The sequence below is a fragment of the Enhygromyxa salina genome (assembly GCF_000737335.2).
Classification (GTDB): Bacteria; Myxococcota_A; Polyangia; order Nannocystales; family Nannocystaceae; genus Plesiocystis; species Plesiocystis salina_C.
Map to the genome: position 1 here is coordinate 57,672 of NZ_JMCC02000029.1, position 57,671 is coordinate 115,342.

46 protein-coding genes and 1 pseudogene (2 of these 47 cut by a window edge) are annotated in these 57,671 nt (G+C 67.4%); 24 read left to right on the forward strand and 23 right to left on the reverse strand.

What is annotated here, in order from left to right; all coding sequences use genetic code 11:
* Positions 1–1,728 carry the 3' portion of an RNA polymerase sigma factor RpoD gene (gene rpoD, locus DB30_RS12335; RefSeq protein WP_146658604.1) on the forward strand. The gene continues 42 nt to the left of window position 1, outside the view, so only the last 1,728 of its 1,770 coding nucleotides appear in the window; the start codon falls outside the window, past its left edge; the stop codon is at positions 1,726–1,728.
* Between the two features lie 92 nt (positions 1,729–1,820).
* On the forward strand, positions 1,821–3,458 hold the full coding sequence (locus DB30_RS12340; protein WP_052548613.1) for a vWA domain-containing protein: 1,638 nt from the start codon (positions 1,821–1,823) through the stop codon (positions 3,456–3,458).
* 198 nt (positions 3,459–3,656) lie between these two features.
* On the opposite strand, the gene DB30_RS12345 is transcribed toward DB30_RS12340, so the two are convergent.
* On the reverse strand, positions 3,657–3,956 hold the full coding sequence (locus DB30_RS12345; protein ID WP_146658607.1) for a rhodanese-like domain-containing protein: 300 nt from the start codon (positions 3,954–3,956) through the stop codon (positions 3,657–3,659).
* A 123-nt stretch (positions 3,957–4,079) separates the two neighbouring features.
* On the opposite strand from DB30_RS12345, the gene DB30_RS12350 reads away from it, so the two are divergent.
* Positions 4,080–5,654 carry a vWA domain-containing protein gene (locus tag DB30_RS12350; RefSeq protein ID WP_153258297.1) on the forward strand — a complete coding sequence of 525 codons (1,575 nt, stop codon included), beginning with the start codon at positions 4,080–4,082 and terminating at the stop codon, positions 5,652–5,654.
* A 203-nt stretch (positions 5,655–5,857) separates the two neighbouring features.
* Complete coding sequence (locus DB30_RS12355) at positions 5,858–6,559, forward strand: hypothetical protein (protein ID WP_146658609.1); 702 nt, start codon at positions 5,858–5,860, stop codon at positions 6,557–6,559.
* A gap of 4 nt (positions 6,560–6,563) precedes the next feature.
* Here DB30_RS12355 and DB30_RS12360 read toward each other — a convergent pair whose 3' ends face one another.
* From DB30_RS12360 to DB30_RS12370, 3 genes are all read right to left on the reverse strand, one after another.
* Positions 6,564–9,395 (reverse strand): serine/threonine-protein kinase, encoded by a 2,832-nt coding sequence (locus DB30_RS12360; protein WP_052548617.1) that lies wholly within the window; start codon positions 9,393–9,395, stop codon positions 6,564–6,566.
* 144 nt (positions 9,396–9,539) lie between these two features.
* Positions 9,540–10,220 (reverse strand): hypothetical protein, encoded by a 681-nt coding sequence (locus DB30_RS12365; RefSeq protein ID WP_052548618.1) that lies wholly within the window; start codon positions 10,218–10,220, stop codon positions 9,540–9,542.
* 45 nt (positions 10,221–10,265) lie between these two features.
* On the reverse strand, positions 10,266–10,919 hold the full coding sequence (locus tag DB30_RS12370; RefSeq protein ID WP_052548619.1) for a hypothetical protein: 654 nt from the start codon (positions 10,917–10,919) through the stop codon (positions 10,266–10,268).
* Between the two features lie 178 nt (positions 10,920–11,097).
* Between DB30_RS12370 and DB30_RS12375 the strand changes: the two genes are divergently transcribed.
* Positions 11,098–11,745, forward strand: a complete 648-nt coding sequence (locus tag DB30_RS12375) for an RNA polymerase sigma factor (protein WP_052548620.1) — start codon at positions 11,098–11,100, stop codon at positions 11,743–11,745.
* Here the strand turns inward: DB30_RS12375 and pseB are convergent.
* On the reverse strand, positions 11,742–12,752 hold the full coding sequence (gene pseB / locus DB30_RS12380) for a UDP-N-acetylglucosamine 4,6-dehydratase (inverting) (protein ID WP_205632967.1): 1,011 nt from the start codon (positions 12,750–12,752) through the stop codon (positions 11,742–11,744). The genes DB30_RS12375 and pseB overlap by 4 nt on opposite strands.
* Before the next feature lie 220 nt (positions 12,753–12,972).
* Between pseB and DB30_RS12385 the strand changes: the two genes are divergently transcribed.
* On the forward strand, positions 12,973–13,860 hold the full coding sequence (locus DB30_RS12385; protein ID WP_052548622.1) for a hypothetical protein: 888 nt from the start codon (positions 12,973–12,975) through the stop codon (positions 13,858–13,860).
* Entirely contained in the window at positions 13,857–15,422 is a 1,566-nt protein-coding gene (locus tag DB30_RS12390; protein WP_052548623.1) for a lipopolysaccharide biosynthesis protein, read from the forward strand. The genes DB30_RS12385 and DB30_RS12390 overlap by 4 nt, the downstream gene beginning before the upstream one ends.
* A 332-nt stretch (positions 15,423–15,754) precedes the next feature.
* On the opposite strand, the gene DB30_RS12395 is transcribed toward DB30_RS12390, so the two are convergent.
* From DB30_RS12395 to DB30_RS12405, 3 genes are read right to left on the reverse strand one after another with little or no spacing between them, the layout of a single operon-like run.
* Entirely contained in the window at positions 15,755–16,429 is a 675-nt protein-coding gene (locus tag DB30_RS12395; protein WP_052548624.1) for a DUF4276 family protein, read from the reverse strand.
* Positions 16,426–17,517, reverse strand: a complete 1,092-nt coding sequence (locus DB30_RS12400) for an AAA family ATPase (protein ID WP_052548625.1) — start codon at positions 17,515–17,517, stop codon at positions 16,426–16,428. The genes DB30_RS12395 and DB30_RS12400 overlap by 4 nt, the downstream gene beginning before the upstream one ends.
* Positions 17,518–17,561: 44 nt before the next feature.
* On the reverse strand, positions 17,562–19,604 hold the full coding sequence (locus DB30_RS12405; protein WP_052548626.1) for an RCC1 domain-containing protein: 2,043 nt from the start codon (positions 19,602–19,604) through the stop codon (positions 17,562–17,564).
* A gap of 109 nt (positions 19,605–19,713) precedes the next feature.
* Here DB30_RS12405 and DB30_RS12410 point away from each other — a divergent pair, with 109 nt between their 5' ends.
* The 3 genes and pseudogenes from DB30_RS12410 (at position 19,714) to DB30_RS42245 (ending at position 21,374) form a co-directional block, all read left to right on the forward strand.
* On the forward strand, positions 19,714–20,856 hold the full coding sequence (locus DB30_RS12410) for an esterase/lipase family protein (RefSeq protein ID WP_052548627.1): 1,143 nt from the start codon (positions 19,714–19,716) through the stop codon (positions 20,854–20,856).
* 149 nt (positions 20,857–21,005) lie between these two features.
* Positions 21,006–21,194, forward strand: a pseudogene (locus tag DB30_RS42240) (helix-turn-helix domain-containing protein); the annotation flags it as partial.
* A gap of 15 nt (positions 21,195–21,209) precedes the next feature.
* A complete protein-coding gene (locus DB30_RS42245; protein ID WP_240480224.1) occupies positions 21,210–21,374 on the forward strand; it encodes a hypothetical protein in 165 nt (54 codons plus the stop codon).
* A gap of 15 nt (positions 21,375–21,389) precedes the next feature.
* Here the strand turns inward: DB30_RS42245 and DB30_RS42760 are convergent, their stop codons facing one another.
* Complete coding sequence (locus DB30_RS42760) at positions 21,390–21,524, reverse strand: hypothetical protein (protein WP_276204353.1); 135 nt, start codon at positions 21,522–21,524, stop codon at positions 21,390–21,392.
* A 165-nt stretch (positions 21,525–21,689) separates the two neighbouring features.
* On the opposite strand from DB30_RS42760, the gene DB30_RS12420 reads away from it, so the two are divergent.
* From DB30_RS12420 to DB30_RS12430, 3 genes are all read left to right on the forward strand, one after another.
* Complete coding sequence (locus tag DB30_RS12420; RefSeq protein WP_052548630.1) at positions 21,690–22,436, forward strand: lysophospholipid acyltransferase family protein; 747 nt, start codon at positions 21,690–21,692, stop codon at positions 22,434–22,436.
* Positions 22,437–22,554: 118 nt separating this feature from the next.
* A complete protein-coding gene (locus DB30_RS12425) occupies positions 22,555–24,396 on the forward strand; it encodes a mechanosensitive ion channel (RefSeq protein WP_165703733.1) in 1,842 nt (613 codons plus the stop codon).
* A gap of 190 nt (positions 24,397–24,586) precedes the next feature.
* Positions 24,587–25,936 (forward strand): serine/threonine-protein kinase, encoded by a 1,350-nt coding sequence (locus DB30_RS12430; RefSeq protein WP_052548632.1) that lies wholly within the window; start codon positions 24,587–24,589, stop codon positions 25,934–25,936.
* On the opposite strand, the gene DB30_RS12435 is transcribed toward DB30_RS12430, so the two are convergent.
* The 4 genes from DB30_RS12435 to DB30_RS12450 form a co-directional block, all read right to left on the reverse strand.
* Positions 25,917–27,359, reverse strand: a complete 1,443-nt coding sequence (locus tag DB30_RS12435) for a DNA ligase (RefSeq protein WP_146658614.1) — start codon at positions 27,357–27,359, stop codon at positions 25,917–25,919. The two genes, DB30_RS12430 and DB30_RS12435, sit on opposite strands and share 20 nt — an antisense overlap.
* Positions 27,360–27,438: 79 nt before the next feature.
* Complete coding sequence (locus DB30_RS12440; RefSeq protein ID WP_052548633.1) at positions 27,439–28,464, reverse strand: hypothetical protein; 1,026 nt, start codon at positions 28,462–28,464, stop codon at positions 27,439–27,441.
* 2 nt (positions 28,465–28,466) lie between these two features.
* Entirely contained in the window at positions 28,467–28,904 is a 438-nt protein-coding gene (locus DB30_RS12445; RefSeq protein ID WP_146658615.1) for a hypothetical protein, read from the reverse strand.
* A gap of 59 nt (positions 28,905–28,963) precedes the next feature.
* The gene (locus DB30_RS12450) at positions 28,964–30,034 is read right to left on the reverse strand and encodes a WD40 repeat domain-containing protein (RefSeq protein WP_052548635.1); all 1,071 of its coding nucleotides are present in this window, start codon (positions 30,032–30,034) and stop codon (positions 28,964–28,966) included.
* A gap of 155 nt (positions 30,035–30,189) precedes the next feature.
* Between DB30_RS12450 and DB30_RS12455 the strand changes: the two genes are divergently transcribed.
* Together DB30_RS12455 and DB30_RS12460 are read left to right on the forward strand one after the other, a co-directional pair.
* Entirely contained in the window at positions 30,190–31,113 is a 924-nt protein-coding gene (locus DB30_RS12455; RefSeq protein ID WP_146658616.1) for a TlpA family protein disulfide reductase, read from the forward strand.
* Between the two features lie 87 nt (positions 31,114–31,200).
* The gene (locus tag DB30_RS12460; RefSeq protein WP_052548637.1) at positions 31,201–32,352 is read left to right on the forward strand and encodes a DUF7168 domain-containing protein; all 1,152 of its coding nucleotides are present in this window, start codon (positions 31,201–31,203) and stop codon (positions 32,350–32,352) included.
* 54 nt (positions 32,353–32,406) lie between these two features.
* Here DB30_RS12460 and DB30_RS12465 read toward each other — a convergent pair whose 3' ends face one another.
* On the reverse strand, positions 32,407–32,742 hold the full coding sequence (locus DB30_RS12465) for a hypothetical protein (RefSeq protein ID WP_146658617.1): 336 nt from the start codon (positions 32,740–32,742) through the stop codon (positions 32,407–32,409).
* A 193-nt stretch (positions 32,743–32,935) separates the two neighbouring features.
* Positions 32,936–34,351, reverse strand: a complete 1,416-nt coding sequence (gene radA / locus DB30_RS12470) for a DNA repair protein RadA (RefSeq protein ID WP_052548639.1) — start codon at positions 34,349–34,351, stop codon at positions 32,936–32,938.
* 148 nt (positions 34,352–34,499) lie between these two features.
* Here radA and DB30_RS12475 point away from each other — a divergent pair, with 148 nt between their 5' ends.
* Positions 34,500–34,832 carry a hypothetical protein gene (locus DB30_RS12475; protein WP_052548640.1) on the forward strand — a complete coding sequence of 111 codons (333 nt, stop codon included), beginning with the start codon at positions 34,500–34,502 and terminating at the stop codon, positions 34,830–34,832.
* Positions 34,833–34,886: 54 nt separating this feature from the next.
* On the opposite strand, the gene DB30_RS12480 is transcribed toward DB30_RS12475, so the two are convergent.
* Together DB30_RS12480 and DB30_RS12485 are read right to left on the reverse strand one after the other, a co-directional pair.
* Positions 34,887–37,367 carry an SPFH domain-containing protein gene (locus DB30_RS12480; protein WP_052548759.1) on the reverse strand — a complete coding sequence of 827 codons (2,481 nt, stop codon included), beginning with the start codon at positions 37,365–37,367 and terminating at the stop codon, positions 34,887–34,889.
* Positions 37,368–37,450: 83 nt separating this feature from the next.
* Entirely contained in the window at positions 37,451–41,125 is a 3,675-nt protein-coding gene (locus DB30_RS12485) for a hypothetical protein (protein ID WP_052548641.1), read from the reverse strand.
* Between the two features lie 176 nt (positions 41,126–41,301).
* Here DB30_RS12485 and DB30_RS12490 point away from each other — a divergent pair, with 176 nt between their 5' ends.
* Together DB30_RS12490 and DB30_RS12495 are read left to right on the forward strand one after the other, a co-directional pair.
* Positions 41,302–41,949 carry a response regulator gene (locus DB30_RS12490; protein ID WP_165703734.1) on the forward strand — a complete coding sequence of 216 codons (648 nt, stop codon included), beginning with the start codon at positions 41,302–41,304 and terminating at the stop codon, positions 41,947–41,949.
* Positions 41,946–43,274: a sensor histidine kinase gene (locus DB30_RS12495; protein WP_052548643.1), complete on the forward strand. Its 1,329-nt coding sequence runs from the start codon at positions 41,946–41,948 to the stop codon at positions 43,272–43,274. The genes DB30_RS12490 and DB30_RS12495 overlap by 4 nt, the downstream gene beginning before the upstream one ends.
* 559 nt (positions 43,275–43,833) lie before the next feature.
* Here DB30_RS12495 and DB30_RS12500 read toward each other — a convergent pair.
* On the reverse strand, positions 43,834–45,987 hold the full coding sequence (locus DB30_RS12500; protein ID WP_052548644.1) for a cytochrome P450: 2,154 nt from the start codon (positions 45,985–45,987) through the stop codon (positions 43,834–43,836).
* A gap of 360 nt (positions 45,988–46,347) precedes the next feature.
* Between DB30_RS12500 and DB30_RS12505 the strand changes: the two genes are divergently transcribed.
* Genes DB30_RS12505 through DB30_RS12520 form a run of 4 tightly spaced genes read left to right on the forward strand, consistent with a single transcriptional unit; the run spans position 46,348 to position 50,260 of the window.
* Positions 46,348–47,049, forward strand: coding sequence for a hypothetical protein (locus DB30_RS12505; RefSeq protein WP_146658619.1), 702 nt, complete (start codon positions 46,348–46,350; stop codon positions 47,047–47,049).
* Positions 47,049–47,972, forward strand: coding sequence for an MBOAT family protein (locus DB30_RS12510; protein ID WP_052548646.1), 924 nt, complete (start codon positions 47,049–47,051; stop codon positions 47,970–47,972). The genes DB30_RS12505 and DB30_RS12510 overlap by 1 nt, the downstream gene beginning before the upstream one ends.
* A 60-nt stretch (positions 47,973–48,032) precedes the next feature.
* Entirely contained in the window at positions 48,033–48,671 is a 639-nt protein-coding gene (locus DB30_RS41380) for a hypothetical protein (RefSeq protein ID WP_205632968.1), read from the forward strand.
* 53 nt (positions 48,672–48,724) lie between these two features.
* The gene (locus DB30_RS12520; RefSeq protein WP_205632969.1) at positions 48,725–50,260 is read left to right on the forward strand and encodes a DUF2961 domain-containing protein; all 1,536 of its coding nucleotides are present in this window, start codon (positions 48,725–48,727) and stop codon (positions 50,258–50,260) included.
* Positions 50,261–50,269: 9 nt separating this feature from the next.
* Here DB30_RS12520 and DB30_RS12525 read toward each other — a convergent pair whose 3' ends face one another.
* Positions 50,270–51,934 carry a zinc metalloprotease gene (locus DB30_RS12525; RefSeq protein WP_052548649.1) on the reverse strand — a complete coding sequence of 555 codons (1,665 nt, stop codon included), beginning with the start codon at positions 51,932–51,934 and terminating at the stop codon, positions 50,270–50,272.
* A gap of 203 nt (positions 51,935–52,137) precedes the next feature.
* Between DB30_RS12525 and DB30_RS12530 the strand changes: the two genes are divergently transcribed.
* Positions 52,138–52,647: a hypothetical protein gene (locus tag DB30_RS12530; RefSeq protein WP_153258299.1), complete on the forward strand. Its 510-nt coding sequence runs from the start codon at positions 52,138–52,140 to the stop codon at positions 52,645–52,647.
* A 45-nt stretch (positions 52,648–52,692) separates the two neighbouring features.
* Positions 52,693–54,141 (forward strand): hypothetical protein, encoded by a 1,449-nt coding sequence (locus DB30_RS12535; protein ID WP_153258301.1) that lies wholly within the window; start codon positions 52,693–52,695, stop codon positions 54,139–54,141.
* A gap of 7 nt (positions 54,142–54,148) precedes the next feature.
* Here DB30_RS12535 and DB30_RS12540 read toward each other — a convergent pair whose 3' ends face one another.
* The 4 genes in view from DB30_RS12540 to proS are tightly spaced (each overlapping or abutting the next) and all read right to left on the reverse strand, a layout consistent with a single transcriptional unit that may run on beyond the window.
* The gene (locus tag DB30_RS12540) at positions 54,149–55,360 is read right to left on the reverse strand and encodes an NAD(P)/FAD-dependent oxidoreductase (RefSeq protein WP_052548652.1); all 1,212 of its coding nucleotides are present in this window, start codon (positions 55,358–55,360) and stop codon (positions 54,149–54,151) included.
* Complete coding sequence (locus DB30_RS12545) at positions 55,353–56,195, reverse strand: MBL fold metallo-hydrolase (RefSeq protein ID WP_052548653.1); 843 nt, start codon at positions 56,193–56,195, stop codon at positions 55,353–55,355. The genes DB30_RS12540 and DB30_RS12545 overlap by 8 nt, the downstream gene beginning before the upstream one ends.
* Positions 56,195–56,497: a hypothetical protein gene (locus DB30_RS12550; RefSeq protein ID WP_052548654.1), complete on the reverse strand. Its 303-nt coding sequence runs from the start codon at positions 56,495–56,497 to the stop codon at positions 56,195–56,197. Before DB30_RS12550 ends, DB30_RS12545 begins: the two co-directional genes overlap by 1 nt.
* A protein-coding gene (gene proS / locus DB30_RS12555; RefSeq protein WP_146658623.1) for a proline--tRNA ligase crosses the window boundary here: on the reverse strand, positions 56,497–57,671 show its 3' portion. The gene runs 397 nt beyond the window's last position; 1,175 of the gene's 1,572 nt are visible here — the last part of the coding sequence; its start codon lies beyond the right edge, outside the window — the gene reads right to left on this strand; its stop codon occupies positions 56,497–56,499. Before proS ends, DB30_RS12550 begins: the two co-directional genes overlap by 1 nt.

Genomic DNA, 57,671 nt, shown 5'->3' on the forward strand with positions numbered 1-57,671 from the left:
AAGGCCGTTGTCGCCTTTGGCAAGAAGAAGGGACACGTCACCGTCGATGAGCTGCGTGAGCTGCTCCCACCGGATGTCGTGAACCACGAAAACCTTGGCGAGTGGCGCAAGCAGCTCGAGGCCGCGGGTGTCAACATTGTCGACGCCGAGCCGCCAGCCAAGAAGACCAAGGCCCGGGCCCGTCGCCGCGACAAAGAAGAGTCCGAGACCGCGCGCACCAACGATCCGGTTCGCATGTACCTGCGCAAGATGGGCTCGGTCTCGCTGCTGACCCGCGAGGGTGAGGTCGAGATCGCCAAGCGCATCGAACAGGGCGAGATGCAGGTCCTGTCGATCGTGCTGCGCAGCCCGGTCGCGGTGCCCTACGTGCAAGAGATGTTCGACCAGATCAAGCGGGGCCAGCTGCGGATCAAAGACGTCGTCCAGATCGCAACCCCCAACGACGGGCCCAATCAAAAAGAGGACACGCCGGTCAACCAAGAGGCTGCCTTCGAGAACATGACGAAGCAGCTCGAGAAGATCCGGCGCCACCAAAAGGACGTCGAGAAGCTGCGCACGGCCGCCGCCGAGGCCGTGGAGAAGCCGGCCAAAGAGCGGGGCAAGACCGTCGAGCAGCAGATCGACGACCACCACGCTGGGATCGCCGAAGACATCCGCGAGATGTTCCTGGCCCGCCGCCCGATCGACGGCATGGTCGAGGAGCTCAACGGGATCGTCGACCGGCTGCAAAAGTCGACCGCGGATCTCGCGATGTGTGAGAAGCGGGCCGGCATGGAGCTCACCGAGCTGCGCGGGCTGTTTGGCAGCGCGCGCTTGAGCGAGGAAGAAGAGTTCAAGCTGTGCCGCCGGCTGGGCCTGCATCCGTCCGAGCTCCACGAGATCGAGGCGCGGATGAAGATCGCCGACAAGCGGATCAAGCAGGTCGTCGAGGAGACTGGCATCACCTCGTCGGAGCTGTTCGAGCTGCACACCGAGCTGACCACCGCGCGGCGTCAGGCCGACAGGGCCAAGGCCGAGCTCGTCGAGGCCAACCTTCGGCTCGTGGTCTCGATCGCCAAGAAGTACACCAACCGTGGCCTGCAGTTCCTGGACCTGATCCAGGAGGGCAACATCGGGCTCATGAAGGCCGTCGACAAGTTCGAGTACAAGCGCGGCTACAAATTCTCGACCTACGCGACCTGGTGGATCCGGCAGGCGATCACCCGGGCGATCGCGGATCAGGCCCGCACGATCCGCATCCCCGTCCACATGATCGAGACGATCAACAAGCTGATCCGGACCAGCCGCAGCTTGGTCCAGGAGCTCGGCCGCGAGCCAACCCCCGAAGAGATCGCCGAGAAGATGGAGCTGCCGCTCGACAAGGTCCGCAAGGTCTTGAAGATCGCCAAAGAGCCGATCTCGCTCGAGACCCCGATCGGCGAAGAGGAAGACTCGCACCTCGGCGACTTCATCGAGGACAAGAACGCGGTCAGCCCGTCAGAGGTGGTCATCAACATCAACCTCGCGGACCAGACCCGCCGCGTGCTCGCAACCTTGACCCCGCGCGAAGAGAAGGTCTTGCGCATGCGGTTTGGGATCGGCGAGACCTCGGATCACACGCTCGAAGAGGTTGGCCAGGACTTCTCGGTCACGCGCGAGCGGATCCGCCAGATCGAGGCCAAGGCGCTGCGCAAGCTGCGGCACCCGAGCCGCAGCAAGCGGCTCAAGGCCTTCGTCGAGAGCACATAGAATCAATTTCGGTCGAGCGTGATCGGAACGGGGGCGTCGGGATACCAGGGGAAGGAGTCTTCCCCGACGGTACAAACATGCGACGCCATAGCTTGAACTCCCTCCTGTTTTCCCTGCCCATTTTCGCGCTTCTGGCCCTGAGCGGGTGCGGCGACGATGGCTTCTCGGACGAGGGCGCCACCTTGTCCGGTGGCGACGGCGAAACCAGCGGCCAGACCACCAACGCCACCGGCGATGGCGATGGTGACTGGGAGGAGGACGGCGGCGACGGCGACCCGGGCACGGGCGACGGCGACGGCGACAACGGAGATGGCGACGGCGACTCCGATACTGGCGACGGCGACGGCGACGGCGACGGCGACGAAGATGAGTCCGAGTCCGAGTCCGAGTCCGAGACCGGCGAGCCGCTGTGCAACGACGTCGACGACGTGGTCTTGTACCTCTCGCCCGACGACTCCAACTCCATGAGCTCGCCCGTGCAGGTCCGCGAGCGGGTGCTCACCGACGGCTCGGGCTCGCTGTCTGGCGTGCCCGTGCGGGTCTGGGAGTTCATGAACTACTACGGGTTCGACTACCCGGCCGCCGAAGACGGCGAGCTGGCGCTGTTCGCCAGCATGCAGCAGATCGAGGCGCAAGAGGCGACCTGGCAGCTGCAGCTGGCGGTGAGCAGCGAGGTCATGACCCCGGCCGAGCGCCCGCCAATGAACATCGTCTTGGCCCTCGACACCTCGGGCTCGATGAACGGCGAGCCGATGAACCTGCTCAAGGAGACCTGCCGGGCGATCGCGGCCAACCTCGCGCTTGGCGACACCGTGTCGATCGTCGAGTGGGACACCGAGAACGTGTGGACCCTGGCGGGCTACCCGGTGACCGGGCCCAACGACCCCGTGCTGTCCGAGAAGATCGAAGAGCTCGCCGCTGGCGGTGGCACGGATCTCAACGGCGGCTTGGTCTCGGGCTACGAGCTCGCGCAGCAGACCTACGACATCAACATGCTCAACCGCATCGTGTTGATCTCCGACGGTGGCGCGAACGCAGGCGTGACCGACATCGACCTGATCGCCGAGAACGCCGTGTTTGGCGGGTCCGACGGGATCTACATGGTCGGCGTTGGGGTCGCCAAGGACTCGACCTACAACGACAAGCTCATGAACGACGTGACCGACGCGGGCAAGGGCGCGTCGGTGTTCGTGCCCAACGACGCCGAGGCCTGGTCGGTGTTTGGCGACAACTTCGAGAACACCATGGCGATCGCCGGCCGCAACGTGCAGGTCGAGCTGACGATGCCGCCCGGGTTCGAGATCGTGAAGTTCTCGGGTGAGGAGTTCTCGAGCGATCCCAAGGAAGTCGAGCCGCAGCACCTCGCCCCCAACGACGCGATGGTGTTCCATCAGCAGGTCGAGACCTGCGCGCCCGAGGACATCGACGACACCGCCGAGATCACCGTTGTCGCAACCTGGGAAGACCCGTGGACCTTCGAGTCCAAAGAGGTGATGCAGACCTGGACCTTCGGCGAGCTGGCCGGCATGGACCAGGGCCTGCTGCTCAAGGGCGCCGCGGTCCTGGCCTACGCGGAGTCGCTCAAGGCCTACCAGAAGGCGCAGAACGACGCGCAGAAGACCGCGGCGTTGTCGGCTGCGTTCGCTGCGATGTCGCCGGCTCAGGCGGCGCGGCCCAACGATACGGATCTGCTCGAGATCGCGATGATCCTCGCGCAGCTCAACCCCTAGGTAGAAGTCTTTGACCCCCACAGAGACCTCAGACTTCGCCGACTGCAGCCGCTAGCGCGTCTGGTCGCTTCGCTCCTCGGAGCTGTTTGTTCGCATCCGCATGTGTGGCCCCCTAGAAGGGGGCTCTCAACGCATTTCCTGCGTCCATGTGTGACCCGAGGCGCGGTGGCTGTCTTGCCGACAGACCACGCTCGCGCCCTACCAGGCGTCGATCGAGCCGAGGTTGGTCACCTCCGTAAACCCACTTTGCAGCAGCGCCGACTTGGCGACCTCGGCCCGCCCGCCGCGCCGACAAAACACGACGATCGGCTTGCTCTTGTCTCCGCCCTGGGCCTTCAACACCTCGTCGATCCGCGCGGGCAGCTCCGTGTGGGGGATCAGCAGCGAGCCGTCGAGGTGGCGCTCGGCGTACTCTGCTTGGGTGCGCACGTCGAGCAAGAGCGCGCCGTCTTCGACGAGCTTGTGGGCGAGCTTGGAGTCTCCATCGGGCAGAGGCATGTCCGCCAACATAACCCAACTGCGACTCAGAAAATCACGGCGGCGTGGTGATCCAAACCCCTCGCGGGGGATACATCCAACCCATAGCCCGATCCAACCCATAGCCCGGACTGCGACTCGACCATGAAACGTACCCAGATTCTATTTGCGCTGGCTCCTTTGACCCTGATCCTCGGCCTCGCCGGCTGCGGCGACGACGCCGCCACGGCAGACGATGGCTACGGGAGCTACGGAGAGGGCGGAGAGGGCGGCGACACCAGCGGCGGCTTGACCGGGGGTGCGGACGAAGGCGACGAAGGGGTCGTGCCCGACGATGAGGGCGCGGCGGAAGAGACGGACACGGACACGGAGACCGAGACCGGCGAGCCGCTGTGCAACGACGTCGACGACGTGATCTTGTACCTCTCGCCCGACGACTCGAACTCGATGAGCTCGCCGGTGCAGGTGCGCGAGCGGGTGCTGAAGGACGGGCTTGGGCTCGGGCCGGTGGCGATCCGGCCGTGGGAGTTCATGAACTACTACTCGTTCGACTACGCCCCCGCAGCGGACGGCAGCTTGGCGCTGAGCGCCGAGCTGCGGGTGCTCGAGGGGTTTGACGCCGGGTCCCCGCACTATCAACTGCAGCTCGCGGTCACCAGCGAAGAGATGACCGACGCCGAGCGGCCGCCCATGAACATCACGCTGGTGCTCGACACCTCGGGCTCGATGTCGGGCGAGCCGATCGAGCTGCTCAAAGAGAGCTGCCGGGCGATCGCGGCCAGCCTGCGCGAGGGCGACAAGGTCTCGATGGTCGAGTGGGACACACAAAACTCGTGGACGCTGGCCGGCTACGCGGTGACGGGGCCCAATGATCCACAGCTGCTCGACAAGATCGAGGCGCTGGCCGCTGGCGGGGGGACGGATCTCAACGGCGGGCTGGTCTCGGGCTACGACCTCGCCCAGCAGACCTGGGACATCGACGCGCTCAACCGCTTGGTGTTGATCTCGGACGGTGGCGCCAACGCGGGCGTGACAGAAGTCGATCTGATCGCCGAGAACGCCAACTACGGCGGGTCCGACGGGATCTACTTGGTTGGCGCGGGGGTCGATCTCTCGGGCACCTACAACGATGATCTGATGGACGTGGTCACCGACGCGGGCAAGGGCGCCTCGGTGTTCATCACGGATGAGGCCGAAGCTTGGAAGACCTTCAACACCAACTTCATCAGCACGATGGGGCTGGCGGCGCGCAATGTTCAGGTCGAGCTGACGATGCCGCCCGGGTTCGAGATCGTGAAATTCTCTGGCGAGGAGTTCTCGAGCGATCCCAAGGAGGTCGAGCCGCAGCACCTCGCGCCCAACGACTCGATGGTGTTCTTGCAGGAGGTCACGACCTGCGCGCCGGAGCTCGTTGACGCGGACGCGGAGTTCACAGTGACCGCGACCTGGGAGGACGTGAGCAGCTTCGAGAGCGTGGAGGTCTCGCAGACCTACAGCTTCGCGCAGCTGCTGGACACCGACGCGAGCCGCATGGCCAAGGGCGCGGCGATCATCGCGTACGTGGATGCGTTGATCGCAATCAAGAACGTCAACGGCGACGGCCCACAGGTCGAGGACGACGCGCGGGTCGCCGCCAACGCTGCCATCGCGGCCGCGCAGGCGTTGCTGCCGGGTGACGCGGATCTCGAGGAGATCGCGGCGATCTTGCAGGCGCTCTGACGCTGCTCCCCTATCGGCTCCTGGGTTGTGAGCGTGGTCTCGGCGCTGCGGTGGGCCCGCGGCTCGGGAGCCGGTTGGGTGTGGTAGTCGGCGGCGTGCGACTTTCAGCGTCAGCTTCGTGGGTCTTGGCTTTTGCTTTGATGGGAATTGGGTGCGACGACCCGTCCAATGGTGGCAATGCAGCCGACAGTTTGGGCGCCGAGATGTCGGGGACGGAGTCGGGGTCCGGCACCGAGACCGAGACCGAGACCGAGACGGGTGACGGGGACGGTGACGGGGACGGCGACGGAGACGGGGACGGAGACGGCGATGGCGATGGCGATGGCGATGCCCAGTGCTGGGACGCCCCCGAGCGGTGCTTGGACTACCTGTTTTGCTTCGGCGCGATCGCACCCGACCAGCTCGAGGCCGCCGAGGCGAAGTACGGCGAGGGGGGATCGTGCTGGTGTGGCAGCACCGAGGAGGAAGCCCAGGCCTGCTACTCGGAGTGCGTGCACGGTCTGACCGACGCCGTCGAGGACTACCCGACCGCGAACGAGTGCCAAGAGACCTACTGCAGCGTCGACGAGCTCGACCCGGACCAGCCCTACGGTCCGATCATCGAGGGTCAGTGCCCCGCGTACGGCAACTCGCCGCAGCTCCCCTTGGTCGAGCCGTTTGGGTTGGACGGCAGCGTGTGCGCGCCGAAGTGCTCGGGCCTGGCCAACTACTGCCCGGATCACCCGCAGACCTCGGCGGCGGGGACCTGCTTTTTGACCGTGGGTGACTCCAACTACTGCGTGAACCGCTGCTGGGTCGACTCGACGATCATCGGCGGGACCCAGTGTCCGTGCGGGGCGAGCTGCCAGCCGGACGGCTCGGTCGACGGCGACGGCAACATGCGGGGGATCTGTACTTTCGAGTGAGCGACTAGATCGGGTTGGCGGCCAGCCAGCGCTCGACCTGCTCGCGCTCGCCGCGAAAGTCTTCGCCAGCTTCGAGGTAGTCCGCGCGGGCCTGGGTCGCGAGCGCGTGGGCTTCGATCGTGGCCTGCTTGCGGTCCGCGTCGCTGGCCGCGTCGCTGGCCGCGAGCTGCACGGCCCGCGCGAGCGCAAACAGTGACTCGGCGATCACGTCGGGCGAGCGCTCTTGCTGCTTGCTGGGATCCGCGGTGGGTCGCAGCAGCGCCAGCGCGGCCTCGTACTCGCCGAGCTCGGTCAGGACCCGACCCAAGGCCGTGACGGTCAGCATCACCGAGGGGTGGTCCTCGTCCATGTGCTTGCGCTTGATCTCGAGCGAGCGCTCGAGGTCTTGGCGCGCGTCGGCGTAGTCGCCCAGCCAGCGCTGGGCCTCGGCGAGGTTGTGCAGGTTGACGGCGACCGAGGGGTGCTCGCCGTCGGAGTTGGCCTCGCGGATCTTCACGGCCTTGCGGTAGTGCTCGACGGCCTCTTCGAAGTACGGGCGCGCGCGCTTGGGATCGCTCCAGGTGATGTGCCGGCCCTGCTCGAGCAAGCTGTTGCCCAGGTTGTTCTGCGAGGCGGCGGTGTAGGGGTGATCCGAGCCAAGCTGGGCCTCGAAGATCACCAGCGCCTGGCGGGCCATCTGCTCGCTCAGCTGGTGCTCGCCCTGGGCCAGCAGCGCGTTGGAGATGTTGGTCAGCGAGATCGCAACCTCGGGGTGGTCGGCGCCAAGCTGGGCCTCGCGGATCGCCAGCGCGCGACGGTGGTACTCGCCCGCGCGCTGGTTCTCGCCGCGAGCCAGCGCCAGCGAGGCGTAGTGCAAGTAGAAGTCGGCCTCGAGCAGGGGGGCGTCGCCGAGCCGGGCCAGGGCCGCGCGCGCGTCGTCAGCCAGGGCCTCGCCAGCCTCGAGGTCATGCTCGAGGAACGAGACCCGCATCAGCTGGGTCAGCGCCTCGACTCGGGTCGCGTCGTCGCCCGCGACGTCGGCCCGCCGCAGCGCCTCACGCAGGCTCTGCTTGGCCTCGGGGGTCTTGCGGCGCTTGGACTGCAAGTCGCCGAGCAACAACAGCGCCCGCGCTTCGCCGTGCGGGGTGCCGATCGCCTGGGCCAGCGCGAGGGCCTGCTGCGCGATGTCGAGGCCCTCGTTGTACTTGCCGAGCGACTTGCGACCGTTGGCGCTGGCCAGCAGGCGCTCGAGCTCGTCGAGGCGCTCGTCGTCGACGTCGGAGAACAGCGAGCGCTCGTCGGCGCAGCTCTCGATCCGCGCGAGGCTGCTGGCCGCGACCACGGCCCGGCTGAGCACGTCGGCGTCAACGTCGACGAGCAGCTTGGTCAGCTGCTCGAGCTCGGTCAGGCGCTGGCCCAGGCACACCATCTTGCGGCCGAACAGCTCGGGGCTCTCTTCTTGGCGGACGACCGACGCCTCGCAGACCTCGCGGTGCATGATCACCCACTCGTCCGCGTAGGCGTCGAGGTGACGTGAAGTCCCGAGCCACGCGTTCTCGGCGTAGGGCGCGTTGGTGGCCGAGAACGACGCGTGCACGCGCCCGCGGATCTCGTCATCCCACACGCCCACGAGCTCGCGCTCGCCCCCTTCGCAGGGGCTTGGCGGCGGGTCTCGGGTCAGCGCCCAGCCGGTCCCGCCAAGCGCGAGGGTTGCGAGCAGCCCGCCCGCGACCAGCCACCGACGGCGCTTGCGGGGGTCGACCGCGAGCGCGGCCAGCAGCGCGTTCATGTCGGGCCAGCGCTGCTCGGGATCGACGGACATGCCGCGCTCGATCGCCCGGCGCAGCCACTGCGGGACCGCGTGCCGGCTGTGCTCGGGCTCTTCGATGCGACCCTCGAGCACCTTCATTGCCAGCTGCCGCAGCCCGTTCGCGCGAAACGGTCGCTGGCCGTGGAGCTTCTCCCAGAGCGCCACGCAAAACGCGAACTGATCGCTGCGCGCGTCGGCCCGGTTGCCGATGTGCTGCTCGGGCGCCATGTAGGCCGGGGTCCCCAGGATCGCGCCCGTGCGGGTCAGCGGCTGGCGCAGGGTCGAGTCGTGGGACTCGAGCAATTCGTGGCTCTGATCCAGGGTCGACTCGCCGGGCTGCTCTTGTTCGTCGAGCCCCCGCGCGAGGCCGAAGTCGAGCACGCGCACCCGACCGTCGTCGCCAACTAGCGCGTTGTCGGGCTTGAAGTCGCGGTGCACCAACCCCGCGGCGTGGGCCGCCGCGAGCCCGCGCCCGGCCTCGCTGAATTTCTCGACGATCAGCTGCACGACCCCAGGCTGATCCTTGGGCTCCCAGTCGCGCAGCGTCACGCCTTCGATGAACTCCATGGCCACGAACACCTGGCTGCGGAACGTGCCGATCTCGTAGACGTGGACGACGTTGGGGTGCGAGAGCTTGGCCAGCGCCTGGGCCTCGCGCTTGAGCCGGGTGATGTGGGCGCCCTCTTCGTCGACGCCACGCAGCAGCTTGATCGCGATCTTGCGATCGAGCTCGGTGTCGTAGGCCGCGTACACGACACCCATGCCGCCGGCCCCAAGCCGCTTGAGCACGGTGAACTTGCCGATCTTGACCGGTTCCGCCGCGGTGCCAAACAGCCGCGAGGCCACGGCGTTGCGCAGGTGCTCCGCGTCGAGGGCCGCGACCCGGACCGGAGCTGCGCGGGGCATGGTGCCGAGCCCCGCCTCGGCGAGCAGCTCGTGGCCATCCCGACCATGATGCTGGTCACTGTCGCTCTGCGTGCGCTCGAGCGATGGCCGCGGCTCGCGGCTGGATTCGCCGTCAGTGGTCACCTTGGACAACTTTGCCATGCACGGCCGCTGGGCGCGGATGCATGTGCCCCCCCCCGGGCGGGGGGGCTGGAGGAAGCGGCCTGCCAGCTCCCGGCGAGGGCCCGCCAGCTCCCGGCGAGGGCCGAATAGCTCCCGGCGAGGGCCGAATAGCTCCCGGCGAGCTCAGAGCGCGGCGATCGTCACCGTTGCCGCGCCTGGATCGACCGTGGAGTCGACGACCACGTAGACGACCTCGCCGAGCAACATCGGGTAGGCGAGGTCCTGGCCTTCGGGCTGGCAGTCGAGCTCTTCGAGCGGCGCGCACGAGGGGCCCACGAGATAGATGACGCCCTCGAAGTCTGCGCTGTCGAGCGTGAAGGTGAACGTGCCGTCGGCTGGGGCCGTGAAGCTGAACAGCGCGTCGGGTCCAGGTGCGCCGCACGAGGCCTCGAACGAGGACATCACGTTGCCGATTGCGATGTCGTTGTCGCCCTCGACCAGCGGCTCGGCATCGAACTCGGCGCAGGGGATCTCGCCATCGCCGTCGCCATCCCCGTCACCGGTACCATCGCCGTCGCCGTCCCCGGTAGCATCGCCGTCCCCGTCGCCGTCGCCGTCGCCGTCTCCGGTGTCGTCGCCATCACCGTCGCCGGGATCGCCGTCGCCGTCGCCGTCGCCCGTGCCCGTATCAATGTCCCCGGTAGCATCACCGTCGCCGTCGCCGTCGCCGTTCGAGCCTGTCTCTTCGTCAGCGACGTTGATGTCGATCTCTTCAGGCTCGATCTTCTCCAGGATGCAACCCTGCAGCGCGAGCGCGCCGCCCAAGACCAAGCTGGAGAGTCCAAATTTTGCTGCGTTCGTCATGTCATGTTCCTCGCAAGTTCAAGGGGGCAAACGAGTTGCCAGGGGCTAAATGGGGTTGATCTCGAGGCTGCCGGTTCCGCCGGAGGTGAACGAGTCGATCAGAATGTAGACCTGCTCACCCACCATCACATCGAGCTCGAGGATCTGCGGTGCGGGCTCGCAGTCGAGCTCTTCGCATAGCTGGTTCATGATGTACACCGCGCCCTCGAAGGTTGGATTGCTCAGGGTGATCTGCACGGTGCCGTCGAGGGTCGCGGTGTAGATGAACGCGGCCTCGGGTCCGGCTCCGCCACACATTCCCGCGAGCAACGAGACGCCATCGAGTACGTCGATCTGGTTCGCGCCGTCGAACACTTCGGTTGGCACGAGGCTGTCACATGGCGTGTCGCCATCGCCATCACCGTCGCCGGTATCTGCAGTGTCGCCATCGCCATCGCCATCGCCATCGCCGTCGCCACTTGGATCCCCATCACCGTCGCCGGTGTTGGCGTCGGTCCCGCCTTCATCATCACCAGTCTCGGTTCCGGTCACGGCACCGGTGCCGCTCTCATCAGCGACGTCGATGTCGATCTCCTCTGGTTCGATCTTGGCGATCCCGCAGCCGGTCAGCGGGAGCGAGAGCAGCAGGCCAAGACCCGCGATCCCCGCGAGGATCGGGCGTGAAGAAGGGCACGTTTTGGGAAGCAAAAAAATGGTCATGAAAGTCTCGTTTGGGGCGGGCGCCCGTGGGTGGCCCCTGGGGCCCCGTCCGCAGCAAGTAGAAGTCCGAGGTAGATGTACCATGAGCGCTACGGATCGATCGTTCTTCGGCGACTGTCCTCTAGGCCAAAGCCCAGCCCTGGGCGAGAAGATTGCGCACTGCTAGGATCGCGCTGGCATGGCTCAGGTACCCGCGGCCAAGTCGGACATCGACCTGCTCGAGAGCTGGCGGGAAGGCGACGCGCGGGCCGGTAACGAGCTGTTCAACCGCCACTTCGACTGCATCTGCCGGTTCTTCGCGAACAAGGCCCCCAACGAGGTCGACGACCTCATCCAAAGAACCTTCCTCGCGTGCGTCGAGGGCCGGGATCGGTTCCGCGGCGACGCCAGCTTCCGCGGCTACTTGTTCGGCGTCGCCCGCAACGTCCTGCGCCGCTACTACCGGGACAAGCGCTACCACGACGCGCGCTTCGATCCGCTGGTGGTCTCCGTCCACGACCTCGGGCCTGGGCCGTCGCTGTTGGTGGCCGACAAGCGCGAGCAAGAGCTGTTGTTGCAGGCGCTGCGGCGGCTGCCAATGGACCATCAGATCACCCTCGAGCTCTACTACTGGGAGAACATGTCGGGCTCGGAGCTCGCGCAGGTGCTCGAGGTGCCCGAGGGCACCGTCCGCGGGCGGATCCGCCGCGCCAAGCAGCTGCTCGAGGCCGCGCTGTCCGAGCTCGCCGAGTCACCCCAGCAGCTCGAGAGCACGATCGCCAACCTCGAGGGCTGGGCGGACTCGCTGCGTCAAAAGCTGCTGATCAAGCAGGCCGCCGACGCCTAGAGCATTGAAATCTCGCGGAGCATGGCGGCGACGGTGGGCGCGTCGAGCTGCTCGGCGATGTCGCTGGAGAAGTGATACCCGGGCGGGACCGGCTTGCCCTCGCGCTTGGGGCCACCCCACCACGGAAAGCTTGGGGTGATCACGAAGTGGCGATCGTACTCGAGCACGTTGCGCGACTCGTCGGTGGTGATCATCAGCTCGTGGATCTTCTCGCCCGGGCGGATCCCGATCACCTGCTTGATGGCATCTGGCGCCACGGCGTTGGCCAAGGTCGCAACGGTGCACGCGGGGATCTTGGGCACGAAGACCTCGCCGCCCTGGCCGTCTTGCAGGGTCAGCATGACCAGGTCGATCGCCTGCTCCATGCGGATCCAAAACCGGGTCATCGTGGGATCGGTCAGGGTCAGGGTGCCGGTCTCGCGTTGCTGCAAGAACACGGGCAGCACGCTGCCCTTCGAGCCAACGACGTTGCCATAGCGGACCAGCTTGAACTTGGGGCCGTCCTTGCCGCTGTAGGAGTTGGCGGCGACCAGCAGCTTCTCCATGCACAGCTTGGTCGCCCCGTACAAGTTGACCGGGCTCGCGGCCTTGTCGGTCGACAGGCCGATCACGGTCTCGACGTCGCGCTCGAGCGCCGCGTCGATCAGGTTGGCCGCGCCGTCGACGTTGGTGCGGATCGCCTCGATCGGGTTGTACTCGGCCAGCGGCACGTGCTTCATCGCGGCCGCGTGGACGACGATGTCGACGCCCCGCAGCGCTCGCAGCAGGCGGGAGCGATCCCGGATGTCGCCGACGAAGTAGCGCAGCCGCGGATCATCGAGCTCGCGCTGCATCACGTAGTGCTTTTGCTCGTCACGCGAAAACACGATGACCTTGGCTGGCGCGTGTTGCGCGAGCAGGCGCGTGACAAAGGCGCGGCCGAACGAGCCGGTGCCGCCGGTGACGAGGATGACCTTGCCGGAGAGATCCGGCGGCGTGTCCATGAGTGGGGGCCAGAGCGAGGCCATTGCGGGGCATCCTCAGAGGCGCACCGGGCCGTGTCAACTAGAGCGCCGGTCAGTTTGCGGTCGTGTGGACCCAGACCGGCGCTTGACACCCTCAAACGGGCCGGGCAAACGAGCGAAGCGCTCCCCAGTCGCCCAGACCGGAGGGCGCGAGCGAAGCGAGTGCGTTGGAACGCGCGGAGGCGAGCCGAGCACGATCCGAGTCTGGGCGATTGGGGCCTCGTTGTTCGAAGAGAACCGCCACTACGGACACGCGCACCTGCTGCTGTCGTACTGCGGGCTCTCGCCGCGCACGCAGATCCCCGTGCGGCTGCAGCATGGCTGGCAACCCGGAGTTGGCATGCGGCCCCAAGACATGGCCCAGCCGGGGCCGAAGATCGTGTGGTCGAGCCGCAACCTGGCGCGGGCGCGGGAGGCCGGGTACCGCGGGGCCGTGGCGATCGGGGCGCCGTGGCTGTACATGCCGCGCGCGCCCGACCCGGGGCCGGATCATCCGCGCAGCGTGTTGATCGTCCCGTTTCACGGCTGGGAAAAGCAGGCCCTCGCCGGGACCATGGACGACTACGCGCAGGCGCTGGTCCGGCTCGAGGCCGCGGGGTTTGGGCCGATCACCGTGTGCCTGTACTGGTTCGAGTACGAGCAGCCGGCGCTGCGCGAGGTGTTCGAGCGCCACGGGTTTGCGACCACGACGATGGGCGCTCGCGGTGACAACCCGGCGTTCTTGCAGCGGCAGCGGGAGCTGATCCAACGCCACGCGTACGTCAGCTCCAACCGCGTGAGCACGGCCGCGTTCTATGCCCTCGAGGCCGGGCGACCGTTCTTCTTGTACGGGCCGCTGGCCGGGTTGAGCGCGACCGAAGACGCGAGCGGCGAGCAATTTGATCAGTGGCAGCGCGATGAGTTTCCAAGCCTGGCCGCGGTCGCTGCCGACGCGGTCTGCAACGTCGAGCTTGGCGCCTACGAGCTGGGCGCGGAGCACAAGCGCACGCCCGAGCAGCTGCGCGAGCTGTTGCTGCTTGGCGCGGATCAGCGCGGCGCGCGGCTCACCGTTGGCCTGCGTCGTCGGGCGCATGATCTTGGCGTGGCGCTGGGTTTGGGTCGCCGGCCATGAACGACACCAACGACGTAAACGAGGCCGATCCAGCTCTGCCGAAGCTCGGCAGCTCGCGGGCTCGGATCGCACGGCTGTTCAAGAACTCGGGCATCTACGCGCTCGGCGAGCTCGGTCTGTCGCTGCTGTCGGTGGTGATGATGCCGATCCTGACCATGTTCTTGCTGCCGGCAGAGTATGGCGTGTTCTCGCTGGCGATGATGGCCTTCACCGGCTTCACGCACCTGTGCAACCCCGCCCTGCACGGATCGGTCACCCGCTTCTACTTCGATCACGAGCACGACGAGGCCGCCAAGGCCCGGTTTCAAGGCACGATCCTGTCGTTCTTGTTGGCGTGGTCGTTTGGCATGTGCGTGATCGCGACGGTCACCGGCCCCGCGCTGTTTCCGTTGTTGTTTGTTGATCTTCCGTTTTGGCCCTACGGCCTGATGACCGTGTGGATGGTGTTTCTCGGCGTGCTGGGGGTCGTGCCCAAGGCGGTCTGGGTCGCGTCCGAGAACTCCAAGCCGTTCGTTGGCGTCAGCCTGCTGGGATCGGCGGTCAACGTGCTCGGCACGCTGAGCCTGGTCGGGCTCGCGGGGATCGGGGTGATGGGGATGTTCGTTGGCCGCGCCGCGAGCTTGCTCGTGCTCGCGGTCCCGTTCACCGTCTTCACGGTTCGTCACCTGAAGCTGGCGTGGAGCTGGGATGACCTGCGCTCGGCCCTGCGCTTCTCGCTGCCGTTGGTGCCGCACTTGATCGCGCACTGGGTGCTGGGCATGTCGGATCGCTTCGTCATCGTGCACTACTACGCGGGGCTCGACGTCAAGGCGACCGCGGCTGCGGTCGCGGAGCTTGGGATCACGCCCAACGCCGAAGGCGAGCTGAACCTCGGCACGGGCGCGGTCGGGATCTATACCGCCGCGTACGACTTCATGAGCGCCGTCAACATGATCGCGGTGTCCATGAACAACGCCTGGGTGCCGCAGTTCACCCGCGCCCACGGGCGGCCTGAACAGCGCGCATTCGTGGCCCGCTCGATCACCTATTTCATGCTCGCGGTCGGCTCGATGAGCGCCGCGATGGTCGTGCTCTCGCCCACGATCGTGCGTACCGGGCTCATCAACGCCAAGTTCGCGTTCGCGGCCGAGCTCGCGCCGATCCTCGCGCTTGGCGGGTTGTTTCAGGGGCTCTACTACGTCTACGTGGCGGTGCTGTTCTACTACAAGCAAAACCGCCTGATACCCGTGATCACGGTCGTCAGCGGGGTGACCAACGTGGCGCTCAACCTGCTGTGGCTGCCGAAGTACGGGCTCGTCGGCGCCGCGTGGGCAACCGTCGTGGGCTACACGATCTTGGTCGTTGGCGTGCGCTGGGCGGCGCGGCGCTGCGAGATGCCGGACTTCGAAGTCGGCCGGCTCGCGCGGATCGCCGGGGTGCTGTTGGCGGTCGTGGCGGCCGGGATGCTCGTCGATGGGCGGCTTGGGGTCTGGCTGGAGCTGCTGGCCAAGCTTGGGGTGCTGGGCGTGGGGGCGCTGGCGCTGTGGGGTATGGGCGTGTTGGCTCGGCGTGAGCCGCAGTGACGCGCCTACGACCGCACACCCTGAGTTCGTTCCGGGTTAGGTGCGGAGCTGAGGCCCAAGGGCGAGGAGCGGCGACGACGCTGTACCGGGCGTACTGCTAGGGCACCGATCAGTTTGGAGTCGCGGCGTCAGGTGCGTCTGGGGCCGTTCCTGCCTAGGAGGGAGGCCGAAGCTGTATCCGGCATACTGCGAGCGCCGACCGACAACGGCAGGGGCGGTCCCAGATGTGCCTGGCGTCGTGAATTCAAACTGATTGGCGCTCTAGGAGCTGCGACACTGCCATTGGGCCTCAGTGCCGTGCATAACCCGGATCGAACTCAGGGTGTGCGGCACTAGGCCACGGCAAAGCGCTCGAGCATCTCTAGCCACGCCCCGAAGTGGGCACACTTCACGCGAATTCGATCCAGCGAGATCTGCTGCGCTGCCAACGGCCCGTGGAGCGTCTTTTGATACCTGGGGAACAAGCCCTCGATTCGCTTGGATGGCGCCGTGGCCGGACCCTCGTTGATGTCTTCAGGAGTGGCGAAGCTGGCCTGCAAGGCGGCAAAGCGCTCAGCGCTGTCGCGGTTCGCGTTGACGACGCGGGGCAAGGTGGTGCTGTCAGAGAACAACCACGCCTCAAACTCGTGCAATGCCAGAAACGCAGAGAAGCGTTGATCGCTGAAGTGCTGCGTGAGGTTGTCTTCGACGTGTTTCACCCGTTGTGCCGGTGAGCCGTTTGGCGGACGCGTCGAGATGCCGGGGCAGTCTCGCGGGAGCCCGTAGTAGTCGATTAGTGTCGTCACGAGTGCATCACCAGCGCCTTGAAGAATCCGCTTGACGTCGTTCTCGAGCTTGCCAAACGAAGTGACGCCTCCCTTGAAATTGGGTCCGGCCTTCACTTTCTTCGTCACCAGCAGGGTCGCGGAGAGATACAGGTTCTTGGGCCAAAAATGGGGCGCGAGCACCTCTTTGACGAAGCGCTCTTCGGTTTGGCCTTCGACCAACAAGATTGCCCGCTTGGTCACGGACGCGCCCCAATGATGTTCTTTTCCCAGAGCTCCCCGAGCGAGTACTCGTCAGACCACGCGGACATGTCCTCGGAGGAGAGCTGTTTGAACACGCTCTGACCATCGTCGCGCTCGACCGTCCACACGTCCTCAGGAGTAAATTGGTTGATGAGAGTGACGGACTGCGTGGCTGCAATTATTTGAATCTGCGACGCCGCAGCGGACATCATGCTCGCGAGGTCCGTGATCGCGGCTGGGTGCAGGCCGAGCTCGGGTTCGTCGAGCAGGATCAAGCCAGGCGGGGCGGGCTGGAGCAGGAGGGTAGCGAGGCAGATGAAGCGCAGGCTACCGTCGGACAGCGCAGAGGCCTTGAAGAAGGCGTCACGGCCCCGCTCCTTCCATTCGAGCTGGATTCGGGACGGGTTGAGGCGCGAGGGGGCGAGGTCGAAGCGATCGAAGAACGGCGCGACCTGTCGGACCGCACCTTCGATCGTGGCGAAGTTGTCGGGGTGCCTCTGCGCCAGAAAATACAGGTAGGCTGGGAGGTTGTCAGCGTTCGCGCGGAGGAATCGATTGTCATCGATCTCGCACAGCTGCTTCATTGGCGCTGTCGCCCCGGTGTCGTGAAAGTGATAGATCCGGTAGCCCTCGAGGTCCTGAAGCGCCTGACGAGCACACAGGTGTGAGTGGGCCCGAAGCTGGGACTCGTCCGAATGCAGGCCGATGTCGAGTTCGTAGGGTTCACGATACTTTTCGCGTTCGTGATAGAACGCCTGCTCGCGCGCGATGATCAGTCGGTTGTCTTGCGTTGGCACCAAGTCCACGGAGTAGCCGTTGGCGCGATTTCCTTCAGCGAAGTCTAGATTGATGTGCAGCGTGTCGGTGTGCTTGCGTCCAAAGTGCAGCAGCGCGTCGGGTCCACCTTTGGTCGCGGTATAGCCAGCCAAATTCTGCGTGACGATCTCGCGCAGGAGCCGGAAGACCCCGACAAAGTTCGACTTGCCGACGCCGTTGGCCCCGATCAGGATGTTCAACGGTGCGAGCGCCAGGGTCTGATCGCGGATCGACTTGAAGCCCTGGATCGTCAATTTCTCGAGTTTGCGCACGCGTACCTTGCCCGTGGCGGGTCGCCGCGCAGGCTACCAGATCCCTACAAGAACGGCACGTCGCCGACGCTGGCGGGCAGCTCGGTGTCGCCGATCGTGATCGTGTTGCCGTAGCCAAGCTGGCCCTGCGCGCCGCGGCCCCAGCAGCGGACCGCGTGGTTGCTCAGCACCACGCAATTGTGCTGGTACGAACTCGAGATCCGCGTGACCAAGCCGCCGATCTCGACCAGGGCGACGGCGCTGGGCAGCTCGTCGTCGCCGATCGTGATCGTGTTGCCGTAGCCAAGCTGGCCGCCGTCGCTGCGGCCCCAGCAGCGGACGGCGCCGTCGTCCAACAGCGCGCAGGTGTGGGTGTCGCCAAGCGCCAGAGCGGTGACGAGGCCGCCGCCGAGATCGACGTCGCCGACGCTGCTGGGCGGCTCGTCGTCGCCGATCGTGTTGGTGTCTCCGTAGCCGAGCCGACCGAACCCGCCGTTGCCCCAGCAGCGCACGGCTTGGGTGTCCGTGATCACGCAGGTGTGCTGCCAGCCGGTCGCCACGAAAGTTGCGACGGCGCCAACGTCGACCGGACCGACCGAGACCGGGAGCTCGTTGTCGCCAACGTGGGCCGTGTTGGCGTAGCCGAGCTGGCCGTTGCTGTTCTGGCCCCAACACAGCACCTCGCCGGTATCGAGCAGCGCGCAGGTGTGGACGGCCCCGGCGGCGATCTGCACGGCGGTGCCGCCGAGGTTGACCGGGCCGACGGCGCTGGGGAGCTCGTTGTCACCAATGAAGGTGGTGTTGCCGAGGCCGAGCTTGCCGACGGTGCCCGAGCCCCAGCAGCGGACGGCGCCGCCTTCGATCAGCGCGCAGGTGTGCTCGGTGGCGGCGACGACCGCCGTGACGCTGCCGGGGATGTCGACGTCCCCGGCGCTGGCGGGGTCCTCGTCGTCGCCGATGTTCTGGGTGTTGCCGTAGCCAAGCGCCCCGCTGGCGCCGATCCCCCAGCAGCGCAGCTTGCCGGTGTCGAGGATGGCGCAGGTATGCAGGAACCCAGCCGTGACGGCGACCGCGGGCGCGCCAACGACGACGGGCGCGACGGTGTTGGGCAGCTCGTTGTCGCCGATCGTGCCGGCGCCGGGCAGGCCCAGCTGACCGAAGTTGTTGGCGCCCCAGCAGTGGATCTCGTGGTCGAGGCTGAGCGCGCAGGTGTGGCGGCTGCCGGCGGTGACCTCGAGCGCGCCCGGGGTTGGCAGGCACGTGGCGTCGCAGCCGTCGCCGTCGATCAGGTTGCCGTCGTCGCACAGCTCGCCCGCGTCGGGCTGCACGAACCCGTCGCCGCACGCGGCCAGCTCGCAGATCTGGGTGCAGGCGTCGGTGTCGTCTGTGTTGGCGTCGTCGCAGGCCTCGACGCCCTCGTGGACGAAGCCGTCGCCGCAGCTGGCCGCGACGCAGTCACTCAGGCACGCGTCGGTGTCGTCGGCGTTGCCGTCGTCGCACGGTTCGACGCCCGCGTGGACGAAGCCGTCGCCGCAGCTGGCCGCGACGCAGTCACTCAGGCACGCGTCGGTGTCGTCTGCGTTGGCGTCGTCACAGGCCTCGACGCCCGCGTGGACGAAGCCGTCGCCGCAGCTGGCCTGCGCGCAGGTCGAGAGGCAGTCGTCGGTGTCGTCGGTGTTGGCGTCGTCGCACTGCTCGGGCGGCTGGACGACCCCGTCGCCGCAAGTCGTGGGCACGCAGGCGTTGCTGCACGCGTCGGCGTTGTCTTGGTTGCCGTCGTCGCAGGTCTCGCCGGGGCCGACGAAGCCGTCGCCGCAGCTGGCTTGCACGCAGCCCTGCACGCAGGTGTCGGTGTTGTCTTGGTTGCCGTCGTCGCACTGCTCGGGCTCCTGCACGATCCCATCGCCGCAGCTGGAGCTCACGCAGATCTCCTCGACGCACGCCAGCCCAGGGTCACAAGCGAGCTGGTCACAGCCGCAGTCTTCGCTGCCAAGCCGGCACGCGTCCCCGGACTCGGAGCCAGCCTCGCCCTCGTCGCCGAAGACCTCGGGCTCGCCGCAAGCGGCCAACAACATCGAACAGATGACGAGCAACCGACGGTCGAGCATCGAGGCACACTACCAGGACCATCCAGACCGCAGCGAGCGGGCTCCCGCTGGGGTCTGGCTGGTGTCGGCGAGCTGAGAAACCATCTGTCGGCTCCTATACAATGGTGTCGTGGCGACCCAACACCTCGTGCTCGTTCCTGGCTTCTTCGGGTTCGTGAACTTTGGTCCCCTGATCTACTTCGCCCACGTCCGCGAGCTGCTCGAGAGCGAGTTTCGGGCGCGGGGCTGCGACGTTCGGGTGCATCGGGTCCGCACGCATCCGGTCGCGTCGCTGCGCCAGCGCGCTCGAGATCTGCGCGACGTGATCGCCGAGCTGCCCGACGACGGCCCGGTCCACGTCGTTGGCCACAGCACCGGTGGGCTCGACGCGCGCTTGGTCACCAGCCCCGGGGTGGATCTCGGCCCCGGCGAGGTCGAGGTCCACGCGGCCAGGGTTCGCAGCGTGATCTCGGTCTGCACCCCGCACCGCGGCTCGCCGCTCGCGGGTCACCTCGCCGGGATGATCGGCGAGCCGCTGCTGCGCTCGGTCTCGATCTTGACGGTGCTGTTTCTGCGGCACGGCAAGGTCCCGGCTCACTTGGCGCTGCGCCTGGCGCGGGTGCTGGTGGGCGAGGGGCTGCTGCCGAACACGCCGGTGCACGTGGTGCTGCAGACCCTCGAGCGCGAGGCCGCCGACGCCCTCGAACAAGACTGCAAGACCGAGGACGAGCGGCTCTCGGTCGCGGACTTCATGCGCGAGCTTCGAACCGAGCCGCACCTGATCCCGCAGCTGATGCCGCAGGCGCTCGACCTGTTCAACGCGGGCGTCTCCGAGCGACCCGGGGTCCGCTATGGATCCGTTGTCGCCCGGTGCCCGGCGCCCAACTTGCGCTCGCAGCTGCGGGTGAGCGGGGGCCCCTACGAGCACGCGACCCATGCCTTCTTGCAGTGGCTGTACCGGCGCGCGACCCCGCTCTCGCCGGACTTTCACGTGCCCTTTGACGAGCAACAGCGCGGAGCCATGCGCGCGGCTTGGGGGGCGTTGCCCACCGCGGCCGACAACGACGGGATGGTGCCAACGGCTTCGCAGGTCCACGGGCGGATCATTCACGTGGCGACGGCCGATCACCTCGACGTGATCGGGCATCTACACGATCCCAACCACGAGCCCGCGCACCACGACTGGATCTCCTCGGGCTCGGGGTTTGGCCACAAGAGCTTCGAGGCGCTGTGGACGGACGTCGCGGGGGCGATCCTCGAGGCGTCTCCATAGCGCGGGTTCGCGGCCGCGCGCGCGCGCGGGACGGGAGGAGATCTCCCGGCCGTCGTCAGCTCACCCGAGCCGACAACCTTGGCTGATCCGGAGCCGGATCGAAAAAAAATCTCTCGGAGGGGGTCACAGCAGGATCAACTCGACGCGAAATGCCGACAACAGAAAAAGTGGCAGTTTCATTTGGGGCACACGTCAAGCGTCTCCGCGAAGTCCGACGGCTCACTCAAGAAGAGTTGGCGGAACGGAGCGGGCTCGCAGCCGACACAATCAGGCGCCTGGAGCATCAGGACTTCTCGCCCTCCCTCCGAACCTTGCGAAAGGTGTGTAGGGGCCTGGGTTTGTCGGTTGCGGCCATGTTTACCTCCTTCGAGCTCGAGGGCGTCCCGGAGGAGATCGCCCGGATCAACGGCCTGTTGGTCGGGCGCTCTCCCGCCGAGCTCAAATTGGTCGAGCGGGTACTCGCGACATTGTTCGAAGAACTCGACCGCGGTCCCGGGTCGGGGGCCGAATCGAGTTAGCGCATCGGATCGCTATCAGTGCGCAGGGATCGCGATCCCTGCGCAGGGATCGCGATCCCTGCGCACGGGATCGCGATCCCTGCGCACGGGATCGCGATCCCTGCGCATCGGATCGCGATCCTTGCGCATCGGATCGCGATCCTTGCGCATCGGATCGCGATCCCTGCGCACTGGATCGCGATCAGTGCGCACCGCTTGGCGGCGTTTGGCGAAGTGTCGCGAACGTGAGCGAGCTGTCGTCAGGCTGTGCGCATATGACTTGACGTCGGCGCGGCGAGCGTTGTTGGTTGGCGCGCGAGTCGGTAGTCTGCGTCCATGAAGCGGGCTGCTCAGGTGGTCTTTGCAACGGTCTGGTGGCTGACCTTCGCGCTCGTGTGTGCGGTGATGTTTGTCGGCGCGACCGTGTGCTTCATGGTGACCGTGCCGTTCGACAAGCGCCGCGTGATCCAGCATCTGTACTCGTGCTTCTGGGCGCAGATCATGTTCTACCTCAACCCGTTTTGGCGGCTGCGGATCACGGGCCGCAGCAAGCTGCCGTGGCGTGGCAAGGCCGTGCTGGTCTCGAACCACGAGTCGCTCGGGGACATCTTGGTGCTGTTCGGGCTGTATCGTCCTTACAAGTGGGTCAGCAAGGCGGCGGTGTTTCGGTCGCCGTTCTTGGGTTGGAACATGCACTACAACGGCTACGTCCCGCTGCGCCGCGGCGACAAGGCCAGCATCGTGGAAATGAGCAAGCGCTGTCACGCGTGGCTCGACATGGACATGCCGATCCTGATGTTTCCAGAAGGCACCCGCTCCCCCGACGCGGAGGTCAAGGCGTTCAAGGACGGGGCGTTTCGTCTGGCGGTAGAGGCCAATTGTCCGCTGTACCCGATCGTGCTGGTGGGCACCTCCGACACGCTGCCCAAGCACGGCTTGATGGTGAAGATCGCCGCCAAGTGTCATGTGCAGGTGATGGATCCGGTGGATCCGCAACAATTCAAGGGCGATGTCGCGGCGTTCCGCGACCACGTGCGCGAGCTGATCATCGCCGAGAAGGCGCGGATCTTGGCTGCACGCTGACGCACGCAAAGAACGCCGGAACATGGCCGGAAGATGGCGTTGCTCTTGGTCGCAACGACGACATGCTTGGATTCGCGCACGCAGTTGTGAGGCCCGCAGGGCCGCGCGAAGGAACAAGATGCCAAGCCGACTCGAGTCATTCTTTGCCAGCGTCACCGCCTTGCTGGTGGTCATGTTGCCCGGCCTCGCCTTCGCAGGCCCGCCAGGTGGGTCGCCGCCTGCCGAGCAAGTCGTCGTGGACCCGGGCCCGCCCGGTGTTTTAACAGTGCGGTGGTGGAGAGAGCTGCTGGGCCCGGTTGCGACTGATGACGTCGTGCAGCTGGGCTGGCGCTTGCTCGCGGGCGTGTTGCTGTTCATCGGCGGCTGGCTGATCGCAAAGTTGTTGGCGTGGGTGGTCTATCGCGTGCTGGTCAAGACCAGCTTCGACGACAGGCTCGCCAGGCGGCTTGGAATCGAGACGCTGGTCCAAGACACGAAGCGCGTGGACGGGACCCCGGCGGATCCCAACCGGCTCGAGCGGGTCACGGCCAGGGTCGTGTTCTATCTGTTGATGGCGCTCGTGGTCGTCGCCGTGCTCGAGTTTGCCGGGCTCGAGCAGGTCGCCGCGCCCATTCAGGGCTTCGTTGCGACCGTGGCCCAGGCGCTGCCGCTGATCGGCAAGGCGTTGTTGATCTTGTTCGTGGCCTACGTCGTCGCGCTGCTCTCGAGCAAGGTCGTCGTCAAGGCGCTGCAGGTCATGGGTATCGACAAGCGCTTCGCCGAGCTCGACGAGAGCCCCGCGGAAGCGCTGGAGCCGGCGGGCGTCCCACCAGCGGTTCGCGTGGACGCAGCTGGCGTGGACACAGCTGGCGAGGTCACGCCAGTCGGGAAGCTTCGGTTCTCGCAGGCCGTCGGCAAGGTCGTGTTCTGGCTGGTCATCCTGCTGGGCCTGGCCGGGGCCGTTGACGCCCTGCAGATCCCCGCGATCTCGCGCCCGCTCAGCAACGTGATCAACTCGGTCATGAGCCTGCTGCCGGCGCTGGGTGTCGCGGCGTTGATCGGGATCGGCGGGTGGATCCTGTCCAAGATCGTGAGGCTCGTGGTCACCCGCGCGCTCGAGTCTTTGGGGTTTGACACCCTGGTCGCCAAGCTGCGGCTTTCGGGTCTGTTCGGCAGCTCGACGCCGAGCAAGGTCGCCGGCTGGCTAGCGATGGCGTTCATCCTGATCGAGACCGCGATCGCGGCGCTCGAGGCGGTCGGGCTCGAGACCCTGTCGGTGCCAATGGCCGCCATGATGGCGCAGTTTTGGCTGGTCCTCCCTTCGCTGTTGCTCGCGATCGTGATCGTGGTCGTGGGTGTGTTCATTGGCCGGCTCGCGCGTGGCATCACCCAGCGGACCCTCGAGGGCGTCGGCTTTGATCGCTGGATGGACAAGATCGGGTTTGGCCACATCACCGAGCGCGAAGATGATCTGGCCAAGCCTTCGGGGCTCGTCGGGTTTGTGGTCCAGGTCGGGATCGTGCTGCTCGCGACCGTGCAGGCGTTCACCAGCTTGGGGCTGCACCTGTGGGCCAGCTATCTGGACGCGCTGTTGCTGTTCGCGGTCACGCGGGCCGCGGTCGCGCTGGTGATCGTTGGGATTGGGTTCGCCGTCGGCAAGTACGTGCGGGATCTAATCGAGGCGCGGCAGCGGGCCGGTCAGCCCAAGCCTGGCCCCGGTGTGGACCCGCGCCCGGTGTGGATCGCCGAGTTTGCCCGCTACGTCGTGCTGGTGTTCGCCGTCACGATGGCCGTGCATCAGCTCGGCTTCGCGGATGACTTCGTGCTGCTGAGCTTCGCCCTCTTGTTTGGCGCGCTGTGTCTGGCGGGGGCGCTGGCGTTTGGGCTTGGCGGGCGGGAGGTCGCTGGCGAGATCGTCCGCGAGCGCTACCGCAAGGCCAAGCACGGCAGCGTGATCATGTCGAAGCCCCCCGGCGAGTAGCTGCGACCTGTGAGTCGCTGCTATCGCAGCAATCTCGAGAGCGTACCCGGCGCAGGCCTGGTGCGCTCTGTGCGTTCGTAACCGTGTAGCGATGTGGTCGTACGTGCGCGGTGACAGACCACAAATGCGATACTCGAGCGGACGTGTCGATCCACCCGAGCTTCGCACGTCGACATGTCGGAGCCCTCCCATGACCGTACGCGAGACCGCCGCCTACCCGCCTGGATCAGCGCCGCGCGCCAGCGCGACGCCACAGACCGATGCTGCCACGCTGTTTGCCCCTCAGACCCAGCAGACGCTGGTCGCAGACGCGTCGCAAGAGACGCTGGTCGCCGATCGCCAGACCGACTCCATGCAGCAGACGCTGATCGCCGGCGACAGCGGTGGCAAGTCGGGGCCCGGCCAGACGCTCTCGGGGGCGACCCGGGGCCACGCGACCGTGCTGCCAGACGTGCGCAGCGAGGGCGACCGGCTGATCATCGTGCCGCGGGATCAGACCCGCTACGAAGGGGACAAGCTGCTCGGGCGGGGCGGCATGGGTGAGGTCAAGCTCGCCCACGATCACGACATTGGCCGCAAGGTCGCCGTCAAGCGCCTGCTCGATGACACCGACCCGCACGCGGTCGCGCGCTTCATCGACGAGGTCCGCACGGTCGGCAGCCTCGAGCACCCCAACATCGTGCCGATCCACGACGTTGGCGTCGACGAGGACGGGGCTTTGTTCTTTGTCATGAAGTACGTCGAGGGCGAGACCCTCAGCTCGATCGTTCAAAAGCTGGCCGCGGGCGACGCTGGCTACCACAAGCGCTACAGCTTCGAAGCCCGGCTGGATCTGTTCGCGGGCCTGCTGCGGGCCCTGCAGTACGCACACAGTCAGGGGCTCGTGCATCGGGACGTCAAGCCAGAGAACATCATGGTGGGGCGCTACGGTGAGGTGGTGCTGATGGACTGGGGCATCGCGCATCTGATGCGCACCGAAGATCGGGCTGGCAACCTGGCCGCGCTGGATCGGGCCTCGACTGAGACAGTGGACGGCGCCGTGGTCGGCACGCCGCAGTACATGTCACCCGAGCAGGCGACCGGGCAGGTGGCCGATCTCGACGGGCGCAGCGATCTCTACAGCGCGTTCGTGGTGCTCTACGAGTTGCTGACGTTGGTGCCCTACGTCGAGGCCAAGCAGACGGCGATGCAGACCGTGCTCGCCGCGGAGGAGCGGTCGTTGGCGTCGGGGGTCGATCACAACTTCGAGAACCCCCATCAGGCCGCCGTGCCGGTCGAGCTGAGGTACTTCTTGCGGCAGGGGCTCGCGCACGACAAGAACCAGCGCTACGCGGACGCGCTCGAGGCGATCGAGACCCTCGAGCTCGTGCGGGCCGGCGACTTTGCCGTGACCTGCCCGGTCACGTTCATGAAGTCCAACAGCACCAAGATGGGTCGGTTCATGGATCGGCACCCAGCCGGATCCATGATGTTCGCCACCATGTCGGCGCTGGCGTTCTTGGGTGGCGTCGCTGGCTGGGTCATGTGGGCGATCGGTTGATCGCGGCCGCCACGGCGGCGTCCCAGTCGATGTCGGTGCGGACGCCCACGTAGGAAGGGAAGCGTGGGACGCCCGCGTCGGTGAGCTCTTGATAGCGGACCGTGATGATCTCGCCGCTGCTTGGCGGGTTGTCGCGCTCGGCGTCGGACAGCCCCGTGCCAACCTTGAACCGGGTGCCGTTGGGGAGCTCGAGCAGCAGGGCCCCGAGCCGGCCTTTGTGGCGGCCGGTGCCTGGCTGGTGGCCAATGATCCGGGCCTCGGTGTCGAAGAAGGTCTTGACCTTGAGCAGGGTGTCGGACCGGCCTGCGATGTAGTTTGAGCCGGGCTTGCGCAACATCAGGCCTTCGCCGCCCAGCGCCTCGACCCGCTTCAGCTCGGCCTGCATGTCGTCGACGCCGGTGCACACGCGATGCTCGAGGACGTTGGCGTGGGCCCACGGCTGCTTGCGGAAGTGATCCTCGAGCTGGGCGATGCGCCCCTCGAAGCCCGCGTTGAGACCGGGTCCGTCGAAGATCACGAACGAGAGCCCGCGCCAGGCCGCGCCCGCGTCGGCCCGCCGGGCGATCGAGACGGCCTGCGCAAACTTGCCGCGGCCGGCGAACAGCTCACCGTCGAGCGGGAACGAGGGCAACCCTTCAATGAACCACTCCGGGGCCAAGTAGGCGTTGCCAAGCCGCGACACGAAGCCCTTGCCGTCCCAGTAGGCCCGCACGCCGTCGAGCTTCTCGCTCATCCACCACCCGGTTGGATCTTGCTGCTCCCAGCGGTGCGCGAGCAGCAACGCGGGCGCGTCCGATGGGGTGACGGCGCGCTGCGGGAGCGTGCCGCCCTGGGCTTGCAGCCGGTCTTGCTCGGCAGCCTCACCCCGCAGGTTTCGAAGGTGCTTGCAGGTCCGGCGATCGATCGCCAGCGATTGGTTGCGCCACGCCGGGCAGGTGCACGAGTACACGCCGCCGACGTTGCGCAGCGTGTAGACGCTCGAGCCCGAGCCTTTGACGGTCGTCTCGGCGCCGTCGGGTAGCGGATCCGGGCTTGCGGAGCCCTGCGGCGCGGCGGAGCTCTGCGGCGCCGCAGAACTCTGCGGCGCGGCGGAGCCCTGCGGCGCGGCAGAGCTCTGCGGCGCGGCAGCGGGCGGAGCTGCGGCAGCGGGCGGGGCTGCGGCAGAGACTGGAGCCGCCGCGAGCTGCGCCGCTGCGCCGACGCTAGCCGTGTCGGCGGTGCCCTGCTCGACGTAGCCTTTGCCGGTCTTCGCCAGGATCTGCTTGTCCGCGTCCGCTTCGGCCTTGGCGGGCGTCGGGTAGCTCTTGGTCTTCGACTGGCCGTCGGTCCCGATCCGCCCCCACTGCGTGGTGACCTCGTTGCCTTGCTGATCGATCTGCCAGAACTTGTTCGATTTTTGATCGCGGTATTCGAAGCGGCGCATGGGTAGAAGCCGCGAGTATACGCGTGTTCGCGAGTGGCAACATTGACTCCATCAGTCGTCATGACCCCCACAGGCGGCTTCACTCGCCCCCGCCGTCGCTCGAGTCGGTGTTGGTGGGCGGGGTTGAAGCTGGCACGTGGGGCGGCTCGTTGGACTCGGCTGACCCGAGCGAGTGGGGCGTTGGCGCGATCCATGCGAGCGCGACCAGGAGCGCGCCCACGCCCGCCAGCATCGCGAGCTCGCGGGCGCTGAGCGGAGGGTCGTCGGCCACGCTCACGGGCGGCGCAGGCCGCCGAAGCACACGAGCAAAGACCCGCGCCCACGGGTAGCTCCAGGCCACGAGCAAGACCGTGGCCATGACGTACATGATGTGGAGGAAGGCCAGGGTCCCCACGTGGAAGCTGATCAACAAGGTCCCCCAGATCATCCGCCCGCGCGGGCCCGTCAGGTAGATCCACGCGCCGGCTTGGATCACCACGACCGAGAGCGCCAGGCCGACGCCGATCTGCGGGTGCGTGACAACCAGCTGGGCGATCCGCCCGATGATCGAGGTGTCATCGATGTGGTGATGGTGCAGGACGTAGATCTGGAACGAGTGATCATCGAACAACCCGCCGGCCATCAGCTTTTGCAGCCCCGCGTTGGCGTAGGTCGCAGCCAACGCAGCCGCAGCCCCGGCTTCGGCCAGGCGTTCGCTGCGATCATCGTTGGCGCCGCGCGACCGGGCGAAGATCAGCCCGCACAGCCAGCCAAACAGCGCCGCGCCCACGCTGTAAAAGCGGCGGCGATGCTCGCCCACGTGGGCGGCCATCGCCTCGACGAGCACCGCCATCGCTACCAGCGCCAACAGCCCAAACCACAGCTGCGTGCGCTTGCCCCGAGCGAGGCCAGCGATGCCAACCAGCGCGAGCCCGCACAGCGCGACGATCGGCCAGACCAGCCCGTCGAGCGTGACCAACCACGCCGGGGACCAAGCGGGCGAGTCCTCGGGCGGGGGGATGAGGAAAAAATTCTCGACCACGCCATACAGGCTGATCAACAGCACGATCGCCAGCACCCAGCGCAACCCGGGCCGGCCGCCATCACCGTGGACAGACGCGCTCATGGTCAATCCAATTGCGCCGTGCACTTGGCCACGGGACAGTCGAGCTCGCGGATCTGATCGCCCTCGAGCCTCCAGGTGCGGACGATCAATTCGACGGGCTCGGCGACGGCGTGGGGGGCAGCAGGGTTGTCGCGGATGTGGTCGAGCGCCTCTTTGACCAGGTAGCCGGTTGGTTGACCGGTCCGACCGTCGGGGCAGATCGTCTGCTCGAGGTCGTCGAAGCTCAGATCCGCCGCGCACGTCCAGCTCTCGTAGCGCTCGATCTCGCGCCGCTCCCCGGCTTGATCCTTGACGACCAAGCGCGCGCCAAAATTGGGCGCGTCCTCGGAGTACATTGGGAAGGTCGAGAACGGATAGGCGTTGGTCACACCGATCGCCGCGCCCGAGTAGCAAGTGAACACCACGATCGCCAGGCCCAGGCGCTCGCGCACGCGCGTCATGGCCCGCACACCTGGCGTCGTGCTTTGTGAGTCACTTGCATCGCTGGCTTCCAACGGGCTCATGGCGCTGCCCAGATCAGCACCGTGGTGTCGGCGCTCGCGCTGGCAAAATTGCCGCCGTCGGGCGAGAACGCGGCGTCGGTCACCGCGTCGGTGTGGCCCAGGAACCCGCGCACGATCCCGCCGCTGTTGACGTCGATCAGCGCCACGGAAAACTCGCTGCCCTCGAACTCGCCGGTCGCCAACATCAAGTTGCCGTCGGCCCCAAACCCGAACGGGTGCGCGACTGGGATCGTGGCGCTGCGCTTGCCGGTCGCGGTCGCGAAGATGCCCAGCTGCCCGGCCCCGATCCGGGCGGCCACGCGCTCGCCGTTGCCGCTATAGGCCAGGCTCGCGGGCGCCTCGCTGGCCTCGATCGTCCGCTGGACCTTGCCGGTTTGAGCGTCGATCAAGCGCACGCGCCCGTCGGCCCAACCCGAGGCCAGGCGCAGCCCGTTGGCGCTGAGCTGTAGACACGAGACCCCGGCGCCGCGGTGCTTGACGTGTCGACGCTCGGCCCCGTCGGCGGTCCAGATCCGCAGGCCATCGTCACCGCCCGAGGCGATGGTGGTCGCGTCGGCGGACACACCGACCGCCAGGACAGGGGCTTCGTGGCTGAGCCGGAGCCGGAGCTCGCCGGTGTCGCCGTCGAACACGTGGACCTCGTGCTCGGCGTTGGCGACCAAGGTGGCGCCGTTGGCACTGACGCCAACGCGAGCCGCCGGACCTGGCGAGCCCTGGACCGTCCGCGTGAGCGTGTGGCTGTGAGCGTCCCAGATGCGCCGCTTGCCGTCGCTCGAGGCGGTGACGATGACAGCACCATCGGCCGACCACGCGAGGTCGGTGACGGGGGCGTCGTGGACCAGCCGCGCGAGCGTGAACACGGGCAGCGGCTCGGGCGGCGGCTCAGCGGGCGCGGGCGGTTCAGCGGGCGGAGCCAGCTCGGCAGGCGGTGCTTGGGGCGTTGCCGCGGACGGGGGGCCGTTGGCGGACGCAGGCTTGGCTGGAGCAGGCGCGCGCTCGACTGACGGTTCACATCCGGTTGGCAACGTGATCGACAGCGCCAGCGCGACCTTCCCGAACCTGTTCACGCGCGGATGCTACCCCCAAGTCGGCGCTCGTGCGGCCTGAACGGCGAGCCTGGCCAATCTGCCCCCTCGTGTGCCCAGCTGGGTCGCCCGGGCGCGGGCTCACGAAATTTGTTTCCCCACAGTCAGCTCCAGTCAGAAGTGCTATGTTGGCGCCCTTGCCACGCGCGTCGGAGATCTTCGTGAATACACATCAGCTCGTCATTCTCACTAGCATCACCGCCCTGCTCTCGATCTCCGCGTGCGATAGCGGCAGCGACGACGCGGGTCTGATCGCGGACGCCGGCAGCGAAGAAGACAGCACCGGCGACGGCGACACCGAGACGGGTGAGACCGGCGAGCCCGAAGATCCCGACAGCGATCAAGATGGCCTGACCGACGCCCAAGAAGCCGAGCTCGGGACCGACCCCAACAAAAAAGACACCGACGCAGACAATTATTGGGACAGCTGGGAGCTGCTCGAGGGCACCGATCCGCTCGACAAGGCCAGCCGCATCTACCAAGGTTTTTGGCCTTACAGCCCGACCAAGAACGAGCTGCCCCAGGGCAGCTGGGACACGTCAACGACCGAGCCGCTCAGCCCGTTCCCGCGCGCGGAATTTCTCGACCAGCACGGCGACATGGTCGACATCTACGACTTCAACAACTTCACGATCAACGAGACGGGCGAGCCCTCGTACATGATCATCGACATGTCGGCGCAGTGGTGCGGGCCCTGCCACAACATGGCAGAGTGGATCTCGGGGGCCGACACCGCCGAGACAGCCTCGCTGCAGCAGACCTACCCAACGGTGCGCGACAAGGTCTACAGCCTGCGGATCTGGTGGATCACCGTGATCGTCGAGGACGCGGGGGGCGGGCCGCCCACGCTGTCGGACGCGGAGTCCTGGTACTCGATCCACCAGGACAACCACATCCCGGTGCTCGTTGACGAGACCCAGGGCGTCCGCAACATTTACAACGGCGGCCAGTACCCGTTCTTCTTCTTGCTCGATCCAAACATGGCGGTCGAGTACTGGGGCGTCCCAGGGCCCGGCGACAACCCGTTCTTGGCCCTGTGGTTCGTCGAGCAATACCTGTAGAGCCGGCTGGAGCTTGGCCATGCGCACGGGCCTGAGCCGGAGCCTGACTCGGGTCTGGTCCGCGCGGTTGATCCGCGCGGCGCGACCATGAGCGAGCGCGCGACACGAGAGGCGGCGCAGCTCAGCGTCGAGCTCGAGGCCAAGCTGCTCGCGCGCTTGGTCCAAGAGTGGCGCGGCATCAACTACGCCTACTTCAAGAGCGCGCTGAGGATCCCCGTGATCCGCCTGTCCGACGGGCCCGAGCTGGCCCACTGGAGCCTTGGCCTGCGCAGCCTCGAGATCTCGCGGGTCTTGGTGCTGGAGTACGACTGGGGCGAGGTGCTCGAGACCCTCAAGCGCGAGGTCGTCGTGCAGTTCATCGACGAGCGCCTGAGCGTCGACGAGCGCCGGCATGGGCCAACCTATCGGCGGATCTGCGCGCGGCTGGGCATCGGCACCCGCCCAACCGGCAAGCCTCGTCCAGACCAAGGCATCGACCCGCGGGATCCCTCCAGTCGAGCGGTCAGCAGGATCCACAAGCTGCTCGCGCTCGCCCAGAGCCCCAACCGCCACGAAGCCGAGGCCGCGGCCGCGACGGCCCGGCGGCTCATGTTCAAGTTCAACATGCCCGCGCCGTCCGAGCGTCCGGGATCACAGCCTGAACAGGCCGACCGCCCGCGCTATGGCTTTCGCCGGCTCGGGCGCCCTGTGGGACCGCTGTGGGAGCACGACCGGCGCCTCGCCAAGATCCTCAACGAGTACTTCTTCGTCGAGAGCGCGTGGCTGCCGGTCTATCTGCCCCGCGAGGGCAAGCGCGGCAGCGTGCTCGAGGTCTGCGGGCTCGAGGCCAATCTGCTGATCGCCGAGCACGTCCACGCGTTCGCACGCCAGACCGCGCAGCGCCTGTGGGCCGAGTACGCGCGCTCGACCGCGGGCGCGGGCCCCGGTGATCGCCTGGCGTTCTTGGCCGGCGTCATGAAGGGCTTCGAGACCAAGCTGGCGGCGCAAAACCAACAGCTGCAAGTAGAAGGATTGGTCTGGGTGCCGGCGCCGGATCTCGGCGTGTATTTTCGGCGACGCAACCCAACACTGCAATACGTGCAGCCCGGGGATGCTCGGCACAATCACGCGTTCGAGCAAGGCAGCAAGGCAGGGTTGGCGATTGTGCTATCGCAGCCGGTTGGGTCTGGGTCTGGGTCTGGGTCGGGCGCGCGGCCCAAAGCCCTGAACGCCGCGCGCTCCCCAGCGGACAAACGATGAACATGGCCGAAGGGCCACTGCACCCCTCGGCCATGTCGCGGCGAAGATCTGCGCTCAGCTCTTCTGGAAGGTCACGAGCCAGGACTTGCTCTTGTTCTGCCCCAACTTCTCCGAGACACGAAACTGGTCCTTTCCGTTGACCTCGATCAGAAACTCGATCTGGCCGCCGCCGGAGCAATTGATGGCGGTCATCAACATGTCGTGGCTGCTCGATCGAAACGCCGGCGTCAGGTCGATCTCGTCCTGGAACTTCAGATCGTAGTCTGTCATTCGCTCGTAGATCTTGCGTCGAACGGTGTTGCTCTCGGCCAGGTGACCCAGCAAGATGTTGTCGGCCCGCGTCACGGTCATGGTCACGCGATCCCCTTGTTTGTACTTCACTGTTGGCATGATGATTGTCTCCTGTTGATCGCTGATTACCGAATATTGGCGATACTTCGAACAACGACCATGGCTGGTATACTGTTTATCTGGTTGAAGGCTAGGCAATCATCGCGAAGAACATATGAAAAGTATTCGCCATGTTTGTCCGTACGACCACGCTTTCGTTCGCGGCGGCGCGCTCGCCGAGCGCAGAGTCCAATTAATCAAATGCGGCCGCGACCGCCTGCACGACGGTCTCGACCTCGATCAGCTCGAGCCCGGCGCGGCTGGGCTTGGTGGGCTTGTTGGCTTTGCGGCCGCGCCCGCAGATGATCGCCCGCGTGAACCCGAGCCGGGCGGCCTCGGCCAGCCGCTCGTCCATTCGAGGTACGCGGCGCAGCTCGCCGGTCAGCCCAACCTCACCAATGATCACCGTGCCGGCTTGGATCGGCTTGCGCAGGTGCGAGCTGGCGACCGCGAGCAGCACCGCGAGATCGGCCGCCGGCTCGTTCAAGCGCAGGCCCCCGGCCACGTTCACGAACACGTCCTGGTCAACCACGAACAGCTCTGCGTGGCGATCGAGCACGGCCAGCAACATCGCGAGTCGGTTGGGGTCCGCGCCCACGCAGGTGCGCCGCGGATAGCCGCCGGGGCTGGGCCCGAGCAGCGCCTGGACCTCGAGCAGCAGCGGCCGCGAGCCCTCGAGCGAGGCCGTGACCGCCGAGCCGATCGCCTGCTCGGGGTGGTCGGCCAAGAACGCCTCGCTGGGGTTTTGTATCTCGCGCAGACCCAGGCCGGTCATCTCGAACACGCCGAGCTCGGCGGTGCTGCCAAACCGGTTCTTGCTGGCCCGCAGCATCCGCGTGGCCCGCTCTTCGTCGCCCTCGAAGCTGAGCACCGCGTCGACCATGTGCTCGAGCAAGCGCGGGCCGGCGAGCTGACCGTCCTTGGTCACGTGGCCCACGATCACCACTGGCACGTTGCTGGTCTTGGCCCAGCTCAGCAGGTGCCCGGTGACGCTGCGGATCTGGCTGATGTTGCCGGGCAGACCGTCTTGCGCGTCGCTGTAGACCGTCTGGATCGAGTCGACGACCAGCACGTCGGGGCGCTGCGTGGCGGCGTGATCCAAGATCGACTCGATGCGGGTCTCGGCGATCAGCAACAAGCGCTCGTCGCCCACGCGAAACTCACCGCCACGCAGGCGGGCAGCTCGCGCAGCGACCTGGGCGACCGACTCTTCGCCGCTCGCGTACAGGACCGTGCGGCCGCGCTTGCCCTCGCCGACCAGCGCCGCGCAAGCCTGCAGCAACAGCGTGGACTTGCCGATCCCCGGGGCCCCGCCAAGCAGGACGAGGCTGCCGGGCACCAAGCCGCCGCCGAGCACCCGATCGAATTCGCTGATCCCCGTGTGCAGCCGTAGCTCGCTGGCGGCGTTAGCCTGGGCATCGGTGACCGGGGTGGGCTTCGACTTGGCGCCCGGGGCTGCGAGCACGACCCGCTCGCCGGCCGCGGGCCGCTCGGTCTGCTCTTGGATCGTGTTCCACTCGCGGCAACCGGGGCACTGGCCGAACCACCCGTTGGTCGTGGCACCGCATGCGTTGCACGCCCACCGGGTCTTGGACTTGGTCTTGGCCATTGGCAGAGTGACTATCACAAGCCTGCGGCGACGGCCTCGCAAGACCCGAGGATGTTCGCCACAATACTGTCCAGATGGACGATCGACTTCGCCAGGCGGATGCACGGCTGCACCAGCAGCAAGCCGTCCGGGCGATGCAGGCGTCGAGTTGCTCTTTTGCGCCCCCGCGTCGGGCCGGCCCTTCGTCGCCTTCGATCGCCTCGAGCACCCCTGCGGTGTCGAGGTCCATTTTCAGCGCGAAGACAGCCCGCGCGATGCGGTCGTCGATCTGTTCGAGACCTTGGCGATCGACGATGGCGATGTTGGCCTGCACCCCGACTTGAACCCAGAGGAGCTGCCCCAGTGGGCGCTCTGGCGAGAGGACGACAACAACAACCGATTCGAGATCGAGCGCTATCGCTGCTATGCCAAGGCGGTCGAGCGAGCGCGCATTTTTACCGCCCGCGGTCACCGTCAATTCTATTGGGTCGACCCGGCCTGAGCGACTGGGTGAGCGACTGGGTCATCAACGGCGGCAGCGAACGCCGCCGCCGGGTTAGTCGTTCGCGGGCGGCGGTGGCTCGTGGACTTCGGTCGCGCCCACGACCTCGAGCACCCGCGCGAGCTTGGTGCCCTCGAGCAGCCGCGCCAGCACCTGCGCCACGCTCTCGCCGCCCAGGATCGCCAGCGGCGCCATGCTCTGGGCCATCTTCTCGGCCAGCGCCCGATCCCCAAACGCCTGCAGCGCGGCGATCAAGTCCGGTGAGATCGCCTGGGCCTTGTCGGCGACCGCCTTGACCTCGGCCTCGAGCTCGCGCAGGCGCATGGCCAGCTGCTTGTCCGAGGTCTCGAGCTCCTGCGCGCTGCTGCGCTTGCTCCGGGCCAGCTTGGCGTCGTGGACCGCGTCGACTGACTCCTGCTCGGCGCGCTCGGCCTCGAGCCTGCGCTTGCGGCTGTCGAGCTCGGCTTCGATCTTGGCCAGATCAAACCCGTGCAGCGCCTCGACTTCACTGCGCTGCAGGCCCAGCCGCTTTTGCTTGGTGCCGGCCTCGATCGCGTCGATCTCTTGCTTGATCGTCTCGCGCTCGCGGGTCTGCTCGAGCCGCCGCCGATCCCCCTCGAGCGTCAGCGTCTGCTCGACCACGGCGTGCTGGGCCTCGATCAGCAGCTTCTCGATCGCGTCGTCGCCGATCTCCACGTCGAGGACTTCGACGTCGTAGACCCGCATGCCGTTCTCTTCAAACCGCCGTCCGGGTCGCTTGCCGTCCTCACCCTGGGGCCCAAGCACGACGTCGCGGACGTCGCGGGCGACCTGGGGGTGGAAGCTCTGGACCGTGCGCTGCTTGATCGCCGCGCGCAGCAGCGAGCGCAGGTGCTCGGTCAGGAATTTCACGTAGTTCTCGACGTTGAACCAGTGCTGGGGGTCGCCCTCGAAATTGACCCGGTACGACAGCCGCACGCGAACCTGGACCAGGTCCGCGGTCTCGGCCTCGACCACGTCCGAGACCTTGTTGTAGAGCACGCGCAGGTACACCGTGCGCGCGAGCTTGTCGTCGGACTTGGGCGTGCCGGTGCTCAGCTCGGCAGCCTGCAGGACCTCGTCGTACTCGAGCATGTACGTGGCCGGCCCCACAACGACCTTGCGCTCGCCAGTCTTGCTGACCACCAACACCGCGTAGCCGGTCCACACGCCCACGCTCACGGCCCCGTCGTAGCGGGTGTCGAGCGTGATCGTGCGCGGCGGGGTGTAGGTCTGGCCACGATCGAAGTCGTCGCCCGCGTAGTCGTCGCTGACTTCCTTGCGGCGCTTGCCCTTCTTGGAAGCTGACTCCCCGAGCTCCGCGTCCTCGACGAAGTCGCGCTTGCCACCTTGGACGGCGGCCAGCCGGCGGTTGTGGGCGAGCGCCTCTTCGTTGCCGGGGAACCACAGCTGGACGTGGCGCGGATCCAGGATCCGCCGAACGATCACCTCGCGGCGTGGATCCGGCAAGAAGATGCTGGGCCCACGCTCGAGCCGGATGTGGCCGGTGTTGCGATCGAGCACGTAGCGGGCCTCGCCGGCTGGGATCGCGACGGCGTAGCTGATCGTGTGATCGCCATATTTGATCGCCGCGTGCTCGGGCCGCGGGAAGTAGATCATTTGATCTTTGCCGGTGATGAACAGCTCGTCGCCAACGTTGTGCGACGCGCCAGGCTGATCACCCTTGGGCTCGTCGCGGTAGGGCGCGATCACCTTGACGTAGATGCCGCTGTTCTCGTTGAGCTCGATCGCCCGGTACTTGTTGGCCCCGCCGCGCTCGACGAAGGTCTCGGTGGGGCTGGGAAACACGACCGCCGGCCCTTGCAGGTAGCTCTTGTTGCCGTCCTCGTCGAGCAAGATGCAGTACTCGAGGCGCTCGAGGGTCACCGCGTCGCGCACGTACTCGCCAGACTCGTCGGGCACGACCTCGATGCCGGTTGAAGGAATGTAGAACGACACGTCCGTGCCCTTGATGATCAGCTGCTGGCCCATTGTGAGATCCGGCGCGCTCGGGACCTCGGCCGGGGCGTCTTCGCCACCGGCGCTCTTGGACTTGATCACCGCGTTCTTCCAGTTGGCCTTGGCCGCCTCTTCGTCGTAGACGCGAACGATCAAGTACTGGTTCGAGCGCAGGTTGTGGCCCTGGATCGTCCGCACCATCTGCCCCGGCCACAGCGCGAACGCGGCCGGACCCGGGCGGTTGACCTTGCGCCCGATCTCGAGCTCGATGAGGTTGTTGATCGCCCCGGTCTTGGGGTGGGTGCCGTCCTTCGCCGGGTTCTTGAGCACCAGGTACCAACCCGCGGGCGCGACCGCGAACGCCCGGGTCGCGGCCTCGAGCGAGCACCGCTCGAAGCGCTTGGACTCGGGGTTGAAGACGACCGGCTGATCCGTGTTCGCGAGGCTGGTCTTGTACGGACCAATATAGGCGTTGATGTTGCCCTTGGTCTCGTCCGCGATGAAGGCGTACTCGTTGGGTGCGAGGATCAGATCACGTTCACGCGCGCGGTCGTTCATGGCGACGCCGAGCATACGCGCCGGGGATCAGGGCTGCTCGTGAGATCCGATCCAGTCCCGTGGGGCCAGCCGGGGCGGCGATCTCAGTCGGACAGCGAAGCCATGAGGCCCGCGATGCGAGCTCGCGTCGCGGTGATCAGCGGGTATTCGGCCTCGTCGCCGCCCGTCTGTGCGCGCGCGCGCTCGGTGTAGGGGCCCAGCTCCTGCTCGAGCGCGGCGTTGGCCCGAGCCGCAGCGTTGGTCACGTGCTCGCCCCGGACAAAGCGAGGGCCGTCGCGCCACAGCTCGCCCGCCTGGTCGGTCGCCCACAGGTTGGCCAGCGCCTCGCCCAGCTCGTGCCGCTCGAGAAAGCTGCGGCGAAAGCCAAGCGACACGTACCCCGACACGATGGTCCTGTTGTCCCCGAGCGCGGACAGCTGCTCGGTGAGCGGGGTCGGCTGATCCCGGGCGGACCCCAGCTCCTGACTGAGCTCGCCGCGCTCGAGCCTTCGGGCCAATTTCGCGACGGCGTCGCGCGAGTCGGCCGCTGGCAGCTTCGCCTCGCTGGCGAGGATGCTGGAAAACACGGTGTCGAAGTCAGCCAAGATCTTGCCGATCTCCTCGAGCTGCGCGGTGAAGTCCTCGTCGAGCGGGTCGCTCGCTCGCTGTGTCTGCCACGGGGTGTTGGGGTTGGGAAGGTGTGGGCTATCGAAGGTGAGGTCGTCCTCGCGCAACAACCAGCCACCGAAGGCGTGCTCGAGGATCTGTCGCAGGGCTTGGAATTCTCGAAGGCGTGGGAACCGGTCGAGCAGACCGAACATCCGATGACTCGAGTTCCGGCGTCCGTCGATGTACAGCGGGATCTCGACGGAGCCCGCGGGACCTTCGTGGGAGCCGTGGGACGGAGCCGAGGTCGCGCTCACCCACGCGTGCAGATCCAACAGGTAGTACTGCCAGGTCGACAGCGCGTTGTCCCCCGTGCTCGGGGCCGGGAAGGGCTGACGCTCGCTGTGCAGCCAGCGCTGAATCCTCGATCCGCCGGCGCGGTAGCGGGTGTCGAAGGGCATCTGGAGATTCGCCGTACGCAGCGCCTGGAACGACCGAATCGCGGGGTACGTCCCCATGGAACTCCGAGCCTGGTCGATCGCATCGAAGGCCTGACGAAATTCGTCGAGCGCGGCGACCGAAGCGGCGTCGAGACGAGCGACGAACAGACCGTCGACACGGCCGCCGTCGACGCGGCCAACCGCGCGACGCTCGACCTCGAGCTGGCGACCGACGGCGTGGGCGGCCGTGAACGCGCTGATGAACCGCCGACGCAGGCCGAGCTCTTGACCGCGCGGGCCGGGGGACTCGAGGACCTGAGGCCTCAGCTGCGGGATCCGCTGGGCTCGACCGAACGCGATCAGGCCGGCGACCACCTCGAGCTCCGCGCGGGTGTCGGGCTCGGCCAGCTTGGCTCGCAGCTGCGCGACCCACTCGAGGACCTCGTCGGCGCCTGGTGCCCCCGCGTCGTGAATGCGCTTGGGCGGACCGTCTGCGATCGAGGCGCCCATGATCCGCGCCAGCAGCAGCCGCAGGGCCGCCAGCGGCAACGCGTGCTCGAGGCAACGCAGCGAGTCTTCGAGGTGCTGCGCGGCCGCGGACCGGAGCGTCTGATTGGGCTGGACCGGCGCGTGGATGCGGTTGAGCCAGTCACTGCAAAACCACAGCTGGCCGAAGTCGAAGCTCGCGGTGTCGAGGCGAACTTCGATGACCGTGTCGCGCGTGTTGGTGGCCGGGGTTGGGTTGGCCGGCGCCGGCGCGGGCGTTGGCTGGCCGCTCTCGTTGACCCAGCGGGTCAGCTCGTCGCCGAGCCTGTGCAAGCGCTCGGTCATGAACACGACATCGTTCAAGCGCGGGTTCTGGCGCAGGTCTTCGTCGAAGGTCTTGACCTGATTGGGGTCGTCGATGATCGCCGCCACCAGCGTCGACGCTCGGTCCGCCACGCGCTGCTCGACGGTCGCCGCGACGGCCTGCGCGAGCGCGATGTGGCGGGCCGCGAGCGCGCCAAACAGGCTCCCCGGCTGCTGGACCTGGGACCGCTGGATGTGGGCCACGAAGGTCTCGGTCTCGCGAATGACCCGCAGCGCTTCACCCATGCGGATCTGAATTGGGGCGGTGACCGGGAACTCCGGGAACCGCTCGAGGAACTCTCCGAAGGTCCCGACCGCCTCGGCCCAGACGATCGGGTTGGCCAGACGCGAGAGCGAGATGTCTGCGAAGTCTGGGTCGATCCGCGCGGCCAACATCAGCAGCCCTCGCAGGTTCCGCTCGACCGAGTCGTGGTCTTGGCGGAGCTCCTCGGCGAGCGCGGCGAGGTCGTCCGATGCGACGGCTTCGTCCCCAACGAACAGCGCCTGTTGCGGAGCCGAGAGCGCCCAGTCACGAATGTGCTGGTAGTACTCGAGCATCTTCGGCTCGCTCAGCGTGCGATCGGGAAAGTCCTCGCGGAACCGAAACGCGGCCTCGCGGCTGCTGTGGTAGTTCTGGCGATACAGCGCGTCGAGGCCGGCCTCGAGCGTGTCCTCGAGCTCGAGGACCTGCCGATGAACCTTGCTCAAGGTCCGCGACACGCTCCGCAGATCACCGGCGAGGCTGGCGAACTGCTGCAGGAACTCGCGGCGCATGTCCGACAAGAGGTCTTCGATCTTGTCGAAGCGCGCGTGAACCTCGACGCGCAGCTCTTCGACCTGTTCGGCGAGCTTGGCGATCTCCTCTAGGATCAGCTCCTCTGGGGTCGGGCTGCTCTCGCCGAACAGGCCGACGATGTCCATCACCGCGCCGGTCACCTCGAGCAACGCGCCCAGCGGGTCAGTTGCGATCCCGAGCACCGCAGCACCGACAACGTTGCGGACCGCTTCCGCGATCGCCAGCGCGCTGCCCCCCACCACCGCAACCTGATTGGCGAGCTCGTCCTCGCCCGCGGCGCCCAGCAACAACGCCGCGAGGTCGACGACCTGGCCAGCGACCTCGATGTTCTCCCCGATCGCGTCGAAGCGCGCGCGGTCGGCTCGAGCGGTCTCGCGCGCGGCCTCGAGCTGGGTCTCGAGCGCACGGATCGAGTCCTGCGTCGCGTTGGGGTCGCGCATGTGGGATGTGAGCGCGGCCGCGACCTCGCGGACCTCGGGGTGAAAACGCAGACCTTCGATCGACTGCTCGACCGCCTGGCCGACGAGGATCCCCATCGCGGCGCGGTTGACCCCCACGGACTGGCCAGCGCGACCAAGCTCCTGCGCGACGGTGCCAAGCTGTCCACCAAGCTGCTGCAGCTGCTCGCTCGACACGGTCTGCGCCGACTCGAGCTGGGATGACATGCTGGCGATCTGCTCGCTGATCCCGTCGAGGCTGCGCTCGAGCGGCTCGGCTGCCTGGGCGAGCGGATGCAGTCCACCGTGCGCCGCAGATCGCTCACGCAGGACCCTGGTCGCTGCGTGTGTCGCCCGCGTGTAGTCGCCGAGCGCATCGACGAACTCACGACGGACGCTCGGGTCGATGCTGGGGTCGGACAGACGGGGGATGAGCAGGGTCGCCGCCGTCTGCAGCGACCGAAACTCGGCGTGGGGCAGGATCGGGGCCACGCGTGCGCGAGCCTCGTAGCCGTCGACGGCGAACACCCGCGCGCGCGGGTCGTAGCGCGGCAGGCGAGCCGCCAGCGCCCGCCGAAGGTCTGTCTCGAGCTGGGGGTCTGAGCTGCGCGCCAGTCGGAGCGCGCGTTGGGCAAACAGGTCAAAGGTCATGAGCTTCTCCGGTGCTGGGGTCCAGCCGAGCGCGCTGCGCCTGGCCTACAGTGCGGAGTAGCCGATGATGGCGACCGCCCCAGCGGGACAAGGCCTCTCGGCAATTGGGGTGTTCACCCCAATGACGAAGCCCAATGAGCTTTTGCGCCGCGCGAACGACCACGGCACAATCGGGCGTGCCGTCGACGTCGCAGGCCATTCGTGTGGTGCTCGCAGATGATCACCAGCTGGTCCGCGAGGCGCTCGCGCGCTTGCTCGACAGCGAGCCCGACATCGAGGTCGTGGGCTCCTGCGCCGATGGAGACGAGGCCTTCAAAGCCGTCGTGCGCGAGCGCCCCGACGTGGTCGTGCTCGACGTCTCGATGCCGCATCGGACCGGGCTGGAGGTGGCTGAGCTCCTGACCGAGTCCGACGCCGTGCCAGCGGAGCTTCGCATCGTCATCTTGACCGCGCTGCGGGCTCCAGAGCTGGCCCGGCGGGCGTTCGAGCACGGTGCCCAGGCGATCGTGCTCAAGGACGACGCGTTCGCGGATCTGACCGAGGCGATCCGCTCGGTCGTTGTCGGTCGGGCGTTCGTCAGCAGCGCGCTCGGGGGGGCCGTGCTCGAGGCCGAGGCCACGGGTCGCGTCCTGCTCAGCGCGCGCGAGCTCGAGGTCTTGCGGCTGATCGGCCAGGGCCTGACCAACAAGCAGATCGGGGTGGCGCTGTCGATCAGCGCCAAGACGGTCGACAACCACCGCACACGAATGATGCGAAAGCTCGACGCTCACGCGGTCGCGGATCTGGTCCGTCACGCGATCCAGATCGGGCTGGTCGAGGCTTGAGCGCGAGCCTCCCGGCGCGGATCTTCGACGCCATCATCCCCAAGTCAGACGGGCTGCACGTGGGCTTCGAGCGCTACGCCCAGCGCCTCGCCCAGCGCAGCGGCGTGGTCCTGTGCGGGGCCTTCTTTGTCGCCACGCTGATCGGCTGGCCTTCGGATCTGCTGTTGTTCTCCGATCGCCCCGCGCTCCTCGACGCGTTCACCCGCTGGCGCATACAGATCCTCATCATCACGTCGCTAGCGATCGCCGCGCCGCGAGCGATCACGCGCCGGCCTTCGCTGACCGCCACCGTGATCGGCCTGATCGGGGTCGCCCTCGCCCTGTCCACGGGTGTGGCGCTCGCGGCAGCGGGGGGCCCAGACCAGCCATGGTTTCACACCTCATACATCGCCCCGCTGGCGATCCTGCCCTTGAGCCTGACGCTCCGCGCCCGCGTCGTGATCACGATCATGGTCAGCGCGGCGCTCACTGGCGCGTACTTCATGGCGGAGCCCAGCTACCTCGAGGTCGACGGGCTCGGGACCGTGGCGATCGTGATGGTGTTGACGGCGGTGATCGCCTGCGTGCTCGGGCACCTGCAGTTCCTGCTGCTTGGGCGCTCCTATGATCAGCAAGTCTTGCTCGCCAGGACCAACGAAGATCTCGAGCGTCGCGTCGTCGAGCGGACCCATCGTCTGCGTCAGCTCGCGGCGCACCTTCAGCACAGCCGCGACCAAGAGCGGCAGCGTCTGGGTCGCAACCTCCACGACGAGCTCGCGCAGCTGCTCACGGCGATGCGCCTCGAGCTCAACTTGACCCGGCGCGAGGCTCCCGCCCACACAGCCAAGGCGCTCGACACCATCGACGGGATCGTCGCCCGTCTGTTCGACGCGAAAGAGCGGCTGGTTCGCTCGCTCAAGCCGCTCGCGTTCGAAGAGCTCGGATTTGCCGGGGCCCTGCGACAGTATGCCGACGAGCTGCGTGAGCGCTCGCAGCTGCAGGTCGAGCTGCAGCTCCAGCTTGGTGAGCCGCTGCCGTCAGAGGTCATCACAATCGCGATCTGCCGGATCTTGCAAGAGGCGCTCAGCAACGTCGCCCGTCACGCGAAGGCCCAACGCGTGCAGATCAGCGTGCGCCAAGTCGACGTGTTCGTGGAGCTCGAGCTTCGTGACGACGGCGTCGGCTTCGAGCCAACGAAGGTGCCAGAGGGCCACTTCGGCCTGCTCGGGATCGGCGAGCGCGTCGAGGCCCTGGGCGGGCAGATCTCGATTGAGTCGAAGCCGGGGCAGGGCACACGGATCCACGTGCGGCTGCCTCCGGCCCCGGCCGATGCTTCCTTTGCGTAGGTCCAGCCGCTTGGGAGCGAGGGAAGTACGAAGGCGTTCGCAGGGGGAAAGAACGAATGGAGCGCCGCAACTGAGGCCGTAGGCGCCCAGACAAGAGCCCCCTTCGAGGGGGCCACACATACCCCCGCGAACAGCCTGCCCCCCTGGGAGCGAGCGAAGCGAGTGACCGCGAAGTGCGAAAGCGGCTGTGGGGGTCAAAGAACGAATGGAGCGCCGCAACTGAGGCCGTAGGCGCCCAGACAAGAGCCCCCTTCGAGGGGGCCACACATACCCCCGCGAACAGCCAGCCGCTTGGGAGCGAGGGAAGTACGAAGGCGTTCGCAGGGGGAAAGAACGAATGGAGCGCCGCAACTGAGGCCGTAGGCGCCCAGACAAGAGCCCCCTTCGAGGGGGCCACACATACCCCCGCGAACAGCCTGCCCCTTGGGAGCGAGCGAAGCGAGTGACCGCGAAGTGCGAAAGCGGCTGTGGGGGTCTAAAAACCAGCCGCGAAGTGCGAAAGCGGCTGTGGGGGTCTAAAACCAGCCGCGAAGTGCGAAAGCGGCTGTGGGGGTCTAAATCAATCCTCGTCGTCGTCGTCCGCGTCGTCGAAGCGGATCTTCGCCACCAAGCTGACCGCAGCCTGAGACTCGTCACCCTGCGAGACCCGCACGAACGCGTTGCGATCCAAGCTCAGCAACTTCGCCCCGTCGGGCCCGGCGCGGACAGTGGTCGGCCGCGGGCGCCCGTCGATCAGCCCGATCTCACCAATACAGTCCGGCGCCTGGATCTCCCGCAGCACCCGCGGCTCGCCCATCAGGCTCTCGGCCAGCTCCTCGAGCGAGCCGGATGCGACCAAGAAGTAGTTCTCAGCCGGATCACCGTGGCGAAACAAGGTCGTCCCGGGCTCGAGCTCGAGCTCGAGCACGTGCCCGTGTCGCCCGAGCCTGGGCATGCGCCGACCGGCGTCGAACAGCTGGGCGATCAGGGCGCCAGCGTGGCGACGCACGGCCAGGTCACCGAGCTCGCGGGCGGTGATGTCACTCTCGACGACCGCGCGGGCGAAGGTCTCCTCGTCAACGCTCAACAGCGTGACCGGCCCCTCCGCGCGGACCGTGGCGACCCGCGGCAACCCATGCAGGATCCCGATCTCCCCGACCACCTCGCCAGGTCCCAGGGTTGCGAGCTCGACCACTTCACCGTCGCCGCGGTCCGTGCTGACCCGCAGCTTGCCGTCTAGAATGAAGTACAGGCAGTCGGGCTGATCACCCTGGGCGAACAGCATCTCGTCGTCCTCCAGCGTGACCTCGGGGGCCCCGTCGATCGCGTCGAGCATCGCGGCCGAGAGCGAGTAGCGCTGGGTCGGGCTGCGACGCCGGACCCCAGGCGGCGGCGCGACCGTGCGACGCTCGATGACCCGCATCTCGTGCTTGGGATCGGGGCCGGGCAGCGCGTCGAACACCGTGTGGAGTTTGTAGGGGGCGTCGAGCTTCCAGCGATACAGCACGCCGCCAACCACGACCATGGTCAGGGCCTCGAACACGCCCTGGGCAACGCACGCGTGGTGGCCAAGGCCGAACGGGTTGTAGACGTAGCGCTGGCGATCCTCGCCGCGCTCGGGCGAGTAGCGATCGATGTCGAAGCGCTCGGGGTCGGGGAAGAACTCCGGCAAGAAGTGCGTGGCCGACAGCGGCGTGAACAGGCGATCTCCAACCTCGAATTGATAGCCGCCAAACTCGAAGGGCTGGCCAACGGTTCGCTGCAAGGTGACCGCGGTTGGCAGGATCCGCAGGGTCTCTTTGACCGCGGCCTGGGTCGCCTCCATCGAGGCGATCTCTTCGAGCGTGAGCTCGTCGTCGGCCATCACCCGGTCGATCTCGGGTTGGACCTGCTCGAGCACTTCTGGGCGCTGGACCAGCTGCATCAGCACGTGGTTGATGACCCGCCCGGCGTAGACGCCCATGTTCTTGAACGGGATCTGGCCAAACACGACCCGCTCGCGGTGCGGCAGCGGCGAGCCGTCGGGCAGGGTCCCGCGCAGCAAGAAGTCAAAGTAGTCGGGCGCGCGGTCACGACCCGGCGGGGTCTGCTCGTGCTCGGCGAGGCGCCGCTCGATCATCTCGTCGATCTCCACGCGGGCCCGGCCCGTGCGACCGAAGTTCAGCGCGGCCACCGGCCACCCCAACGCGAGCACCTGCGTGAACGAGATCGCGTACTTGCGGATCGCTTCGCTGTCCCCGTCGAGTTCGCGACCCGTCGCGAACAGCGAGATACAGTTGAGTCCGATCCGCGCGGTCTCTTCGGTCACGCGGATGACCTGCCCCGGGCGCCAGCGATCCACGTACTCGCGAACCCACGCCATCATGGCCGGGAGGTGCGGGTCCGCAGCTTGACGCGAGAAGCCCGGCGCGACCTGCCGCCGCAGGTGACGCTGCAGCGCACCCTCGGTGAAGCTTGGGTGCATCTCGGTGCGCAGGACCTTGGGCGCCTTGGGGTAGGTCGCCTTTTGGTCGAACAACTGCGCGCCTTCTTTGGCGACCAGCTCGTTGGCCTCGCGGCCAGCGATGACGATCCACGGCTTGCGGTCGGTCGGCAGCGCGACCCGGTACACGGGGCCCAGCTCCAAGTACTTCTTTGGCCACCAAGTGTAGGGATCGCTGCGCAGCTGCAGCGCCGAACGCAGGGGGATCTTGCTCGCACGTGGGGCCGTGCTTGCCAGCGGTAGGCTCGTCATGCGTGTGTCCTGGATCTACCGCGAGTCACCGAGATCCACCCAACTTCGGGGTCTCGACAGCGGTGGCCTCGAGTTTGGCGATTTGTTGCCGCCTGAGGTCTGAGAATCTGTACAGTTCAAGTGGGTGTCCATACCGGACGCACGCTGGCGATCGTCCGAGCGCGGCGATCATAACCCAGTGAACCGATCAAAGGCTGCGCGGACCATCCAGAACAGGAGCCAAGCAGCGTGACCCAAGACCCTGATCGAGCCCCCATGAACGAGCGCCGCCCATGCGCCGAACCTCTCCCGGGTTCGAGCCTTTGTCCACGCGCCCAACGAGTTCGGCGGTTTTCGCGGGCCGCGGTGGTCTGCTGCGCGGTGGCTGCGTTGTTCGCGGGTCCACGCCGCGCCCAGGCTGGCCAACCCAGCGCGCCGCCACCCACGCTTCCCGCCACCAGCGTCGCGTCCGCAGCCCCTACCTCGGCGCCGGTCATGCAAGCGGGGCCCGCCGTGCCCGCGCCCCGGGTTGACGACCAGCTCTCGCTGACGGGGCGCGCGCTGTGGGACGGGCTTCGAGATCGTCGGGTCATCTTGCAGCTGGTCAACGGGGCCGAGCTTGGCGGAACGGTCGTAGCGCACAGCGGCAGTGACATCGCGCTCGCGCGTGCCTCGGACGGCACGGTGGTGTCGGTGCCCAAGGCCGAGGTCAAGGGCGTCCGCGCGCGCCCCCTAACAACCCGCGACAGCGGCGGCGGCCTGCCCCTTGGCAACCGGCCGACCGACTCGGGCCACGCGCTGTACGGAGGTGGTGTCGCGCTGCTCTCGTTTGGTGTGCCGTTTAGTGTGGCGGGCACGGCCATGCTCGGGGTGTGTCCGAGCTGCCTCTACATCCACCTGCCTTTGTTGTTGCCGGGCATCGCCTTGGTCACGGGCGGGGCCATCGCGCTCAAGCGGGCCAAGCAGCGCAATTCAGCGTTTCGCAAGGCGTGGGGGATCCCGCTGGCGGGGCGGATGCAGCTGACGCCAAGCCTCGCGTTCACGCGCGCGGGCGGTGAAGTCGGGTTTGCGCTGCGGTTTTGATGGCTGATCTCGCCCGCCTGTTCGTCGCGCTCGCCGTGTGGATCGCCGCGGTGCTGGCTTGCGCCTACGTCAGCGGCCGCGAAGCTTCGCCCGAGCGGTCGCGCTACCGCGGCGTTGCGATCGCAGCGATCCCCACGGTGGCCCCGCTGCTGCTCCCGCCCGCGTGGATCGTGGGTCGAACGATCCTCGCGGTGGTGGTCACGGTGAGCTTGGGCCGGGCGCTGGATCTGGCGCGGCGCCCCGGCGGGTTGTCGTTCTGGGGCCGCGTGTGGATGTTGACCGCGCTGTTCGACGTGCGCGCGGTTCGGCGGTGTTCGTCGCGCTACGACATGGCGGAGATCGGGTGGTTCGCGGGCCATCTCGTGCTGGCAGCCGGGAGTTGGTTCGCCGTGTTCGGGCTCGCGCCGGATCTCGAGGGTGCTTGTCGCTGGGCGCTGCGTTGGAGCTGCGGTCTGGTGCTCTGCTACGCCTGCATCGAGACCGTGCATGCCTTGGTCTTGATGATCTACCGCGGCTTTGGGCTTGGGTTTCCGCGGATCAATGACCGGCCGATCCTCTCGACCACGCTCAGCGAGTTCTGGGGGCGGCGCTGGAACCGGGCGGTCTCTGGCTGGCTCCACGACAATTTGTTCCTGCCGCTGGCCCGTCGTCGGCGCGCCAAGCTTGGGATCTGTGCCGCGTTTGCGGCCAGCACCGCGCTGCATTTTTGGTTTGCGTGGGTGCCTTTAGATCGCTTCGCGGGCGCCCTGATGGCCAGCTTCTTCGTCGTTCATGGCGTGGGGTTGTTGCTCGAGCGGCGTGCAGGCGTGGTCGGCTGGCCGCCCAGCGCAAGGCGTGTGTGGACAGCCGCATGGATCGCCGTGCCGTCGCCGTTGTTCGTCGAGCCCGCCCTGCGACTGTTGGCGGGCTTCATCCCGTCGTGATCCGCTACAATCTTCGGGGCTTGCAGGTCGCAAGCTACACTTGCGCGAGGAACTGACATGATGAAACTGCGACGAATTTCAGGGGCCAGCCTGCTCACCGCTCTGTTGGCGCTTGGCTGCGGCAGTGATGACGTGGGGCTCACCGGAAGCACCAGCGGCAACGATGCCGACGGCGACACGACCAGCACCGGGACCGACAGCCAGGAGGGCGACGGGGATGGGGACGGCGACGGCGACGGCGATGGCGACGGCGATGGCGACGGGGATGGAGATCCCGGTGACGGAGACGGGGATGGGGACGGCGACGGGGACGGGGACGGCGACGGGGACGGCGACGGGGACGGCGACGGCGATGGGGACGGAGACGGCGATGGTGACGGAGACGGAGACGGGGACGGGGACGGCGACGGCGACGGCGACGGAGATGGTGACGGAGACGGAGACGGAGATGGTGACGGAGACGGAGACGTCTGCGCGCCAGACATGAACGACGTCCCGTGCGCGTCCTGTGTCAAGGTCAACTGCTGCCCCGAGGTCGAGGCGTGCCTCAATGACGTCCCATGCACCTGCGCATACAACTGCGTATTGATGGGCGGCGACCCGCTTCAGTGCCAGGTCATGTGCAACGCGAACAACGCGACGACGGCGGCGGTGCTGATCTGCGGCCAGTCCAACTGCGCCAACGAGTGCATCCCCTGACGCCGCTCTCGCGGCGGCCCAAGCTGCCCGGCGCGTGGCCACGTTCGCTGAGCGTGGCGCGTCGCTCGGGCGGTCTGGTGTTGGCCGCGCTGGCATCGATCCTGGCCTGCGACGGCGCGCCACCGCCTCGCGACGCCATCTATTTCCTCGAGCGCCTACACCTGCTCGACACGCTCCCGCTGCTCGAGCCGGGCGACGCCGAGCTAGCGAGCACCTACGACCGCGACGGCCACAACGCGCTCGATGGCATGACCTACCCGTGGACCGACGGCCGCCGCAACGTGCTGTTGTCCGTTGACGGGCCCGGCTGCATTCACCGGATCTCGACCGGGGACATCGCGGCGGTCGCCGACACCCGCGTCGAGATCATGCTGGACTACGGCGAGCTGCTCTCAATGACGGTCGGCGAGCTGTTCGATCCGATCTCGAGCCCGTTCGCGGGGGGCTTGATCCACTCGGGCCCGTACCCGGATGTCCACTACCCGACCGTGCGCATGCCAATGCCCTTCGCCGAGCACGCCGAGGTCCGGCTGATCGACGCGGACCAGCGCTGGGGCGTGTTCTGGCAGATCGGCTACACCCGCTATGAAGCTGGCACCCCGATCGAGACGCTCACGCTGCCGCTCGATCCCGGCACGGAGCGGGCGCTCGACGAGGCTGGCCAGGCGTGGGCCGACGCGGTCGCGGGTGCCCGGCGGCCGCAGTCTCCAAGCGTGCGCGTGAGCGAGTCGCTCGAGCCCGGCGCGGACCTGAGCTGGGATGACAGCGGCTGCGGGACGATCGAGCGACTCGCCGTCGGGATCGATCCCGGTGATGCGAGCGCGGCCGCGGCTTGGCGAGCGCTGCGGCTGCGGGTGATCTGGGACCGGGCCAACAGCCCCGCGATCGAGCTTCCGCTCGCGGAGTTCATGGGCGCGGGCGACAACGCCGACGATCCCGAGGCAGCGTTCAACGGCCTGATCATGAGCGCCACCGAGCACCGCGCGGACCTGCGCTTGCCGATGCCCTACCGTGAAGCCGCGCGGATCGAGCTTCACAACGATGGTGAGGCGCCCGTGGAGGCCGAGCTCGAGCTGTGGACCCGCCGCTGCGTCAACCACCCCGTCAACGCCGGCTACCTCCACGCCCACGCTCAGACCGCCCCGGCGGCGACGCCCAACAGCCCGCGATCCGGCCCGGCGCAGGTGCCCGTGCACCGCCTGTTCGACTACCAAGGCCGGGGCAAGCTCGTGGGGGTGCTGCTGCGGATCGAGTGGCCGTTCGCGGATCTATGGTGGGGCGAGGGCGACTGGCAGATCTGGTCGGATCAACCGGTCAACGCGTGGCCGCCCCGCTATCACGGCACTGGCACCGAGGAATTCTTCGACGCCGGTTGGACCCGCTTTGATCGCAGGCCGCTCGCCGGGGCGATCAAGCAGCGCCCCGGCTTGGTCAGCGTCTACGGGTTCATGCTCAACGACGCGTTCACCTTCGAGCAACAATTGCGGGTCCAAGTCGAGACCGTGGGCCTGTGGGTTGGTGACCTGGTCGTGACCGAGCTCCACCCGACGTGGAGCAGCACGGTGTACTGGTACGACGAGCGGCCCTGATCGCGCGCGCTACCCCAGCTCGACATCCCGGGCGAGATCAACCTCGAGCGCCCGCCCGTCGAACTCGATCTGGATCACGCCTTCCACGTGCTCGGGCAGCGGCAGGATCAGGCCCCGAACCTCACCTTCACCGGTGATCTTCGGCGCGACTGGCCCCGTCCACGCGCGTCCGTTCGCCCGGCCACGCGCGCGTCGCTGGAGATCGTCACCGCCGGTCTCGACGCGGCCCGGCATCACGTACCAGCGGACCTCACCGTCCGCCATGAACACCCCATGCAGGACTTGGGCGTTCGCAGCCGCGCCAGCGTTATCCCAGCTCGACAAGGTTGCGATCCGCTGCGCGAGGTTGCGGTAGGTGTACGCGCTGATCCAATAGGGAAACGCGTAGCTCATCACGTCGTTGAGCGCGGGCCCCCACGTGTCGTAGTCGTCGTGTCCGTAGCAGTAGTCGCCCAGCGCCAGCCCTTCGGTCGGGGCGATCAGCCAATGATCCAAGGTCTGCATCGGGGGAAAGTCCCACTCGACCGCCTTTGGATGCTGGCCGGGACGCACCGGGTAGCCCCAGGTGAAGCGCCGGCCGCAGTCGGGGCTGCCCGCCGAGCCCGGTTGATAGGCCCCGTCGTCGAAGCTGTGCGGGCGGCCGCTGCTGTGCCCGAGCTCGTGGGTGAAATTGTTTGGTGACGCGCCCCAGTGGTTGATCGAGTACGAGACCCGGTCGGCCCCCATTGAATCGTCGACCAGCCAGGCCATGCCGCCAGCCCAGCAATTGCCCTCGTGGGACTCAGCGAAGATCGCGTGGTAATACACGTTGGGGCCAGCGTTCTCGCTGTTTCGGTAGTTTGACACCTGGGCCAGGATCGCCGCGCCGTCGTAGCAATCCGTGATCTGGACGGGCGCGTGATACTCCACGCTCATGGTGTTGATCGGATAGAGATTGAAGAGGTCGGTCTCCATCATCTCGCGCAGCGCGGCGGGCAGCTCGAAGCTCGCGTTCTCAACCGCCGGGTCGTTGGCGGGCAACACCACGACCTTGATCTCCATGTTGCCGCCAACGACCTCGAGCGCGGCCTCGCCCGCGGCGGGGATCCGCGGGATGTCGGTGTCGGTGCCGGCTTGCCCGGCGTCGGCCTCGAACAAGCCGAGGACCAGCGAGTCGCCCTCGCGCAGCTCGGAGGCGTCAAACTCGAACGCAAACGAGCCGTCGATGAAGCCCTGCGTTGGCGGGCCAGAGATCATCCTGGTTTGCGAGAATTGATCCGTGGTCCCGTCCGCGTGCAGCAGCGAGAGCCGAGCCAGGATGTTGCGCGGCGTGAACTCGGCGTTCGTTGACCACAGCACCCGGATCAAGCCAGGCCGCCCGCCGATCAGCGGCGCCGACCAGCCGTTGGCGGCGACCAGCTGCCCGGATTGAACGATCGTCACCCCGACACCCTGGTTGATCTCCACGGTGTCGATCGCGATGTCCGCCGCGAAGCTGCCGTCATCGGGGTCGACTGGATCACCGTCGCCGTCGCCGTCGCCGGTCTCGTCGTCGCCGTCGCCCTCGCCGTCCGTGCTGCTTGCCAGGCTCGTGGAGCTGACCTGGTCGTCTTCGCCGTTGTCCGAGCAGGCGCTGAGGGCCATGCCCAGCGAGACGAGCAGGGCGAGCGGAGCGGGGCGGGCGCCGGCGAGCATGCGGACACTATAGCGGATGCATGATGCTCAAATCTACCAATTTCACAAGCCCCATGAGGCTCGCGTGACAGCCTACGCTATGGCGTAGGAAGGCGGCCCGCGAGCAAGCGCGGAAGATCTGCAGCCTCGAGCTGCTCGCGCGGCTTAAATCTCGCTGGCCATACGCGCACGCCGTGGGAGGTTGTCTCCACGAGGAGCAAGTCGTGCAACGAATCGTCTACGGCATCTTTCCCGATCGTGAGTCGGCCGAAGCCGCAAAGCACAAGCTACAGGCGAAGGCCGACAGCATCGACGAGGAGCACGAAGTCGCAACTGCGGCGATCCACGAGCACGAGATTCGGCCCGAGGATCTGCCGCCCGCGGGCCGCTCCGCGAGGCAGGCGGCGGCGGTCGGAGGCATCTTCGTCGCCGTGTTCGTTGGCCTGGTGCTTGGCCTGCTGAGCACCGGCGTGTTCGCCAGGATCGGCGCACCCGAGACGATCCTTGGCACCGATCTGACCGGTGTCGTGGTCGTGTCTCTCGTCGCCGGGGTGTTCGGCGCGGTGGTGTCCGGCATCGGTGGCTCCGCAGAGAATCACACGCACCTTCGCGAGCTCGAGAGGGCCGTGAGCAAGGGCCACGTCGTGCTGACCGCCGAGGCGTCCTTCGACCGTGTACGCTCGATCGCACGCAAGATGAAGCGCGGCGGCGCGAGCCGAACTGGCTCGCTCTGACCAAGTCCCAGCCAAGTCCGGCCGTGTTCCTGATAGCCTGAGGGCATGGATCGACTGTCGTTGAATGCCACGATGTTTTGTTGCGCCGCGATGTTCGCGTGCACCGGCGGTAACGCCGACGACGCCGACAGCAGCGCGGCCGAGACCGCGGGCGACGGGGACGGGGACGGCGACAACACGGGCGACGGCGACGGGGACGGCGACAACACAGGCGACGGCGACGCCCGACCCAACTGGCACGAAGACATCGCGCCGTTGGTGACCGAGGCGTGCCAGGGCTGCCACACCGACGGCGGCATCGCTCCCTTCGCCATGCAGGACTACGCTCAGACCTCGCCGTGGTCGGGGTTGATGGCCGAGCAAGCCGAGCTCGGCCTCATGCCGCCATGGCACGCGCTCGAGACGGCGCAGTGTCAGCCGCCGCTCGCCTTCAAGCACGACGCCCGCCTGAGCGACGCGCAGATCCAGCTGTTGCGTGATTGGGTCGACGTTGGCAGCCCCGAGGGGGATCCCGCCAACGCGGCCCCGCTGCCGTCACCGCCCAGCCTCGACCTCGCCAACCCGACGACGAGCGTGACGATGGGCTCGCCGGTGTCGATCGACGCGCAGGGCAACACGCTCGACTTCTTTCATTGCCTGAGCCTGGATCCCGGCAACGACGAAGACGTGTACCTCGACGGTATTCAGGTGGTGCCGGGCAACCGCGAGATCGTTCATCACGTGCTGGTCTACGTCGACGAGAACGCCGCGTCAGCGAGCTGGCCCGGCGGCGTGCAGCAAGACTGCGGCGGCGGATCGGGCGTCAGCGGCAGCCAGCTGATCAGCGGGTGGGTGCCCGGCGGCCTGCCCATGGAGCCGCCGGACGGCGTTGCGATCAGCTTGCCCGCGGGTGCGCGGCTGATCCTCAACGTCCACTATCACGCCACCGGCGGCGGACCCACGCTCGACGACAGCACCGGCCTCGCGCTGCGCTGGACCAACACCAAGCCCGAGTATGGCTCGCTGTTCACGCTGCTTGGCGCGCCGGGGTCCGGGTCCTCGCTGACCGGGCCGTTCATGATCCCCGCGGGCGCCACGGGCCACGTCGAGGAGTACGAGTGGATCGTCTCCGCCAACGGCAGCGCGTTCCCCGACACCATCGAGGCCAGGATCTGGGCGGTCGCGAACCACATGCACTTGGTCGGCGTCGACATGCGCGCGTGGATCGAGGACCGCGACACGGGTGAAGAGACCTGCCTGCTGCACACGCCCAACTGGGACTTCAACTGGCAGCGGATCTACGAGTACGACGCGCCCGCCAACCAGGGTGTGCGGGTCAAGGCCGGCGATATCGTGCGGGTCCAGTGCAGCTACGACAACAGCATGAACAACCCGGCGCTCGCGTCGGCGCTCGCCGAAGCCGGGCTCGACAGCCCGGTCAACGTGAGCGTTGGTGAGGGCACGCTCGATGAGATGTGCCTGACCGCGGTCGGCGTGGGGATCAAGGGGCTGTGACCGAGGCTCAGGCCCGATAGCGGCGCATGTACATCCGCATCAAGAACCGGCGAAACCAGATGTTGAAGCCCGCGAGCGGCAGCACCAGCGGGCCGTACACCATCAGTGATCGCCCCCCAATGCTGACGCCATGCGGAAAGTCGGACCACAGCGGGTGGGGCTCGAGCGGAGGCACGCCGCCGGGGTAGTCAACCGGATGCCGCGCGAGCGTGAGGATGTTTGCGGCGATCGTCTTGGCCGCGAAGATCGCCTCGATCGCGCGCTGCATCGTGGGCCAGCGACCGTCGCCGCCGTAGACCCGCGCGACGTCGCCACCGGCGAACAGCTCGGGGCTCGCCGTCGAGTCCGACACGCACTGCAAGGTCGGTCCGACGCGCAGCCAGCCGTCTTCGGTGTGGGGCAGGTCGATCGTTGCGATCACCGGCGGCGGCTGCAGCCCGCCCGCCCAAAACCCCAGCGCGCACGGGATCGTGCGCTCGCCCTCGGGCCCGCGGATCATGGCTGTTTCTTCGCTGACCGACACCAAGCGGGTCTCCAGCAGCAGCTCGACGCCCTGGGCTCGCAGCGCAGCCTCGGCTTTTTTTCCGGCGCGCGGGGTCAGCCCGGCCAGCAAGCGATCCCCGCCGTGGACCATCACCAGCTTGGGCGCGCGCCAGTTGGCGGGCCGCGACTTGGCCAGGTGCGCCAGCTCGCCCGCGATCTCGACCCCCGAGATCCCGCCGCCGACCACCAACACGCAAGGCGGCTCACCCTCGCCAACCATCACCTGCTGCAGGGCGGCCCGGCACTGCTCGAACTGGGCCTTGGACTTGTACGCGAGCATGCGCGCGCCGCCCGGCAAGCTCGCGGGCGCGCGGATCTCCGAGCCCACGCCAAACACCACGAACCGGGCCGAGAAGCTGCGACCGTCGGCCAGCCGCGCCTCGTGTGCCTCCGCGTCAAAGCCAACGAGCTCGCCCTCGATCCAGCGCACGCCCGGGGTCGCGACGGCGTAGCGCTGGGTCTCGAGCTCGGTGTCGCCAGCGACGGCGTAGGTCATGCGCTGGGTCAGCAGCTCGTGGCCGAGCGGGATATAGGGGTGGGTGACCTGACGATCGATCACGATCACGCTGAGCTTGCGCCCACGACGGTGGCCGCGAAGCAGGCGCAGCAGCTCGACGCCCAAGAAGCTGCCGCCGAGGATCAGTAGATCAGCGTCGTACCCGTGCGCTTCAGTCATTTCCGAACACGAACACCTTGTCGCGCACGCTCGCGGGGAACCGGTCTTTGACCACGCTCTCGGCGAACGCCCGCGAGTGTCGCAAGCTGCGATGGACGAGCACCAGCGCCTCGCCTTCGAACTTCTCTACGTGCTCGATGATCTCGTCGACGTGGGTGTGGCCGTAGGCCCGCGTCGACGCCACGTCGCGCTGCTGATCCCACGCGGTGCACTCGTGGACCAGCACCTTGCAGCGGCGCATCAGCTCGCTGTCCAAGAAGGTGTCGATCGTGGTGTCGCCCGTGACGCACAACAGCGGCGTCACGGTCTCGTGGGTGATCTCCACGCCCTGCGCACGCAAGGCGGCGAGCTGCTCGGGTGAGCGGCCGCGGAACGCGTCGTCGAGCTTTCGGGTGGTCCGCTCGATCGCCCACGCGAGGCTTGGGACCCTGTGCTTGGTGCGGATCGCCGTGGCCGTTAGATCCCGGCCAACGCTGCAGCGATCCCCTGGCTTGGTCGGGCGCAGCTCGTACTCGTACTCGAAGCCCTCGATCTGTGACCACGCGCCCAACACCGTCTCGAGCGGCTCGGCGATCTCTTCGGGGACATGAATGATCGCCGGGCGCAGGCTCATCATCTTGCGCTGCGAGATGTAGTAGTGGATCCCCGCGAGGTGGTCGTTGTGACCGTGCGAGGCCAGCACTCGATTGAAGCGCAGCGCCCCGTGCGGGATCATGCCAAGGTCGAACATCAGCTTGAGCTCCGGCACGCGGATGTTGGTCTCGACCCCGCCTTGCGAGATGCCGACCACGTGCAGGCCGCAGACTTCGAGCGTGTCTTCGGGTGGTCGCGTCATCAGCTGTGGCTATCCCTGCCGGTCTCGGCCGCCTCTTCGACGAGCAACACGAATTCGCGCCAGACCGGGCCCTGGTCGTGGTCTTCGGCCAGCGTCGCGGTCGCCTCGGCGCACTCGCAGGCCTCGTCCCAGCGACCCTGCTCGAGGTGCTCGACGGCGTCGCGGGCGAGCTGCTCGGCCTCGGCCGCCGGGTCGTCGGAGTCGTCATCGTCGTCGCTGGTCCACGCCCCAGCCGCCCGCGCGCAGGCCTTGCGGGCCGCGGTGATCGACCGAACGGTGCGGGGATCAGCGAACTCGCTCACTAGTATGCTTTCGCCATCAGCACGCGCTGCTTGGACGGCTTGCCCGAGAAGATGCACACGCCAGGCTCCGGCGCCGGGCCCTGACCCTCGAGGGGGATGCAGCGGATCGTGACCTTGGTGGCGTCCTTGATCGCGGTCTCGGTCTCGGTCGTACCGTCCCAGTGACACCACGCGAACTTGCTGTCCTCGCCCGCGAAGGTGGCCAGGAACTCGTCCCAGGTGTCGAGCGTGACCGTGTTCGCGGCCCGCCGCGCGCGGGCCTGCTCGAGCAGCGCGGCCTGGTAGTCGAGCAAGCGCTGCTGGGCGCTGGCGATGAACTCTGCCTCGGGCAAGAACTGCTTGCCGCTGACCGCTTCGGTGTCCACGCGCATCTTGAGGCAGACCTGGCCCTTCTCGAGGTCCTTGGGCCCAAGCTCGATCCGCATGGGCACGCCGCGGCGCTCCCAGTCATAGAATTTGGCGCCCGGACGCAGATCACGATCGTCGATCACGACCTCCAAGAAGTCCCGGAACCGGGCTCGCGGGGTCGACAGGTCGATCTCGCTGAGCGCGGCCTTGATCCGCTCTGCGGCGGCGAGGACCTGCGCCTTTTGCTCGTCCGTGCGGAAGATCGGGATGATCGCAACGTGGATCGGCGCGACCAGAGGCGGCAACACCAAGCCGGCGTCGTCGCTGTGGGTCATCACGAGCCCGCCGATCAGCCGGGTGCTCACGCCCCACGAGGTCTGCCACACGTACTCGAGCTCGCCGGCCTCGTTCTGGAACTTGACGTCGAAGGCCTTGCCAAAATTCTGGCCAAGATCGTGGCTGGTGCCGGCTTGCAGCGCCTTGCCGTCTTGCATGTAGGCTTCGATGCAGGTCGTGTCGAGCGCGCCCGCGAACCGCTCGGTCGCCGTCTTGGTCCCGCGGATCACCGGCATCGCCAGGACTTGCTCGGCGAAGTCGCCGTAGATCTCGAGCATGCGCAGCACCTCGGCGCTCGCCTCTTCGTGGCTGGCGTGGGCCGTGTGCCCCTCTTGCCACAAGAACTCGGTGGTCCGCAGGAACATCCGCGTGCGCAGCTCCCAGCGCATCACGTTGGCCCATTGATTGATCAGCAAGGGCAGGTCGCGGTGCGAGTCGATCCACTTGGCAAAGAAGTGGCCAATGATCGTCTCGGACGTGGGGCGGATCG

Excerpts from the sequence above, each read along its gene's own strand:
- DB30_RS12430 (WP_052548632.1), top strand. The coding sequence starts at position 24,587 with ATGACCGTACGCGAGACCGCCGCCTACCCGCCTGGATCAGCGCCGCGC.
- pseB (WP_205632967.1), bottom strand. The coding sequence starts at position 12,752 with ATGGCCTCGCTCTGGCCCCCACTCATGGACACGCCGCCGGATCTCTCC.
- DB30_RS42245 (WP_240480224.1), top strand. The coding sequence starts at position 21,210 with ATGTTTACCTCCTTCGAGCTCGAGGGCGTCCCGGAGGAGATCGCCCGG.
- DB30_RS12445 (WP_146658615.1), bottom strand. The coding sequence starts at position 28,904 with ATGACGCGCGTGCGCGAGCGCCTGGGCCTGGCGATCGTGGTGTTCACT.
- DB30_RS12375 (WP_052548620.1), top strand. The coding sequence starts at position 11,098 with ATGGCTCAGGTACCCGCGGCCAAGTCGGACATCGACCTGCTCGAGAGC.
- DB30_RS12345 (WP_146658607.1), bottom strand. The coding sequence starts at position 3,956 with ATGCCTCTGCCCGATGGAGACTCCAAGCTCGCCCACAAGCTCGTCGAA.
- DB30_RS12370 (WP_052548619.1), bottom strand. The coding sequence starts at position 10,919 with ATGACCATTTTTTTGCTTCCCAAAACGTGCCCTTCTTCACGCCCGATC.
- DB30_RS12525 (WP_052548649.1), bottom strand. The coding sequence starts at position 51,934 with ATGCTCGCCGGCGCCCGCCCCGCTCCGCTCGCCCTGCTCGTCTCGCTG.
- radA (WP_052548639.1), bottom strand. The coding sequence starts at position 34,351 with ATGGCCAAGACCAAGTCCAAGACCCGGTGGGCGTGCAACGCATGCGGT.
- DB30_RS12420 (WP_052548630.1), top strand. The coding sequence starts at position 21,690 with ATGAAGCGGGCTGCTCAGGTGGTCTTTGCAACGGTCTGGTGGCTGACC.
- DB30_RS41380 (WP_205632968.1), top strand. The coding sequence starts at position 48,033 with ATGAAACTGCGACGAATTTCAGGGGCCAGCCTGCTCACCGCTCTGTTG.
- DB30_RS12360 (WP_052548617.1), bottom strand. The coding sequence starts at position 9,395 with ATGGCAAAGTTGTCCAAGGTGACCACTGACGGCGAATCCAGCCGCGAG.
- DB30_RS12535 (WP_153258301.1), top strand. The coding sequence starts at position 52,693 with ATGGATCGACTGTCGTTGAATGCCACGATGTTTTGTTGCGCCGCGATG.
- DB30_RS12545 (WP_052548653.1), bottom strand. The coding sequence starts at position 56,195 with ATGACGCGACCACCCGAAGACACGCTCGAAGTCTGCGGCCTGCACGTG.
- DB30_RS12365 (WP_052548618.1), bottom strand. The coding sequence starts at position 10,220 with ATGACGAACGCAGCAAAATTTGGACTCTCCAGCTTGGTCTTGGGCGGC.
- DB30_RS12350 (WP_153258297.1), top strand. The coding sequence starts at position 4,080 with ATGAAACGTACCCAGATTCTATTTGCGCTGGCTCCTTTGACCCTGATC.
- DB30_RS12485 (WP_052548641.1), bottom strand. The coding sequence starts at position 41,125 with ATGACCTTTGACCTGTTTGCCCAACGCGCGCTCCGACTGGCGCGCAGC.
- DB30_RS12425 (WP_165703733.1), top strand. The coding sequence starts at position 22,555 with ATGCCAAGCCGACTCGAGTCATTCTTTGCCAGCGTCACCGCCTTGCTG.
- DB30_RS12500 (WP_052548644.1), bottom strand. The coding sequence starts at position 45,987 with ATGACGAGCCTACCGCTGGCAAGCACGGCCCCACGTGCGAGCAAGATC.
- DB30_RS12405 (WP_052548626.1), bottom strand. The coding sequence starts at position 19,604 with ATGCTCGACCGTCGGTTGCTCGTCATCTGTTCGATGTTGTTGGCCGCT.
- DB30_RS12435 (WP_146658614.1), bottom strand. The coding sequence starts at position 27,359 with ATGCGCCGCTTCGAATACCGCGATCAAAAATCGAACAAGTTCTGGCAG.
- DB30_RS42760 (WP_276204353.1), bottom strand. The coding sequence starts at position 21,524 with ATGCGCAAGGATCGCGATCCGATGCGCAAGGATCGCGATCCGATGCGC.
- DB30_RS12480 (WP_052548759.1), bottom strand. The coding sequence starts at position 37,367 with ATGAACGACCGCGCGCGTGAACGTGATCTGATCCTCGCACCCAACGAG.
- DB30_RS12465 (WP_146658617.1), bottom strand. The coding sequence starts at position 32,742 with ATGCCAACAGTGAAGTACAAACAAGGGGATCGCGTGACCATGACCGTG.
- DB30_RS12460 (WP_052548637.1), top strand. The coding sequence starts at position 31,201 with ATGAGCGAGCGCGCGACACGAGAGGCGGCGCAGCTCAGCGTCGAGCTC.
- DB30_RS12510 (WP_052548646.1), top strand. The coding sequence starts at position 47,049 with ATGGCTGATCTCGCCCGCCTGTTCGTCGCGCTCGCCGTGTGGATCGCC.
- DB30_RS12390 (WP_052548623.1), top strand. The coding sequence starts at position 13,857 with ATGAACGACACCAACGACGTAAACGAGGCCGATCCAGCTCTGCCGAAG.
- DB30_RS12355 (WP_146658609.1), top strand. The coding sequence starts at position 5,858 with ATGTCGGGGACGGAGTCGGGGTCCGGCACCGAGACCGAGACCGAGACC.
- DB30_RS12440 (WP_052548633.1), bottom strand. The coding sequence starts at position 28,464 with ATGAGCGCGTCTGTCCACGGTGATGGCGGCCGGCCCGGGTTGCGCTGG.
- DB30_RS12540 (WP_052548652.1), bottom strand. The coding sequence starts at position 55,360 with ATGACTGAAGCGCACGGGTACGACGCTGATCTACTGATCCTCGGCGGC.